The following is a 57,671-nucleotide window of genomic DNA, read 5'->3' as shown; positions in this document are numbered from 1 at the left end:
TATGATGAGTAAATTTAGAGAGCCAGTAAGTGGATTAACCCATATGCTAGGAGCAATAATATCATTAATTGGAATGATAGTACTAATAAAATATGAGAAAACTATTCCAGGTTCAACACCTTTAGCATTAACAGCTGTAATAATGTTTGGATTAAGCTTAATACTTTTATATACAGCAAGTACTGTATATCATTTAGTTAAGTCCTCTGACAAGGTTATAAAGTTATTGAGAAGATTAGACCATTCAATGATATATGTTTTAATTGCTGGAACATATACTCCAGTTTGCCTAATAGCTTTACATGGCAAATTGAGATGGATAATGTTTATAAGTATTTGGAGTTTTGCGCTATTAGGGATACTATTTAAAATGATTTGGTTCAATTCCCCTAGATGGTTATCCACTTTATTTTATGTATTAATGGGATGGATAGCTGTATTTATAATTTCACCTCTTTCGAAAGCAATTAACATTAATGGGGTTATATGGCTAATTACTGGGGGATTATTTTATACAATTGGAGCTGTTATATATGCTACAAAGTGGCCTAAAATAAAATCTAAAGTTTTTGGGTTCCATGAAATATTCCACTTATTTGTTTTAGCAGGTAGTTTTTGTCACTATCTTATGGTATTTAAGTACGTGCTTTAATCATGAAATGAATTATATATTCTTAAGAGAGACAATGAGGCCATTGTCTTTTTTTCATGAAATGGTATATAATATGATTGTTTAAATGTATCTGATTTATTATCCTATCATAGTATTAAATATATATAGAAGGTGTAATTATGGAAATATTAAATTCAAAGGAAAGTATAATTCAATTTGTAAATAGTGCTAAATTATCATTGCTGTATATTTCATCTAACAACTGCAGTGTTTGCCATGCATTATTACCTAAAATTGAAGAGATGTTAGAGTGTTATCCTAAAGTTCAATGTAAGAGAATTGAAATAGATAAATTACCTGAAATTGCAGGCCAATTGTCTATTTTTACTGTACCGGTAGTGATTTTTTATGTACATGGCAAAGAAATATTTAGAAGAGGAAGGTTTATAAGCATTGAAGAAGTAAAACAAGCTATAGATAGATATTACAACTTATTAGTTTAGCTGTAAAAAGCATGTTATATAACATGCTTTTTATTTTAATAAACTACGTCTTTCAAAAATAGTCCATGAGCTGGAGCAGTAGGTGGAGCAAGAGATCGATCTTTTTTTAGCATAATATTATAAATTTCTTCTTGAGTCATTCTTCCCAAACCTACTTCTACTAAAGAACCAGTTAAAATTCTAACCATTTTGTGTAAAAAACCATTTCCTACAAATTCAATTTCTATATCATTATTTTGCTGCTGTATACTAATAGAGTAAATTTCTCTAACAGTTGATTTTTTCTTTGATTTTAGTGCAGTAAAACTTTGAAAGTCATGCTCTCCTATAAAAACAGAGGATGCTTTTTTCATGTTTTCTACATTTAGCTTATTTTCTATGTGGTAATAAAATTTTCGTTTAAAAACATCATGTAAATTATCATTATAGATTTTGTAGGTATATATTTTCCTTTTTATATTATACCTTGAATGAAAATTTTCATTTACGTCCTGAGCGTTTTTAATAATTATATCTAATGGCAAATATTTATAACAATAATCTATAAGCATAGAATTAGATATTTTTGAATTTGTTTTAAAGTTTGCAACTTGATTGTAGGCATGGACTCCAGCATCTGTTCTCCCAGATGCAATTAGATTTATTTCTTCACCAGTTAACTCACTTAATACTCTTTCAATTTTAGATTGTATAGTATTTTCTTCATTACCTAGCCTCTGCCAACCCTTATATCTTGTGCCATCATATTGCATGTTAAGCTTTATATTTCTCATAAATTATCTCCTCATATAGTACATCATTCCATATTTCATGTATATTTTAATGTATTTTAATTAAATAAGCAAATTTACCTTTTCACTTGATTACATATGATTAGTCTTTTATAATTAGTATCTAGTACTTATAATAAAAAATTCACATTACATAAGAATATAAGATGGTGAGGAATTAGATGAAAAAATCGTTATTTATAACTGAAAAGCCTTCAGTGGCAATGGAGTTTATAAAAATTTTAAAGATAAATGGAAATAAAAAAGGTGGATTTATTGAATCTAACAATTCAATATTTACTTGGTGTGTTGGACATATGATAACAATGAGCTATCCAGAAGTTTACGATGAAAAATTCAAAATGTGGTCATTGAAAACAATTCCGTTTCTACCAGAAGAATATAAATATGAAATAATAGCTGCCGTTAGTAGCCAGTTTGAAATAGTAAAAAGTTTATTATTAAGATCAGATGTTGAAACTATATATGTTTGTACAGACTCAGGACGAGAGGGAGAGTATATCTATAGATTAGTTGATATGATGGTTGGAGTTAAAGATAAAGTAAAAAAAAGAGTTTGGATTGATTCACAAACTGAAGATGAAATAAAAAGAGGCATTAAAGAGGCTAAACCTCTTTCAGAATATGATTCTATTGCTGATTCTGCTTATTTAAGAGCCAAGGAAGATTATCTTTTAGGTATTAACTTTTCAAGACTTCTTACACTTATATATGGTAAAACTGTATCTAATATAATTAGTGAAGACAAAGTGGTTATTGCTGTTGGAAGAGTTATGTCATGTGTTTTAGGAATGGTTGTAGATAGAGAACTAGAAATAAGAAATTTTAATAAGACATCATTTTATAAAATCATCTCTAGTTTTAAAGTTAACGATTCTCTATCTTATGAAGGGGAATGGAAAGCTGTTGAAGGATCTAAGTATTTTGAATCAAATGCGTTATATAGTGATAATGGATTTAAAAAGGAATCAGATGCTAGACAATTAATAAATGAGCTAAGTGAACAGAGTAATTTAATCTGCCCAATAATTGAAAAGATAAGTAAACAGAAAGAAGTAAAATATGCTCCTCTTCTTTTTAATTTAGCTGAACTTCAAAATGAGTGTTCTAAAAGATTCAAAATTAGTCCTGATGAAACTTTGAGTATAGTACAAAATCTATATGAAAAAAAGATGTTAACTTACCCAAGAACAGATGCAAGAGTGCTTTCTAAAGCCATAGCAAAAGAAATACAGAAGAATATTAAAAAATTAATTTACTTTAAAGGTGATCTAGAAGTTCAAGAAATTGCAAGCAAAGTATATGAAGAAAAACTTTACAATAATTTAGAAAAAACTAAATATGTAGATGACAGTAAAATTACAGATCACTATGCCATTATACCTACTGGAGAGGGACTAGATAATTATAAAAAGCTAAAGGAAATAGAAAGAGATATGTTTCATTTGATAGTTAGAAGATTTCTAGCAATTTTCTTCCCTCCAGCAAAATTTAATAAGATAGTTGTAATCACCAAAGTAGGTGATGAGAGATTTTTTACTACAAGCAAAGTATGTGTAGAAAATGGATATCTAGATATTATAAAAGGAGAAATTAGTGAAAATAAAAACAAAGATGACTCTTTTTTAAATAAATTAACTAAAGGTACTAAAGTTTCAGTAGAAAAATTTGATATAAAAGAAGGTAAGACAACGCCGCCTAAAAGATATACTTCTGGTTCTATTATTATAGCTATGGAAAATGCAGGTAAGTTAATTGAAGATGACGAATTAAGGGAACAGATTAAGGGTTCAGGAATCGGAACCAGTGCCACTAGGGCTGAAATACTAAAAAAATTAGAAAAAATAAAATACATAAAAATAAATAAAGGGACTCAGATAATAACTCCAACTATTAAAGGTGAAGTTATTTATAACGTTATAAAAAATTCTATCCCAAGCCTATTAAATCCAGTTTTAACAGCTAGTTGGGAAAAAGGACTTAGCTTAGTGGTAAAAAAAGATATATCATCTAATACATTTATGAATAAGCTTGAAGATTATGTTATAAGAAATGTTCAAAATGTAATCAATAATAATGGTATTATTAATGCTGATTTCTTAATACCTAAAATTAAAGAAGAGACAGATATAGACATAGATAGAGAAAAATTAGATGAAGTTTTAGGAATATGTCCTATATGTAAAAATGGAAGAATAGTTAAAAATGCTAAAGGGTACGGATGTGACAATTGGAAAAGTGGATGTAAGTTTTTTATAGGTGATATATGTGGAGTTAAAGTTTCTGTCAGCCAAATAAGGACTCTATTAAAGTTTGGAAAAACAGATATAATTAAAGGGTTTAAGTCAAAAAAAGGAAATGTATTTCAAGCAAGATTAGTACTAAAGGAAAATAAGATACAGCTAAGCTTTGATTGACTTAACTTTCACAACACATAATAAAAATACATACAGCATTAACAAAATAAAAAATGATGTATGTATTTTTATTATGTATTTTTATTATAATTTTGATGATATTTCTTTTAGAACTTCGGCCGTAGAATATAGGCTTTCAATAGAGCTAGTTATTTCTTCAATAGTTCCTGTCTGTTGTTCGAAAACTTCGTTTGATTTATTAATTTTATCTGATATATCAGTTACAGAGCTTTGTATATTTTTTAATATACTATTAATCTGATTTATTGATTCGTTACTAGAATTGGAGAGCTTTCTAATTTCTTTTGCTACTACACCAAAACCTTTTCCTAGTTCTCCGGCTTTTGAGGATTCTATTGCTGCATTTAAACCTAATAAATTAGTTTGTCTAGCTATATTAGCTACAAATTGCAATATTCCATCAGTATTTTCTGCTTCCTTTTTTGTTTTCTCTACGTTTTCTTGGATCATTGAGTTGAATTGAGCCATGTTTTGGATATTAGTAGAGAATTCATTAATGGCTGAACTTATTTGAGATAGAGAATTATGCAGTGTTTTCGATAAATCTGAAACAGTAGTTTGTTTCTTTAGACTCTTAGCAATTGAAATTGCACCAACAACTTTTCCGTTTTCTTTTATTGGTATACCTATAGCTTTTGTAGGAACTCCAAAAACTTCTTCTGGGATAAGACTGGAAATAACTTCTCCTTTAGTTACTGCCATATGAGCTATACTGCCAACAGGAAGAGGATCCCCATCTTTTTTATTTAGTTTAACATCTTGTCCATCGTAAAATTTTAAAAATACTTCAGTATTAGCAATTGAGATTGCAGCATCATCTTCAATGAAATACTTTAAATATTGTATAACGTTATCAAATGAAGTCATAATTTCGTTTTGAGAAATATCTGTAATCATTGTATAACACCCTTCCGTATAAAATATGCCTTAATAAGATTATATAATGTAATTATGCGATTTTAAATAATTACTTTTACTTGATTATGAATTTATTAATTTGAAAATTTATAATCATCTTCTTTTTTATATTACTGCAATATGTATTATTTTACAAGATAGAGTAAATTTTAATCTTTAAAATGTATAAAATTATTGTAGAATTTAAGTAAGTACATATTAAATTACTAAATATATGTGATAAAATAAATTTTGACAGATGGGATATAGAATAAATTTAGAAAGGAAAATGGTATGAACTTAATATCGATAGAGAATTTAAGCAAAAGTCATGGTGAAAAAGTATTATTTAATAATATAGCTTTAAGTATAAATGAAGGAGAAAAAATAGGCTTAATTGGAATAAATGGTACTGGTAAGTCTACACTTTTGAAGATTATTGCAGGAAATGAGAGCTACGACAGCGGCAAAATAATTAAAGGAAATAGCATAAGCATAGAATATCTTCCACAAAATGTAGACTTCCAAGAAAATGCTACAGTTTTAGAGCAAATATTTAAAGGAGATTCTATGTCAATGAAGGTATTAAGAGAGTACGAAATGACTCTTCTTAGGCTTCAAGATAGCCCTGAGGATAATATTCTCCAAAAAAAGCTATTAGAGCTTAGTAATAAAATGGATGCTTTTGATGTATGGGAATTGGAAAGCAAAGCTAAAAGCATACTTATGAAACTTGGAATTACTGATTTTAATAATAGAATATCAAACCTTTCAGGTGGACAGAAAAAAAGGATAGCCTTAGCAGGAGCACTTATTAGTCCATGTGAGTTACTTATATTAGATGAGCCTACTAATCATATAGATAATGAAACTGTAAATTGGCTAGAGAGTTATCTAAATGAACGAAAAGGTGCTTTAATTATGATAACTCATGATAGGTATTTTTTAGATAGAGTTACAAATAAAATATTAGAACTTGATAATGGGAATTTATATAGCTATAGTGGAAATTATAGTATGTTTCTAAATGCTAAAGTTGAGAGAGAGCAATTAATGGAAACACAAGAACATAAAAGACAAAGTTTATTTAAAAAAGAATTAGCTTGGATAAAACGTGGTGCTAAAGCGAGAACCACAAAGCAAAAAGCAAGAATTGACAGGTTTGAAGAGTTAAAAGAACAAAAGATAGATGTAGAAAATAATAAAATAGAGATTTCAATAGAAGGAAATAGGCTTGGAAAGAAGATAATTGAGATTGATAATATCAGTAAAAAGTATGATAATAAGAAGCTTTTAGAGAACTTTAGCTATATTTTTACTAGAAATGATAAGGTAGGAATTGTAGGACCAAATGGGAGTGGTAAATCAACATTATTAAATATTATTATAGGAAAGTTACAGGCGGATAGTGGGAATGTACATATAGGTGAAACAGTTCGAATAGGATATTTTTCCCAAGAATATGAGAATATGAATGAAAATTTAAGAGTTATTGAATATATTCGAGAAGTTGCAGAATTTATAAAGTTGGCAGACGGAACCAGCATAAGTGCTTCAAAAATGCTAGAAAGATTTTTATTTTCATCTAATCTTCAATATACCTACATTTATAAATTATCAGGTGGAGAGAAAAGAAGACTTTATCTTCTAAGAGTGCTAATGAGCTCACCTAATGTATTAATATTAGATGAACCAACCAATGATTTGGATATTGAAACTTTAAATGTTTTAGAAGAATATATAAATTCATTTAATGGCACTGTTATTTCAGTATCACATGATAGATATTTTTTAGATAAAATAGCTAATAAACTTTTAATTTTTAAAGGAAATGCTGTTATAGAATCATGTATAGGAAATTATTCAGAGTGCGAAGATATAATTAAGAATTCTTGTAATAAAAATTCTGATAAGAATAAAAATTATAAAAAAGAAATTACTGAAAAACAAGTTGATAATAAAAATAAAACTTTAAAATTTAGCTATAATGAGAAGCGAGAGTATGAGCAAATTGACAAAAATATAGAAGATATAGAAAATCAGCTAAATGAAGTAAATAATCTGATAGATATATCTAATAGTGATTACTTAGAGCTGCAAGAGCTCCTTGAAAAAAAGAAGAAATTAGAAAATGAGTTGGAATATCTTATAGAAAGATGGGCTTATTTAAATGAGCTAGCTGAAAAAATTAATAGCCAAAATTAATATAATATAGACGTATAGCTTTGCGTTTATTTATGTGAATTTGTTTTAATAGAATGCAGATTAACTTTGAATTAATTGCTATTTTATGATAAAATTTATGAAAACGATTCATACTCTAAATTACTTAATAATTAAGGAGGCTAAATTGTGGTTAAAAATCGAAGATTTATTTTTGTATTATTTTTACTTATAGCTAGTATATTTGTGAATTATAACAATTTCGCAATTGGAACAGAAGGTGCTAAAGATAATGTTCAGGCAAATGTTATGAACCTAGGATATATTGCAAGGGATGGTGAGTGGATATATTACTCTAATATTGCAGATGGAAGTAGTTTGTATAAATCAAAACTTGATGGAACCGGAGAAGTTAAATTAAGTGATGATATTCCAAACTATATAAATATAGTAGGAGACTGGATATATTATTCTAATGTAAAAGAAAGCTTTGCCATTTATAAAATAAAAAAAGATGGTACAGGAAGAGTTAGATTAAATAAAGAAAGCTCTTTTTGGGTACAAGTAGTGGACAATTGGATTTACTATGGAAGAGCAGAAAATACAGGACAAAAAATCTATAGAATAAATACTGAAGGTAAGAAGAAAACTAAGGTTATAAAAGATTTAGTATATGGATTTAATGTAGTAGGAGACTGGATATATTATTCAAATGAATCGGATGAACATAAGATTTATAGAATAAAAACCAATGGAGAAAACAAAGAAAAGATAAATGAAGATCAATCTTTTAATATAAATGTTGTAGGAAATAATATTTATTATCAAAATTTTTCAGATGGACATAAAATATATAAAGTTGACATAAACGGCAAAAATAGAATTAAGATTAATAATGATAATTCTGAGTATATGAACATTTCAGGAGATTGGATATATTATACTAATGTAACTGATAACTATAAGCTGTATAAAATGAAAGTTGATGGAAGTAATAAAACAAAATTAAATGATGAAGTAGCAGGAGCTATAAACATTATTGATGGGTATATTTATTATTGGAAACTTCAAAAGAATGAAGCAAGTGAAATGAAATTGGATCCATCTAGCTTTATGAGAATAAAAAAAGATGGAAGTTCAAAGCAAGTAGTAAAAGTTGCACCTAAAACTACTGAAAAGCCAAAAGAGAATGAAGGACTAAGCACATCTAGTATTATTATAGTAATTTTGGTTATAGGTATACCTTTTGGATTAGAAGTATGGAAAATGGTCTCCATTAGAAGGCTATCAAAGTTTATAAAAGGATTAGATGGAGAAGCTACAGATGAAGATGCTAAAAAATATATATCTATAATTAGGACATCAAGAATAGCTATGAGATCAGATATATACAGAATGCTAAGAGATGGGATAAATATGATTAACTCTTCTACAAAGGTTAGTGAAGAACTAAAAAATCAGTTAAAAGAAACTGTAGAAAAACGTGGTATAAAACTAAATTCGAAAACTTCAAAATAATAAAAAATAAGCTGTTGGTTTTTCAACAGCTTATTTTATAATTTGTTTATATATTAGTTAAATTTTTATATGTATATAGTATAAATTTGATATAATATATAAATAAAATATTTTATTTTTGCTAGCAGTTTATATTATTTTAAAAGGGTGTGTTATAGTATGGAAAATAAAATTAATATAAAACATATTATAGAAAATAAAAATTTGGAAATAAGTTTTGAACCAGTAGTTTCTATCATTAAACAATCTATAATTGGATTTGAAGTTTCGGCCATAGGATGTAAGAAAAATAATAATGTAATTTATATGGACAGATTAATTGAATACGCCGAAAATGAGGATGTGACAATAGATTTAGATAGACTTTATAGAGAAATGGCAGTGGAAAAGTTTTCGAAGGTGTACAATAATAATAAAGAGTTGTTATTATTCATAAATATAAGCGCATCCATAATCACAAAATTTATTGGCTCTGGAATTATAATGGATTTAATTAACTCATTTAAATTAAATCCTCGAAACGTAGTTTTAGAAATAGTTGAAGATAAAGTAGAGGATGTAGAAGGACTAAAAAGGTTTATAAATTTTTATAGAAGTCAAGGATTCTTAGTAGCATTAAGCGATATTGGTTATGGTTTAGCTAATTTAGATAAAATATCTTATGTAGAACCTGACATTATTAAAATAAGTGGAGCTATAACTGAAAACATTGATGTAGATTATTATAAACAAGAAACATTTAAGGCATTAGTTAATTTATCTAAAAATATTGGCGCATTAGTAATTGGAGATGGTATTAAAACAAAGGAAGAAGCTTTAACTGTAATTGAGTTAGGTGCTGATATGATTGAAGGAAAATACTTTGGTAATTCATTAGAAATAAAAGATGATTTTATAGATATGGCAAAAGAAACTGTAGAGAGTTTAGCAACAGACTATAGAACTTATATGGTTGACAAAATAGGCCTAGAAAAGGAAAGACATAGAAAGTATGAAAAAGTTATTGAAAATATACTTGAAGATCTATCTAAGAGAAAGCAAGATGAATTTGATGATAAACTAAAAGAAGTTATAAATAGTTATAATGTATTAGAATGTGTTTATGTATTAAATGAAAATGGAATTCAAATTACAGATACGTTCACTTGTTGTAAAGATATGATTTCTCAAAAGGCACTTATTTTTCATCCTGCAGCTAAAGGAACTAATCATTCATTAAAAAAATATTACTATTTTCTGAAAAATATGGCTCTAAATAAATATGTAACTGAACCATATGTATCTTTAGCAACAGGTAACTTATGTATAACTATATCTGCTATATTTATGGCTTCAGATAACAAGGAATATATTTTATGTATAGATTTTAACCCAAATGATATAAATTTGTAGTAGATAGTAAATGCTTTAAATATATAAAGGTATATTAAGTAAATATTATTATAAAAATAAAGTATAAAAGGGGCTGTCTCAAAATAGAAAATAATTTCTAGGTGCGACAGCACCTTTTGTTTTTACACGTAAAAAAGCGGATTCCGAGGAATCCGCTTTTCGTGTATAATTTAGCTATGACAAGTAACATAATTATACAAAAGAATTATACCAGCAATAACAAGGTTTATCAATTAGTTTTTCCAGTTGAAACAGGAGTTTTAATACCAGAGGATGATTCAGTGAGGCTGCTAAGCAAAATATTGGAGGAATTAGATTATACAATTTTAATGAAGGCTTACTCTACAAAAGGTAGAAATCCAGCAGTATCACCAATAATCCTATTTAAAATATTAGTTTATGCATATATGAACAATATTTTTTCAAGTAGAGCAATAGAAAAAGCTTGCAGACGAGACATTAATTTTATTTGGCTTTTGCAGGGACATAAATCCCCTGACCATAATACAATCGCTAGATTTAGAACCGGAAGACTTTCTAGCATTATAGATAATTTATTCAGCCAATTAGTTATTAAGCTCGGAGAAATTGGCGAGATTGAGTACAAAAATGTATTTATCGATGGAACTAAAATTGAGGCAAGTGCAAATAAATACACTTTTGTTTGGAAAAAATCAACCAATAAATTTGAAATAAAGCTACAAGAAAAAATAAAAAAGTTTATTGAAGATTTTAATAAGGAATATAGCACTCAATATATAATTTCAGAGGAAAAAGTTAAAACAAGTTATCTTCAAAAAATACTAGAATTTTTAAATCAAAAGAAGGATTCTGAAGATATAGTATTTGTAACTGGCAAAGGTAAGAGAAAAACTAAACTTCAAAGACACATAGAACTTTTGGAAGAATTTATTAAAAAACAATCAAAATATGATGATTACAATAATATATTCGATGGAAGAAATAGTTTTTCGAAAACTGATAAAGATGCTACATTTATGCATATGAAAGAAGATCATATGAGAAATTCTCAACTAAAGCCCGGGTATAATATTCAGATTGGAGTAGAAGCAGAATATATTGTTGGAATAGATGTTTCAAGTGAACGATCAGACCAATTGACTTTAATTCCATTCCTAGATAAGCTAAGTGAAAACTTGCCCAAAAAGTTTTCTAACGTAGTGGCTGACGCCGGTTATGAAAGTGAAGAAAACTATGTATATCTTGAGGATAACCACCAAAACTCATTTATAAAGCCGCAGGTTTACGAAGGAATGAAAAAGAAAAGCTTTAAAAAAAATATAGGTAAACGTGAAAACATGGACTATGCTAAAGTAAATGATGAATACACTTGTTACAACAATGTAAAACTAAAGCCTGTCGGCATCACTTCTAGACAGTCGAAATCAGGATATAAAAGTGAAGTTACAATATATGAAGCAGACAATTGTTGTGGTTGTGAGTATAAGTTAAATTGTACAAAAGCTAAAGGTAATAAAAAACTTCAAGTATCCAAAAAATTTGTAGATAAAAGATTAACGTCTTTAGAAAATATAACAAGTCCTCAAGGAATACTACTTAGAATGAATAGATCAGTTCAAGTAGAAGGTGCATTTGGCGTTCTTAAGGGAGACTACGGATTTAAGAGATTTTTGACTCGAGGAAAAAGTAATGTAAAAACAGAATTTGTTCTATTATGCTTTGGATACAACATTAATAAGCTACATAGTAAAATTCAAAATGGCAGATGCGGAAAACCACTACATAATATAAAAGTTGCTTAATATTCTAAAACTTAGTATTAAAAAAGGGGATTTTAATATCTCCTTTTTGGTGTACAAAAAATAGCAAATCAACTTCAAATTAATTAAAATTTAAACTAAATATAAGTACTTTTTTAAGACAAAGAAAAAGAGGCTATGCCTCAAAATAATTTTTAAAAGTTATTTTGAGACAGCCCCTTTTATTAATTTACATTGAATTTGAAAATATACGTGTTGTATTTTCTAATAATTTAACAAAATTAGAGCTGTTTTCAAAGTATTCGCCACTTACCAGTTTGGATTCACTTAAATCTTTGTAAAATAACTCTTCTAAGTTTTTAGTGGTGTTAGAATCATATATAATTGCGTTTGCTTCATAATTAAGCTCAAAGGACCTTATATCGATATTTGTATTTCCTAAAGTGCAAATTTCTCCATCAACAGTTATAGCTTTAGAATGCAAAAAGGAATCATTTCTATATAAATATATTTTAACTCCACATTTTGCTAGTTCTAATAAGTATGTTCGTGATGCATAATATACATAAAAGTGATCATATTTTTCTGGAAAAAGAATTCTTACATCTATACCGCTTAGGGCAGCTATTTTTAGAGAGGTTAGTAGACTTTCACTAGGTATAAAATAAGGCGTCATTATATAAATGTGATCTTTAGCACTAGATATCATTTTAACCATAGCTTGCATTATGGAGGGATTTTCGGAACTAGGACCAGACTCTACAAGCTGCATAGGCAAATGATTATCATTTTTTATTTCAGGAAAGTAAAGCATAAATTCATCTTTTACGGGAATAGACTTATTGCTTTTTTTATTAATCATATAGTAATCATATATAAATACATTTTGCAGACTTAATACAAAGTCACCTGTAACCATTATGTGAAGATCTCTCCAATAGCCTAGTTTACCTTTGCCTTCATATTCATCTCCTATATTCATTCCACCTAAAAATCCAACCTTACCATCTATAATTACGATTTTCTTATGATTTCTGTAAAATGGAGCAAAAATATAGGAATAAAATGAAACATCTACTCCAGCAGTCTTTAAGTCATTTATATATTTTTTACCTAAACCTAAAGAACCAATTTTATCGATAATAAATCTAACCTTTATACCTTCATTAGATTTTTTTATTAAAATATCTTTAATTTCATTCCCAATTTTATCATTTCTTACGATATAGTATTCTATATGAATGTGATGTTTAGATTTTAATAATTCTTTTTTTAAAGCATCAAATTTGTCTTTACCATCATTAAATATATTTACCGAGTTATTTGACAATATAGGATTAAAATCATTTTTTATAACAAGATTTTGAATAAAGTTGTAATCTGAATTATTAGATTTTCTACTGCTATATTTTTTAAAAATTTTTTCTTTAAAAAAATGAGATTTATTTTTCATTTTTCTATTTCGCCAATTCTGGCCTATTAAGAGATAAAGAATAATGCCTATTGGTTGAGATACTATAAAAATTAATATCCAAGCCAACGTTCCCTTAGGATCTCTCTTATCAAATACTATACGTATTACACATAATATTGAAATAACTATTAAAATTACTGAAAGGATAAATTTATAATTAATATTCATGCTTTATAGAGTCTCCCTCCTTTACTGTGAATTAGTGGCTAGTTAATATTATTTATTCCCAATAATAAGTGTTTTTTATGTAATAAAAAAAATAAATAAAGTTGTTTTAATTTTTGTTTTGTTGTATATTTGAAACATGAATTTTACTACAAATAGCAAAAGGTGGGGATTAACAGTGGATTTGTTTGATCTTGCTATGGAAAAAGATAATAGCAAGAAGCCCTTAGCAGAAAAAATGAGACCTAGAAATTTAGATGAATTTGTAGGTCAAAATCATATAATTGGAAAAGGAAAACTCTTAAGAAGGTTAATTGAAAGTGATAACCTAGCTTCAATAATATTATATGGCCCTCCAGGGGTAGGGAAAACTACATTAGCACATATTATTTCAAGGGATACAAGAAGTGAGTTTATCAAACTAAATGCCACTTCTATAGGGGTTAAAGAAATAAGAGAATATATATATAAAGCAGAAGAATTATTAAAATTTCATGGTAGGAGAACAATATTTTTTATAGATGAAATTCATGCTTTGAAAAAGGGTTCTCAACAAGATGCTCTACTAGAAGCTGTAGAAAAAGGAACCGTAATATTAATAGGTGCAACCACAGAAAATCCATATTTTGAAATTAACAGGGCATTATTAAGTAGATCTAAAATATTTCAGTTAGAGGGACTTAAAAAGGAAGATATAGTAATTGTACTACAGAGCGCTATAGTAGATAAAGCTAGAGGATATGGCAATTTAAAAGTAAAAATAGATGTAAAGAGTTTGGAGTTGATTGCAGATTTATCTGGTGGGGATGCAAGAAATAGTCTAAATACATTGGAGCTAGCGGTATTATCTACACCAAAAAATAAGGATGGATATATATATATAGACAAAGAAATAATAAAAGAGTGTATACAAAAGCCTATAGTTAACTATGATTCCAGTGGAGATAATCATTATGATATAATTTCCGCATTTATAAAGAGTATAAGAGGTTCTGATGAAAATGCTGCACTTTATTGGTTTGGAAGAATGGTATTAGGTGGAGAGGATCCTAGATTTATAGTTAGAAGATTGATTATTCACGCTTCGGAAGATATAGGAATGGCTGATCCAAACGCTATGCTTATAGCCCATGCTGCTTGGAATGCTCTTGAAACTGTTGGTATGCCGGAAGCAAGAATTCCAATTGCTCAAGCTATAATATATCTTTCAAAGGCAAATAAATCTAATTCAGTATTAATTGCTGTAGATAAGGCTATAGAAGATGCAAAAAAGAATCAGTTCAGGGTGCCACCTCATCTAAGAGATACCCATTACAAAGGATCAGAAGATTTGGGAAGCTTAGGATATAAATACCCCCACGATTATCCAGGGCATTATATTGAACAAGATTATTTTCCTAAAGAAATGAATAAAAAAATATATTATATAGAAAAATAGTAATGTTGACAATTATACTCGGATTTGATAATATAAAAATATAAAAAAGTTCTCTTACTTTCAAAGGGAGTGTTAATATGAAGTTGTCTACAAAGGGAAGATATGGAGTTAAAGCTATGGTTGATTTAGCTATACATTATGGAGAAACTCCTGTATCTATAAAAAGTATTTCAGAGAGACAAAATATATCAGATTTTTACTTGGAGCAACTTTTTGCACCTCTTAGAAAAGCTAAATTAATAAGAAGTGTAAGAGGGGCACAAGGGGGCTATGTATTAAATAGACCTCCTAAAGATATTACTGTTTCTGATATTATAAAGGTTCTAGAAGGCCCTATAGAAATATCAGCCTGTATTGAGAAAGATGAATGCGATAATATGGATGTTTGTCCAACAAGGCTGCTATGGCAAAAAATTAAAAAGAGCATAGATGAAGTTACAGATTCAATTACTCTTCAAGACATGGCAGATGATTATAACAACATGCGAAAAAGAAGGAGTGGAACAGATGAATAAAAAAATCTATATGGATTACGCAGCAACTACATATACAAAACCAGAAGTATTAGAGGAGATGTTACCTTACTTTACTGAAAATTTTGGTAATCCATCATCACTTTATACTTTATCTGATTTAAATAAAAAGGCTATTAGTACAGCAAGAGAAAGGGTAGCTAAGTCAATTAACGCACAAGCAAATGAGATATATTTTACAGCAGGTGGATCAGAAGCCGATAATTGGGCACTTAAAGGAGTTGCACTATCTAAGAAAGACAAAGGAAATCATATAATTACTACAGCTATAGAGCATCATGCAATAACACATACTTGTAAGTTTTTAGAGAAGCAAGGATTTGACATTACTTATTTACCAGTAGACGAATATGGTTTTATAAGCATTGATGATCTTAAAGCAGCTATTACAGATAAAACTATATTAGTTTCAGTGATGTTTGCAAATAACGAAATTGGCGTTATTCAGCCTATAAAAGAAATTGGCGCCATATGTAAAGAAAAGAAAATATTGTTCCACACAGATGCAGTTCAGGCAGTTACACATGTGCCAATAGATGTTAAAGAAATGAGTATAGATTTGCTTTCTATGGCATCACATAAGTTTTATGGACCTAAAGGTATTGGAGCACTTTATATAAGAAATGGTGTTAGAATTGAAAACCTAATCCACGGAGGCGGCCAAGAAAGAGGTAAAAGAGCAAGTACAGAAAATGTGGCAGGAATAGTTGGAATGGGTAAGGCAATAGAATTGGCTATATCTGAAATGGATAGTGAAAGTAAAAGACTATCAGTATTAAGAGATAAATTAATAAAAGAACTTACAGAAAGAATACCTTATTCTAAGGTAAATGGACCATTGGGAGATAAAAGATTACCAGGCAATGTAAACATTAGTTTTATAGGTGTAGAAGGTGAAACTTTATTATTAGATTTAGACGATAAAGGAATATATGCTTCAACAGGAAGCGCATGTGCATCAGGAGATCTTGAACCATCTCACGTATTACTTTCAATTGGATTATCTCATGGAGTAGCTCATGGTTCTCTAAGATTCAGTTTAGGTGCAGGAACTACTGAGGAAGAAGTAGATTACGTAATAAATGAAGTGCCAGCAATAATAAAGAGAAGAAGAGAAATGTCACCATATTGGGAAGAATTTTTAAAAGAGAGAGGAGAAAAATAATTATGTATAGCGAAAAAGTAATGGACCATTTCAGAAATCCTAGAAATGTTGGGGAAATTGAAGATGCAAATGGAATCGGAGAAGTTGGAAATCCTCAATGTGGAGATATAATGAAAATATATTTAAAAATAGAAGGTGACGTTGTAAAAGATATAAAGTTCAAAACTTTTGGATGTGGTTCTGCCATTGCATCATCTAGTATGGCTACCGAGCTTGTAAAAGGAAAAACTGTTGATGAAGCATGGAATTTAACTAATAAGGCAGTTGCTGAAGCTTTAGAAGGACTTCCACCAGTTAAGATGCATTGTTCAGTTCTTGCTGAGGAAGCTATACACAAGGCTATAAATGATTATAGAATTAGACAAGGACTTGAACCATGGGATATGAAAACTCACTCTGATGATATTCATCATGAAGTACATGGACATTAATGTAGAGTATATTTAGAATGGGTGAGAATATTGGGTAATAAGGTAGCCATTGGCTTAAGTGGAGGTGTAGACAGCTCTGTTGCAGCATATTTATTACAAAAGCAAGGATATGATGTAATTGGCATAACTATGCACCTTTGTCCAGAAGTTGAAGTATCTGATGACGCAGAGAAAGTAGCTAAAAAGCTAAATATACCACATTATGTTATAGATTTAACAAAAGAATTTAAAGAACATGTTATAAATAACTTTGCAGAAGAGTATGTGAATGGAAGAACCCCTAATCCTTGTGCTGTATGCAATAAGTATATTAAGTTTGGAGCCATGCTAGATAAAGCTAGAGAATTAGGGGCAGATTTTATAGCTACAGGGCATTATGCAAAAATTGAGGAACATAATGGTAGATATTTAATTGTCTCAGCAAAAGATAACCAAAAAGATCAAACATATATGTTGTACAGCTTAAGTCAAGAAGTAATTAAGCATATGTTAATGCCTTGCGGAAATTATACTAAAAGTGAAATAAGAGAAATTGCAAAGATGATAGGGCTAGAAGTTCATAACAAAAAAGAAAGTATGGACATTTGTTTTATACCTAACAATAATCACGGAGAATACATTAAAAATTTAAAGCTAGGGAAATCTATAAAACAAGGCAATTTTGTAAATGAAGAAGGTAAAATTTTAGGAAAACATAAAGGAATTATATATTATACTATTGGACAAAGAAAAGGTCTAGGGCTATCTTTAGGTGAACCGGCCTTTGTAATAGACATAATTCCAGAGAAAAATGAAATTCTAATAGGAAAAGAAGATGGGATTTTTAAAACCACTTTAATAGCAAAAGATGTAAACTTTATTCCATTTGATAAATTGGAAAATACAATGGAAGTAAAAGCTAAAGTAAGATATTCTGCACCTAAAAGTGATGCATCTATAACAATGATGGATAATGGTAGGGTAAAGGTTATGTTTAATGAAAAACAACGAGCTATAACAAAGGGACAAAGGGTTGTTTTTTACATACAAGACCTTCTATTAGGTGGAGGTACTATTGAAGAGGTAATTGAATAATATAATATTAAATAATTAGAAGCTTTAGATATAGTAATAATATATCTAAGGCTTTATTTATTTACATTGTCAATTTAAGAATATTATTAATTATACATGGAAAGAATAATTATAAAAATTGTATTGGATGAGATATTGAATGTACAGAAGTAAGGATTTCATGTTGATGGATGTAATAGGGATTAATGGTAGGAAGATGGGATTTATAAGGGATGTGTTAGTAAATTTCCATAGCGGTTATGTTATAGGTTTTTGTATTTCACCATATAAAATTTTTCAAAAGACACATTCTATACTAAAAGAAGATATTATAACTTTTAATTCTCATATGGTAGTAAAAGAAACAAGAGATAATAAAGGGTTAAAACTTTCAGAGTTTAAAGGAATGGACGTTTTTGATATCAACGGGAATATTGTAGGAATGATCGAGGATATAATTTTTGATAATAATACATTTAAAATTAATGGAGTAGTTATTTCTACAGGACTTATTAGAAACTTGATAGATGGAAAAAAAATATTTTTAATAAGCGAATTAATACTTGGAGAAAAAAACGTTTTGTATTTTAATGAAAATACAAAAATGTCTTTTGTAACTATACCACATGAGTTAATGGAAGTGGATTATGATGAATAAAATATTAAAAAATAAATTTATAAAACCAATAATATATTTTATAGTTATAGCTATTTTTATATTTTTAATAGTTAAAGTAACAATAATAAAAGAGATAATATCTTTAATTATACTATCATTTATACTATCCTATACTTTAAGACCTCTATATAAGGCTCTTATAGAAAGAGGCATAAAGTCACAAAATGCTGCTCTGATTCTAATATTAAGTTTGGTTATAGGGGCTATAATTATTCTTACAGTTTTAATACCATCGGTATTTAGAGAAAGTTTAAGCTTAGGTAGCTCATTAGAGGAGATAGAACAATACACTAGTAACCTATACCATAAAATGAGATTGATAGGTAACAATAAAACTATATATACTATTTTTGATAATATATATAATAAAGCAAATAACTTTCTAATTCATCTTTTTGATAAGCTCTTAGATACTACAGGAGAATTAGGTGAAAATGCATTGGCTTTCGTGATTGTTCCAATAATAACTTATTATTTTTTATCGGATAGTGAATACATAGGAAACAAGCTTCTTTTACTATGCCCTTTAAAGGGAAGAAAAATAATAAAAAAGATAAACAAAGATATAGATAAAATATTAGGAAGATATATTGTTGGTCAGTTTATGTTGTGCGCATTAGTTAGTATATTAACTTTTATTATATTATTTTTCTTAAAAGTAAAATTTCCTATAATACTTTCTATATTAAATGGTTTATTTAATATAATACCTTATTTTGGACCTATATTTGGAATGGTACTTCCCGTGATTGTTGCTTTTTTAACATCATCTAAAACTGCACTATACACTATTATATGGTTATATGCTGTACAATTAGTAGAAGGAAACATATTATCGCCAAAAATAACAGGTGAAAGTGTCAGTATGCACCCTTTAGTTGTTATAGTTCTACTTTTAATAGGTGGAAAGGTTGGAGGGTTTTGGGGAATGGTTTTAGCGGTTCCTATTGGTGTTATAATAAAAGTAATATACGATGATTTGAATTATTATTTATTTTAATAATATATAAGTATTTCTAGAATATTGACATAAATGCTATTTTTTCTTATAATCAAACTATCTTTACTTTGAGAGTGCATATAATTATATAGCAAGGTGATGAATGGAATGAGTAAATATTTTAGTGTCATATAGAGAGGAAGTGGTTGGTGTAAACTTCTTGATACGAATATTGAAGCTATCTAGGAGCCATAATGTTTTTAAGAGGTATATTTTACATAATTGAGATTTGTGTATTGTATATAATTAGGGTGGTACCGCGAAAACTTTCGTCCCTTTAGGGAGTGAGAGTTTTTTTTGATTAGAAGAGATGTAAACACAAAACATATTTTAAAGATATTATAATGGAGGTAATTACGAATGCAAAAAATGGGATTAAATGAAGTTAGAGAAGCATATTTGAAGTTTTTTGAAGGAAAACAACATTTAAGACTTCAAAGTTTTTCACTTGTACCTAAAAATGATAAGAGTCTTTTATTAATAAATGCAGGTATGGCACCACTGAAACCATACTTTACAGGATTACAAACTCCTCCAAACAAGAGGATCACTACTTGCCAAAAATGTGTAAGAACAGGGGATATTGAGAATGTAGGAAAAACATCTAGACATGCCACTTTCTTTGAAATGCTTGGTAATTTCTCTTTCGGAGATTATTTTAAGAATGAAGTAATTCCTTGGGCATGGGAATTTGTTACAGAAGTTTTAAAGCTACCTAAAGAAAAGTTATACGTTACAATATATTTAGATGACGATGAAGCTTATGAAATATGGACATCTAAAACTGATGTTAATCCTAAACATATTTTTAGATTGGGAAAAGAAGATAATTTCTGGGAACATGGGGTAGGACCATGTGGTCCATGTTCTGAGATACATTTTTATAAGGATAATGGTGAAATAGTTTCAGCAGAAGATTTTGTAGAAAAGTCTGAAACAGATAGAGCTGTTGAGTTTTGGAATCTTGTTTTCACACAATTTGATAAAGATGAAGAAGGAAATTATAACAGATTAGATTTCCCTAATATTGATACAGGTATGGGACTTGAAAGAATGGCTACTATAATGCAAGGGGTAGACACAATATTTGAAGTTGATACTATAAAGAGCATACTTGACAAAGCATCAGAATTATCAGGAGCTAAATATGGAGAAGATAAAAATAAAGATGTTTCACTAAGAATTATAACTGATCATGTAAGAAGTGTGTCCGTTATGATAAGTGACGGAGTTCTTCCATCTAATGAAGGCAGAGGCTATGTGTTAAGAAGATTGCTAAGAAGAGCTGCAAGACACGGAAGAACATTAGGTATAAATGGTGCATTTTTACATAAAATAGTGGATGTTGTAGTTAAAAACTCAGGAGAGGCTTACCCAGAGTTAAAAGAAAAAAGTGACTACATTAAAAAGGTAATTTTATTGGAAGAAGAGAGATTTGGAGAAACAATTGATTTAGGAATAGAAATACTAAAAAATTATATTAATGATATAGAAGAAAATAATGAGAAAATGCTATCAGGAGAAAAAGTATTTAAATTATATGATACTTACGGATTCCCTGTTGAATTAACGGAAGAGATACTTGAAGAAAAAGGAATAAGTGCAGATATTAATGGATTTAATGAAGAGATGAAAGCTCAAAGAGCAAGAGCAAGAGCAGCTAGAGCAGAAAGCACTTATATGGGAACAGATGTTAAAGTATTAGATACAATTCCTTCAGATATAGAAACAAGATTTGATGGATATAATAAATTAAAATTAAATTCTGTTGTGAAGGCTATTATAAAAGATGATGAGTTCGTAAGCACAATAGAAGAAGGATCAAAAGGCATAATAGTTACAGAAGTTACTCCTTTTTATGCAGAAATGGGCGGTCAAGCAGGAGATAAAGGAATCATATTTAATGATAAATTTACTGCAAAGGTTGAGGACTGTAAAAAGAATATTGGAGGCAAGACAGTTCATTTTGTAGAAATTTTAAATGGTACTATCAATGTTGATGAAGAAGTTACATTGGAAGTAGACAAAGTAAGAAGAGGAAAGATAGCTAAAAATCATAGTGCTACACACATGCTTCATGCAGCATTAAGAGAAATTTTAGGAGAACATGTTCACCAATCAGGATCATATGTAGATGATGAAAGATTAAGATTTGATTTTACTCATTTTTCAGCTATGACTCAAGAGGAGTTAAAAAAAGTAGAAGATTTAGTGAATGAAAAAATAATGGAATTATATCAAGTATCTACAGATGAAATGACCTTAGAAGAAGCTAGACAATCAGGAGCTATGGCATTATTTGATGAAAAATATGGTGACAAAGTAAGAGTAGTTAAAATGAGTGACTTTAGCGTAGAACTTTGTGGAGGAACTCATATAGAGAATGTAGGTAAAATAGGTCTTTTCAAAATAATTTCAGAAAGTGGAATAGCTGCTGGAATAAGAAGGATAGAGGCTGTGACAGGGGAAAATGCATTACAGTTCATTGAAAAGAAAAATGAATTATTAAGAGAAATTTCAGAAGTTCTAAGATGTTCAGAAAAAGATATAATAAGCAGATTAAGTCAACAAAATGCTGAAATTAAGGAAAAAGAAAAGGAAATATCTATTCTTAAATCAAAACTTGCTAGTGGCTTAGAAGAAGATATAATAAATAATGCTAAAGAAATAAATGGAGTTAAAGTTGCAACAGGCATATTAAAAGATTTAGATGGTGATGCATTAAGAGAGCTAGGAGACAAGGTTAAAGATAAGATTGGTAGTGGATTAGTGGTTCTTGGAAGCTCAACTGCAGATAAAGTACAGTTCTTAGCAATGGCTACAAAAGATGCTGTTTCTAAAGGCGTTCACTGTGGAAATATTATTAAACAAATAGCTAAAATCGCAGGCGGTGGCGGCGGTGGAAGACCTGATATGGCTCAAGCAGGTGGTAAACTACCAGAAAAATTAGAAGATGCAGTTAGAGAAGTAGAAAAAATTATGGAAAATTTAGTAAAATAGTATACTTTTTATTGAATTTGGTTTATAATAAACTTAAACAATATTACAAATGAAACTGCATGTCTTGAAAAGGGGTGAAGCAGTTATGAGTATTAATGAAAATACTATGCAATTCGATATTCAGAAAAATAAGAAAGATTTAACCAGAACTATCCTGACACAAGTAAATGATTCATTAAAGGAGAAAGGGTATAATCCTATTAATCAATTAGTTGGGTATTTAATTTCAGGTGATCCTACTTATATAACTAATTATAATGGTGCAAGAGCACTAATTAGAAAATTAGAAAGAGATGAAATACTCGAAGAAGTTTTAAAAGCTTACTTATCAATAAAATAAAAATGCCCTTATGGGCATTTTTATTTTAACATTACGCATAATAAATTTAAGGAGAAACCTTATGAGAGTACTTGGTTTAGACGTTGGAGATAAAACAATAGGAGTTGCAGTTAGTGATCCATTAGGCTTTACAGCACAAGGCATTACAACGATTAATAGAAAAAATGATGAAGCAGATATAGATCAACTAATAAAAATATGTAGTGAATATAGTGTAGAAACTATAATTTGTGGTCTCCCTAAAAATATGAATGGAACTTTAGGGGAGCAAGGTCAAAAGGTTTTAGATTTTTGTAAGCTAATAGAAAATAATATAAAACTTCCTATTAAGATGTGGGATGAAAGATTAACAACAGCTGCAGCACAGAGGGCAATGTTAGAAGCTAATATGTCAAGAGCTAAAAGAAAGAAGCTTGTAGATAAAATAGCGGCAACTTACATATTACAAGGATATTTAGATAGTATATAACATTAAATTAAAAAAGGAGAGAATATAAAATGGAAAATGAATTCAGCACAATTGTTTTTAAGGATGATGAAGGTAATGAAGTAGAATTTGAACTTATAATGAAATTTGATATTGAAGAGAATGAGTATGTAATCGTTGCACCAGTTGATGATGAAGAAGCTGAAGCTGTTGCACTAAGAATAGAAAAAGATAGTAATGGTGAGGATATATTTGTTACTATTGATGATGATGATGAGTTCCAAATGGTATCTGAAGCATATGAAACATTAATGATGGAGAACGAACCATTAAATTGAATATAGCAATTAATATATAGTAGTAATGATTATCAATTGACAAATATGGCTTTTAATATTAAACTTATTGTGGGTTAATGATTTAGGAATAAAAGAAAATATTTTCAAGTGATGGAAATGAGGTATTAAAATGTCAAACGTTTCTCTAACACAAATTGAAAAATTAAAAGAACAATTAAAAATAAAGGGATACAAATTAACTCCACAAAGAAGAGCAGTAGTTAATATGGTAATGCAAAATAAAGGCAACCATCTTACTGCGGAAGAATTATATGATCTTGTAAAAAAAGATTGTCCGGAAATTGGATTAGCTACAATATATAGAACTATACAACTTTTAGAAGAAATTGGGGTTTTATGTAAACTTAATTTAGATGATGGATGTAATAGATATGAACTAGTTGATCAGGAGGAATCGCATCAACATCATCATCTTATTTGTAAAAAATGTGGCAAAGTTATAGAGGTTGAAGAGGATTTACTAGACTCTATAGAAAAAAATGTTGAGGAAAAATATAATTTTAAAATAGAGAATCATAGTGTAAAATTTTTAGGCATTTGTAATGAATGTTTATATAAATAAATAAAAGATATATATTATAAAGAAGGAGGGTAGGGTATTGAGAAAGGAAAAAGATAAAATAAAGATAATTCCTTTAGGTGGACTAGATGAGATTGGAAAAAACTTAACTGTAATTGAGTACAAAAATGAAATAGCTGTAATAGATTGCGGACTTAAATTTCCAGATGACGAAATGTTGGGTATAGATGTTGTAATACCTGATGTTGGATATTTAATAAAAAATAGAGATAAGGTTAAAGGAATATTTCTAACTCATGGACACGAAGATCATATAGGCGCACTGCCATATATACTAAAGGAATTAAATATACCCGTATACGGAACAAAATTAACATTAGGAATTGTTGAAAACAGATTAAAGGAAAGTGGATTACTAAGTTCATCTACTCTATATCGAGTACAGCCTAGAGATGTGATAAAACTTGAAAACATGTCTATAGAATTTATAAGGACTAGTCACAGCATTGCTGATTCATCTGCAATTGCCATTCACACTCCATTAGGTATTATATTACATACTGGAGATTTTAAGATAGACTATACCCCTATAGATGGTCAGGTAGCAGATTTTGCTAGGTTTGCTGAATTGGGTAAAAAAGGTGTTATTGCCATGATGGCTGACAGTACCAATGTAGAAAGACCAGGATATACAATGTCTGAGAGAACTGTAGGAGAAACTTTTGAGAACATTTTTGCAAAAGCACAAGGTAGAATAATAGTTGCTACTTTTGCATCTAATATTCACAGGATTCAACAAATAATTACAGCTTCAGCTAAGTTCGATAGGAAAGTTGCAGTTTCTGGAAGAAGTATGGAGAACATTGTAGGAGTTGCTTCGGAACTTGGATATCTAGAATTTGAAGAAGGAACTTTAATCGGTATAGATGATATAAAAAAATATCCTAATGAAAAGATAACTATCATTACAACAGGAAGTCAAGGGGAGCCTATGTCTGCCTTGTCAAGAATGGCTTCTTCAGATCATAAAAAAGTAAATATTGTGGTAGGTGACATGGTAATTATCTCTGCTACACCTATACCAGGAAATGAAAAGTTGGTTTCAAAGGTGATAAATCAGTTGTTTAAACAAGGAGCCAATGTTATATATGAAGCATTAGCTGATGTACATGTTTCAGGGCATGCTTGTCAGGAAGAATTAAAGTTGATGCATACATTGGTAAAACCTAAGTTCTTTATTCCTGTTCATGGAGAGTACAGAATGCTAAGGCAGCATACTGACCTTGCAATGAAATTAGGGATGCCAGAGGAAAATGTAGTTATAGCTGAAAATGGTGATGTAATAGAAGTAACTAAGGATTATATAAAGAAAAGTGGATCTGTTATGTCAGGTCAAGTTTTTGTTGATGGACTTGGCGTTGGTGATGTTGGAAATATAGTATTAAGAGATAGAAGGCATTTATCTCAAGATGGAATTTTAACCGTTGTTGTAACAATAGCCAAAGAAAGTGGGAAAGTTATAGCGGGACCAGATATTATATCTAGAGGATTTGTTTATGTAAGAGAGTCAGAGGATTTAATGGAAGAGGCTAGACTTATAGTAAGAGATGCATTAAGAGAGTGTGAGGAAAATTCCATTACTGAATGGGCTGTTATTAAATCCAAAGTTAAAGAAGTTTTGAGAATGTTTTTATATGAAAAGACTAAGAGAAAACCTATGATATTGCCAATAATAATGGAAGTATAAATAATAATAGAATTTTGGAGGTGCTATTATTAATATATATGATCAAGTTCATGAACTTGCTAATTCAATAAAAAATTCTGATGAACTAAAACAATTGATAGAAGCAAAGAAGAAAGTAGAAGAAAAAGAAGTAGGTAAAAAGATAATTGAAGATTTTAGAAAAATTCAATTTGAAGCATATACTGAGCAAGTTGAAAAAGGTAATGTTGGTGAAGAAACTATGGAAAAGCTAAAAAACATAGGATCTATCATTTCTGCAAATTCTGAAGTTTCTAATTATTTTCAAGCTGAGGCTAGATTTGGAGTATTATGGGAAGATATTATGAATATATTAAACGAAGCAGTTAATATTGATTCATAATTAGATAAAGATTCTACAAAGATTGACTTTTTAAGAGTATAATATTAGAATAGATATGTTAATTATAAAATTGGATACTTAATTAGTATCCAATTTTTGTTTGCACGTTTTGCTTAAAAGTAGAAAAATTGGAGGAAATAGAATGGATTTATTTACAAGAAATGACATAAGAAATATTGCAATTATTGCTCACGTTGACCATGGTAAGACAACGTTAGTAGATGCTATGTTAAAACAAAGTCATGTTTTCAGAGAAAATGAAAAGATTGAAGAAAGAGTTATGGACTCTAATGATCTTGAGAAAGAAAGAGGAATTACAATATTATCAAAAAATACCGCTGTAATGTACAATGGTGTTAAAATAAATATAGTTGATACCCCTGGACATGCTGACTTTGGAGGAGAAGTTGAGCGTGTTCTTAAGATGGTAGATAGCGTTATTTTGGTAGTTGATGCTTATGAAGGACCTATGCCACAGACAAAGTTTGTTCTAAAGAAAGCTTTGGAACTTCATTTAATGCCTATGGTTGTAATTAACAAAATTGATAAACCAAATGCAAGACCAGAAGAAGTTATTAACGAAGTATTTGATTTATTTGTTGAACTTGGTGCTGATGATGATCAACTTGATTTCCCTATAGTGTATGTTTCAGCTAAAAATGGCTATGCTAAAAAGGAAATTGTGGATCCAGAAGAAAATATGATACCTCTACTAGACACTATAATAAAAAATGTTAAAGCACCTACTGGCTATTTAGAACAAGGCTTACAATTATTGGCAACAACAATAGATTATAACGAGTATGTAGGAAGAATTGCAATAGGTAAAATTGAAAGAGGAATAATCTCTAAAAATCAACAAGTTACTGTAATTCAAAGAGATGGATCTAAGAGAAATGTAAAAATTTCTAATTTATATGTGTATAATGGATTAAAGAGAGAAGAGGTTCAAGAGGCTAAGCTTGGTGACATAGTTGCTGTTGCAGGTATACCTGATATTAATATCGGAGAAACAATTGCTGATACATCAAATCCTGAAGCACTACCATTTGTAGAAATTGATGAGCCTACATTGAGCATGTATTTTATGGTAAATGATTCTCCTTTTGCAGGACAAGATGGAGAGTATGTTACTTCAAGGCATTTGAGAGATAGACTATTTAAAGAACTAGAAACAAATGTTAGTTTAAGAATAGAAGAAACTGACTCAGCTGATTCATTTAAGGTAAGCGGAAGAGGTGAACTTCACCTTTCAATTTTAATTGAAACAATGAGAAGAGAAGGCTATGAATTCCAAGTATCTAAACCATCAGTTATATTCCATGAAGAGAATGGAAAGAAACTTGAACCTATTGAGTATTTAACAATTGATGTTCCAGAAGAATTTATGGGAGTTGTTATGGAAAAATTAGGACCAAGAAAAGCAGAAATGATAAATATGACATCTGCTGTTAATGGTTATTCAAGATTAGAATTTAGAATCCCAGCAAGAGGATTGATAGGATTTAGAAATGAATTTATGACAGATACAAAGGGAAATGGAATAATGAACCATGTATTCGATGGATACGAGCCATTTAAGGGCGAAATTCCAGAAAGAACAAGAGGTTCACTTGTAGCATTTGAAACAGGAGAAGCTGTAACTTATGGTTTATTTAATGCTCAAGAAAGAGGAAGATTATTTATATCACCTCCTACTCCGGTATATTCTGGAATGGTTGTTGGAGAATGTTCTAGAGCAGAAGATATAGATGTAAATGTATGTAAGAAAAAACATTTGAGTAATACAAGATCTTCAGGCTCAGATGATGCATTAAAACTTGTTCCAGTTGTTCAAATGAGTCTAGAGCAATGTCTTGAATTTGTAGCTTCAGATGAACTTGTTGAAGTTACACCTGAAAATATAAGAATGAGAAAAAAACTTCTTGATAGCAATGAAAGAAAAAGAGCTTCAAGAAAATAGGATTTAAATATTATGAGGGTGAATCTATGAGAAAGAAAAAAATGCTTGCTCTAATTATACCTGTTATCATATTAGCTTTATTAGGATTTAAAATATTGCAAGATATTAAACACCCTTTTTCTACTAAAATTGGTGAAACACCAATTTTAGTAGATGAAGGGGATTCTTTATTTAATGTTGTAAATAGTTTAAAGAAAAAAGGTTTGATTAAAAATGAATTCCTATTTAAAATTTATATAAAGAAAAATAATCTTAATACAAACATTAGACCTGGTGAATACTATGTAGATAATAGTCAAACAATTAGAGGTTTCGTAGATATGTTAAACAAGGGGACTAAAGATGGAAGCTATGTTCAAGTTACTATTCCAGAAGGATATGAAATTGAGCAAATAGCAGCATTGTTAGATGCAAAAGGCATAATTACAAAAGAAGAATTTTTAGAAAGTTGCAAAAAATATAAAGTTCCGAGTTATGTTAAAGTTAGTAATAAGTTAAAGTATGCATTAGAAGGATATTTATTTCCAGACACCTATGAATTTAAAAAAGGAACTAAAGGTGAAGAGATAATAACTAGAATGTTAAAACAATTTGAAAATGTATTAAAAGATATAAATAAAAAAGACATAGATAATATTCATGAACTTATAACAGCAGCTTCTCTTATAGAAAAAGAAGCTAGAATTGATGAGGATAGACCTAAAATAGCATCAGTTCTCTATAATAGATTAAATAAAAATATGATGCTCCAAATGGATGCTTCTGTTTTATATGCTATTGGAAAGCATAAAAATAGAGTTACATATGAAGATCTTAAAGTTAAGTCTCCATATAATACTTATATTATAAAAGGATTACCGCCAGGACCAATCTGTAGTCCAGGAAAACCTTCAATAGCAGCAGCATTAAATCCTCTTAAAACAGATTACGTTTTTTATGTTTTAGAAGACAATAAAAAGCATTACTTTACTAATAACTATAAGGACTTTTTAAAAGCTAAAGAAAAATATAAGAATAGAGTAAAATAACTATATTTTCTTTAAAGGAAAGCTATTTTCAAAGTTTGGAGGAGTTTTAATGAGCGGAATAGCGCAAGACTATATAGTAGATTATATAAGAAATTTAATATGTGATGAAGTCGGAATTTTAAAAGATTTAGAAGATTTTGCCGATAGAGAACATGTGCCTATAGTACAAAAAGAAGTTGCAAATTATTTGAAATGTATGGTTACAATTCAAAAACCTAAGAAAATATTAGAATTGGGTACAGCAATAGGGTATTCAGCCATCCTCATGGAATTAGCTTCTAAAGGTCAATGCCATATAACTACCATAGAAAGAGATAAAAACATGATAGATATAGCTAAGCAAAATATAATTAAATCTGGGTTTGAGGATAAAATAACAGTAGTAGAAGGAGATTGTTTAGAGGTACTCCCTACAATTTCAGGTGAATATGATTTGATTTTTATGGATGCAGGGAAAGGTCATTATAATGATTTTCTTCCATATTGTTTGAAACTCTTAAAAAAGCAAGGTATAATAATTGCGGATAATGTTTTGTTTAGGGGAATGGTGGCTTCTAATGAGTTAGTCCAGAGAAGAAAAATTACAATAGTGAAAAGGATGAGGAGTTATTTAGAGATGGTTTCCAATGATAAAAATCTTATAACTTCTGTAATACCTATGGGAGATGGTATTGCCATTACAACAAGGAGGGATACTGATGATTAAACCAGAAATACTGGCACCTGCTGGAAATGTAGAAAAATTAATAACGGCTATAGATTTTGGAGCAGACGCTGTATATTTGGGTGGAAGCAAACTAAATCTAAGAGCATTAGCGGATAATTTTGATACTGAAGATTTGAAAAAAGGCATTAGTTATGCACATAATAGAAATAAAAAAGTATATGTTACAATAAATGTATTCCCACATAATGAAGATTTAATTGGACTTGAAGATTACTTAAAGGAATTAAATGAACTAGGTGTAGATGCTATAATAGTATCAGATCCTGGCATTATAATGACAGCAAGAGAAGTAGTACCAGATTTAGAATTACATTTAAGTACACAGGCAAATAACGTTAATTATAAGGCGGCAGAATTTTGGCATAAAAATGGTGTAAAAAGAATTGTTTTAGCAAGAGAGCTTTCTTTAGAAGAGATAAAAGGTTTAAGATCTAAACTTTCTAGCACTTGCCAGCTAGAGGCATTTGTACATGGTTCTATGTGTATGGCTTACTCTGGAAGATGTTTACTTTCAAATTATATGACTGGCAGAGATTCTAACAGAGGAGCTTGTTCTCAACCTTGCAGATACAAATATAATTTAGTTGAAGAAAAAAGACCAGGAGAGTATTTCCCAGTAGTTGAAGATGAAAACGGAACTTATATTTTAAATTCAAAAGATTTATGTATGATAGAACATATACCCGAACTTATGGAAGCAGGAATAGACTCTTTTAAAATAGAGGGAAGAATGAAAAGTACTTTCTATGTAGCATCTATAGTAAAGGCATATAGGGAAGCTGTAGACTCTTATATATCTAATCCTCAAGGATACAAAATAAATCCGAAATGGATAGAATATTTAATGAAACCTAGCCATAGACAATATTGCACTGGTTTTTATTTTGGAGAACCAAATAAACAAATATATGATTCATCTTCATATATTAGAGACTATGATATAGTAGGCATAGTTAAAGATTATGATAAATACAAAAAAACTGCTACTATACAGCAGAAAAATAGAGTTTTTAATGAGGATACAGTTGAAGTTTTAAGATCTGAAGGAGATAGCTTTGAAGTAAAATTAAAAGATATGAGAGATAAAAATGGTGAAAAAATTGATGCAGCGCGTAATGCTGAAATGATTTTTACTTCTACTACAGATATTGAATTACAAGAAAAAGATATACTTATTAAAGCTAGGGAGAATTAGATATGAGAAGACCGATATTAATAGGAATTACAGGTGGAACTGGTTCAGGCAAAAGCACTGTTGCAAATGAAATATACAAAAGTTTTAGCGAAGATTGCATAGCTATGATTGAACAAGATTCTTATTATAAAGATCAGAGTTCTTTAACATTTGAAGAGAGAATAAAAACTAATTATGACCATCCGAACGCTTTCGATACTCAATTATTAGTTGAACATCTTAAGAAACTTTTAAATGGAGAAAGTATATACAAGCCTATATATGATTTTAAAGAACACAATAGAAAAGATGAAACTGTAAAGGTAGATCCAAGAGACATTGTTATAGTTGAAGGCATAATGGTACTTCAGGATTTAGAATTAAGGAATTTATTAGATATTAAAATATATGTAGACACTGATGATGACGTAAGAATTATTAGAAGGATATTGAGAGATATAAATGAAAGAGGAAGAACCATCGAATCTGTTATAATACAATACTTAGAGGTTGTAAAGCCTATGCATACACAGTTTATTGAGCCCACTAAAAAATATGCAGATATAATAATACCAGAAGGTGGTCAAAATAAAGTAGCAATTGATATAATGGTATCAAAAGTTAAACAAGTTTTACTTGAAAGTAAATAATTACATTTTTGGAATAAAACACTCCTGTTTAGGCTAGAATTTAGCTTAGAAGGAGTGTTTTTTATGATAAGTAACTTAGGTAAAAAAAGGTGTTATATAATTTTTTTAGCGTTGTTATTAGTGTTTATAGCATTAATTGTAAGAATAGTTAATTATAAATATTTTAAGTCAGATGATCTTGCTCTTATGACTGAAAATCAGTATCAATATAAAGAAAAAACATCGGAATTAAATTATTTACTTTTAGATAATAAAGGGCGTGATTTACTAAATTATTTAGAGATATATTATGTAGTTATAGACCCATATACTTATTCAATAAATAATCACTACACTAAAAAAGATGATTTAGAAGCTTTAAAAATTATTTTAAAAGGATATAATAGCAAGTACGATATTGATAAAGAAATTATAGATAATAAAAGTTCAAAAATAAAATGGGTAATTGATGAAGAAGTTTATAATAAGTTAAAAAAGATAAAGGGTGTGAATGGATTTTATGTATATAAATATTCCATAATAGATAGAGAAAATGCCTGGTGGAACGTTGAAAATTTAATTACTAATGTTTATAAAAATGGAGCAGAAAAGTTACAAAGGAAATCTGATAACTCTATAGAAATGAAAATTGCAGAAAAAACTAAAAATAATCAATATATTTACCATATATTCAGCAAGGATGTAAATGGAAATATTACTAATGAATTTAATACATCCCCAAAAGATAATGTAAATGTTAGACTTACATTAGATAAAAATTTACAGCTCAGTATAAAAGAAGTATTAAATAGAAGTCAATATAATCAGTATGATCAAATTGGTGTTATCTTGATGGAAGCTGATAGCGGAAAAATAAGAGCTATGGTACAAAAGGATGATAGCAAACCTAATGTAAATATAGGAGCAAGCACAAATAAAGGCTTTTTTGCAGGGTCTATATTCAAAACAATAGTTGAAGAAGCAGGTATAGAAACAGGAGCTATATCTTTGAATCATTTATATAAACATAAAAATTATGGCGGTTTATTTGAAGAACACGAAGATAGAAAAAGTAAGAACGCTAAAGAAGCTTTTATAAAATCCTCTAATAATATATTCGTTCAAATAGGAGAGGACGTAGGAATAAAAAATGTGAACAGTGTTGCAGAAAAGCATGGTCTTTATAAAAAGGTTTTAGATTTTGATGCTGAAGAAAGTGGAAATCTAGAACTTGATATTAAACAAGTAAAAGATAATAGCGGGGATAGTCTTCAGGCATACATAGGTCAAAAGAGCAGAATAACACCTATTGAAGCTATAGGTATACCTAACACTGTGGCAAATAGAGGAATATATGTGAAACCGTATATTATCGATGCATATGTTGATGGCAATAATAATGTTATAGAAAAGTTAAATACTGAAAAGAAGAGAATATTAAATGAAAGTACAGCTAACATTCTTAAAAGCCAAATGATACAGGTTGTAAGTAATAAGGAGGGTACTGGTAAAGTTGCATATATTGATAATATTGAAATTGGTGGTAAAACAGGAACCTCAGCAAGGGTGGAAGATGTCATAGACAAAGATAGTAAAGAAAAAAAGACATTAGAATATTATGACGGTTGGTTTACAGGTTTTTTTAAGGTTGAAAATAAATATTATTCTATGGTTGTATTTGCACAAAATATTGGGAAAAAAACTAATGCAGCTGGTATAGCTGCACCTATATTCAAAGAAATTGTAGAAGGAGTTTATGATTATTTAAATAAATTTTAGGTGTACATGCAAATTTTTAGGCTTTAATCATATTATAGTAATAAGCACTGTTAGGAGGATATCCCTGTGTTTCTAATGAATTATCTATTTAATATGATTGATAGCATGACATTTTTAACTGCTTATGTAAGCAATGGAACATCATTTCCTCAACCACTAGATGAGAAGGAAGAGAAATATTACTTAAAAAAGTTAAAAGAAGGGGATGTATTAGCGAAAGGCATTCTTATAGAAAGGAATCTTAGACTTGTTGCGCATATAGTAAAGAAATATTCTTATCCTCATAAGGATGTTGACGATTTAATTTCTATAGGTACTGTTGGGCTTATTAAAGCTATTGACTCTTTTGATACTTCAAAAGGGACTAGATTGGCTACTTATGCTGCTAGATGTATTGAAAATGAAATATTAATGCTTATCAGAAATACAAAAAAAATTAAAAGTGAAGTATATCTTCAAGATCCTATAGGGGTAGATAAGGAAGGAAATGAAATTTCTTTAATGGACGTATTGAGTAGTGAGGAAGATTCTGTTATTGAGGTGGTTGAAAATAGAATACAAATTAAGAAACTTTATGATAAAATAAATAAATGCCTAACAGATAGAGAAAAAATAATTATAAAAATGAGATACGGTTTAACAGATGGAAAGCCTAGGACTCAAAGAGAAATAGCAGCTTTATTGGAGATATCTAGATCTTACGTATCTAGAATAGAAAAAAGAGCTCTAAAGAAAATGTATAAAGAATTTAACAATAATAAAAAGTAAAATATTAAAATTAAGTTGGCATTAAGTGCCAACTTTTAATTTATTTTATAAAATATAAAATAAATTACCTGTTTAACTATTAAAGTTTGATAAATAATTACGAAAAATAAAGTATATTATAAATAAAAATAGTTAGTATTAGATTAATGGCAGGAAAGTAAAGACTGTTCATAGGAGGAAAATTTAATGACTTTAAGTGAATTATTAGAGAAAGCAATCAGTGAAAATGCCTCTGACTTACATTTAACTGTAGGAATGGCACCAATCCTGAGAGTCAATGGAGAACTGGTTAAAGTAGAAAGATATAAACTTACAACAACTGATACGGAAAAATATGTTAAGGAACTATTGGGAAACTTGTATGATGAATATGATAGGAATGGAGAAATAGATACGTCTATGTCTATTGCTGGCATTGGAAGATTTAGAGTAAATGCTTATAAACAAAGAGGAAGTCATGCAGTTGCTATTAGGACAGTTGGGCTAAAAGTCCCAACCTTGAGTGAGTTGAAATTGCCTCCAGTGGTAAAAGAACTAACTCAAAAGCAAAGAGGTCTTGTTCTTGTAACGGGTCCAACTGGAAGTGGAAAAAGTAGTACTCTTGCAGCTATGATAAATGAAATAAATACTTCAAGAGCAGCCCATATAATTACATTAGAGGATCCAGTTGAATTTTTACATAGACATAATAAGTCAATTATTAATCAAAGAGAGATTGGAAGAGATACGCTATCATATAAAGCGGCATTAAGAGCTGCTTTAAGAGAAGATCCAGATGTTATTCTAGTAGGGGAAATGAGAGATCTGGAGACAATTTCCACGGCTATTACCGCTGCTGAAACTGGACATTTGGTTCTATCTACTTTACACACAATTGGTGCTGCTAAAACAATTGATAGAATAATTGATGTTTTTCCTCCTTATCAACAACAGCAAATAAAAATACAATTAGCTGCAGTCTTACAAGGGATCGTATCTCAGCAACTTATACCTAGGGCTGATGGAAAAGGCAGAGTGGGGGCCTTTGAGATAATGATAATTAATTCAGCAATACAAAATTTAATAAGAGAAGGAAAAACCCATCAAATCCAATCATCTATCCAAACTGGGAATAAGTATGGAATGAAAACCATGGATATGAGTCTTGTAGAACTATACAAAACTGGTTTAATATCCTATGAGAGTGCATTAACTTACTCTATGGATAGAGATATGCTAAAAAGAATGATAGGACTATAACAATACTTTATATAACCGATTGATAAATATTAATCCATTACATAAAAAATATAGTATAAATAAGATATTTATGCTAAAATAGTTGTGAATATATTAAAAGCATATTTGGAAATAAGTTGAATAATATGCATTTAATTGTTTGTTTTGTAAATAAATTTTATACTACATATAAAAAAATATTAAAACTTAAAGGGAAAAAGCTATTTTTGTTGAATATAATAGGTAAAGGCACTCTGTAAGGGAGGGAAACCAGATGCACGATTATATAGTGGGACTAGATATTGGATCATCGAACGTATATGGTGCTGTTGGAAAGGTAGATAGTAGCGGAGAAATTCGAATAATTGGAATTAGCGCTGTAAAGTGTAAAGGACTTAAAAAATCTGTAGTTGTAGATATAGATAGTACCTCTCAATCAATTAGGGAATGTATTAATAATCTAGAGAGAATGGTAGATTCAGCAATTAACAATGTTTATATAACTTTACCTGCAGGAGTTAGTGAACTTATATGGAATAAAGGAATTGTAGCTGTATCATCTGACGATAAAGAAATAAAAGAAAGTGATGTAATTAGAGTTATTGAGGCGGCTAGACTTATTCCAGTTTCTTCAGATAAAGAAATTATAGGAGTTGTACCTCAACAATACATAATTGATGGATATGATCATATAATTGAGCCTATTGGTATGAGTGGTATGCGTCTTGAGGTTGATGCTCAAGTAGTTATTGCTCAAAGTACAGTTATAAACAATTTAAGAAAAAGTATCAATAGAGCAGGGCTAAACATTGTAGGAGAAGTACTTCAACAACAAGCAATTTCAAAGTCTGTTTCAAAGAAAGAAGAATTAGACATGGGAGTTGCATTTATAGATGTAGGGTCACAGACAACAGATATTTCTATTTATAAAAGCGGAAATCTTTGCTATACTGATATGGTACCATTAGGAGGAGACAATATTACAAATGATATTGCAATATGTCTAAAAATACCGTTTGTAGAAGCTGAAAAGCTAAAAATAAAATATGGAGATTTGGATAATTCAAGTTTAGAAAGTAATTTAAAAATTAAGGTTAATGCTGGATATGATAAATCTGTAGAAATAGAACTCTCTTATTTAAGGGAAATAATAGAGGCTAGGTCAGAAGAAATATTATATTATGTAAGAGAAAAACTTAGACAAAGTAGATGCTATGATGAAATTTCTGGTGTAATTATAATTGGAGGTGGATTAGCACTATTTAAGGGAATCAATGGATTTGCATATAAAATTTTAGGCAAATCAGTTAAAATAGGTTCACCGCAATATACTGGAGCCATAAGTCCAGTATATGCAACTGTTGTAGGTACTATTAAGGATGTAATAAACTCGTTGAAGATAGATAAAAATATGGACGAGTTCCACAAAAGTACAAGCAGCAATCAAAATTTGAAGAGTAGTAAAAAGAATAAAAGAAGAAATAAAGAAACTGAAGAAAATGAAGAAGGCTTTATATCAAAAATAAAAGAATTTTTCACAGAGTTTTTTTAGCAAGGAGGTATTATTGTGCTAGATTTCGATGTTGATGTTCAACAATTTGCTCAGATAAAGGTAATTGGTTGTGGTGGCGGTGGAAACAATGCCGTTAACAGAATGATTAAAGAAGGATTAAAAAATGTAGAGTTTATAGGTATTAATACTGATAAGCAAGCTCTTGCTGTTTCTCAAGCTTCTCAAAAGATACAAATTGGAGACAAATTAACCAAGGGATTAGGGGCAGGTGCAAATCCTGACATAGGAAGAAAAGCTGCAGAAGAAAGTAAAGACGAAATTTCACAAGCAATAAAAGGAGCGGATATGGTCTTTATTACCGCAGGAATGGGAGGAGGAACTGGAACTGGTGCTGCACCTGTAGTAGCTGAAATTGCAAAATCTATGGGCATATTAACTGTAGGAGTTGTAACAAAACCATTTCCTTTTGAAGGCAGAAAGAGAATGCTTCATGCTGAGATGGGAATAAAGAATCTAAAGGATACAGTAGATACATTAGTTACTATACCAAACGAAAGATTGTTAGCTATGGTTGATAAAAAGACTTCTTTAGTAGAAGCTTTTAAATTTGCCGATGATGTTTTAAAACAAGGTGTACAAGGTATTTCAGATTTAATTACTATTCCAGGTTTAGTAAATTTAGACTTTGCTGATGTAAGAACTATAATGTTAGATAAAGGATTAGCTCACATGGGAGTAGGCAGAGGGCAAGGAGATAATAGAGCTCAGGATGCTGCAAAACAAGCAATATCTAGTCCGCTTCTTGAAACTTCTATTGTGGGAGCTACTGGAGTGTTATTAAATGTAACAGGAGGACCAGATTTAGGATTACTTGAAATAAATGAAGCTGCAGAAATTGTACAAGAAGCTGCAGATCCAGATGCTAATATAATTTTCGGTGCTGTAATAGATGAAAGTTTAAAAGACGAAATTAGAATAACTGTAATAGCTACAGGATTTGAAGAGAAGGCTGCTGATTGTAAAAATTCTACAATAATATCTACACCAAAACAAGAAAATGAAGAGATATTTCATAAGGAAAGAGAAAAAGTTACATTTGAGGAGACAGCAGCTACAAGGGAATATGACCAAACGAATTTAGAAGTACCAGCTTTTTTAAGAAGATATAATAAATAATTTATTTAAAATAAGAAGGATGCCTTAGAGGCATCTTTTTTTGTGCAAAAAAACATATCTTGGAATATAGTGTTATAAGCTGAAGGATAAAAATGGAAATTTATTTTAAGAAATGACAAAATTTTGAAAACAATAGTTATATAATATGTTTGAAGGGGGAAGGGAGTTGATAATATATTTAGATGTCCTTATAATACAAAATTTTATAGTCAATTTATTTTTATTGTATATAACTGCACAAACTTTAAGGATAAAGCCAAAATTAAATTTTATATGTATATCAGCATTAATTGGAACAGTATATGCAGTACTTGCTGTGTATAGCAATTCTAGGTACCTTTTCAATATAACATTAAAGATTATAGTTGCTACAGCTATGGTACTAATTGTATTTAAGAAAAATAATTTTATTTTTATTGTGAAAGCAACAATAGTATTTGTATTATATTCCATGCTATTAGCTGGATTATGTATATTTATTGAACTTAATAGTAGTACTAACATAGACTTTACATTTAATAAGATTTCATATAAAGTTCTTCTTTCATCAGTAATGATTATATATGTAATCATACATAGACTAATTGCTTACATAAGAGATAGAAATGAGTTAACTAGATTTATATATGATGTTGAGATAGTTATGGATAGTGGAGTAAAAAAAGTAAAAGCTTTTTTTGATACTGGTAATGAGCTAAGAGAACCTGCTACAAACTTGCCAGTTATGATAATTGAAAAGGATATGCTTTCAAATATAGATTTTTCAAAAGAGAGTATATATCTAATTCCTTATAAAGTAGTTAATGGTTTTAGTAGTAAAATGGAAGGATTTAAACCCAAATATATTAAAGTATATGATAATAATAAAAGTTATGAAAGACAAGTTATAGTTGCATTTTGTGAAAATCAATTAAGTAGTTTAAATGAATATAATGCGCTACTGTCTAGGGGAATTCTATGAGGAGAGGTGTTGTTTTTGCTAAAGTTAGGTGTATTGCTAAATAGGATATTATCAAAATTTAAAATTTTTTTTAAAAGAGTTTATTTTATTGGTGGAAATGATGCTTTACCTCCTCCGCTTTCAAAGGAAGAGGAGGAAGATTTAGTATCAAAGATAATGGCTGGTGATGATAGTGTTAGAACAATACTTATTGAAAGAAATTTAAGATTAGTTGTATATATAGCTAGAAAATTTGAAAACTCAGGAGTTCCTGTAGAAGATCTAATATCTGTTGGTACAATTGGATTAATAAAAGCTGTAAATACCTTTGATCCTGAAAAAAAAATAAAATTAGCTACTTATGCTTCAAGATGTATTGAAAATGAAATATTAATGTATTTAAGAAGAAATAATAAAGTTAAGGCAGAGATTTCTTTTTATGAACCACTAAATACTGATTGGGATGGAAATAAATTATTATTGTCTGATATTTTAGGAACAGAAAATGATATGGTATATAATTTAATTGAAGATGAAGTAGATAAACAACTTTTATTTATTGCAATGAAAAAGTTAAGTGATAGGGAAAAGGAAATCATTAAATTAAGATTTGGGTTAACTGGAAAAGGTGAAAAGACACAAAAGCAAGTTGCTGATATATTAGGAATTTCACAGTCATATATATCTAGGTTGGAAAAAAGAATTATTAGAAGATTAAAAAAAGAAATTAACAAAATGGTATAGATTGTCCGTAGTATAAATGGACACTCCTGAGGAGATACTTAAAATGTGACTACTCTGAGGGAGCTGATTACTATGATGATAAATAAAGTGGAAATATGCGGGGTAAATACAGCGAAATTACCTATATTGAAAGAAAAAGAAATGAAAGAACTATTATTAAAAATGAAGGATGGTGACAATGATTCGAGAGAGAAATTTATAAGAGGAAATCTAAGACTTGTCCTTAGTGTAATACAGAGGTTTAATAATAGAGGAGAAAATGTTGATGATCTATTTCAAGTAGGATGCATAGGGCTTATAAAAGCTATTGATAACTTTGATTTAAGCCAGAACGTAAAGTTCTCTACTTATGCAGTTCCAATGATTATAGGTGAGATAAGAAGATACTTAAGAGACAATAATTCAATAAGAGTAAGTAGATCATTAAGAGATATAGCATATAAAGCGTTACAGGTAAGAGATAAACTTATAAATAAAGAAAATAAGGAGCCAACGGTATCTCAAATAGCTAAAGAGTTAGATATACCAAGAGAGGATGTTGTATTCGCACTAGACGCAATTCAAGACCCTGTATCATTATTTGAGCCTATATATCATGATGGAGGAGATGCTCTTTATGTAATGGATCAAATAAGTGATAGTAAAAGTATTGATGATAGTTGGATTGAAAACATATCAATAAAAGAAGCTATGAAAAAATTAAATGATAGGGAAAAGTTAATTTTAAATATGAGGTTTTTTCAAGGGCGTACTCAAATGGAGGTAGCAGATGAAATAGGAATATCACAAGCACAAGTTTCAAGACTTGAAAAAACAGCTTTAAAACATATGAGAAAGTATGTATAAAGAGCCTAAGGGCTCTTTTTCATTTTAATATTAATATTATATATAGGTACATACATATAATGTAATAAAAATGTTAGGAGATGATTTTATGGCACTTTATTCTATAAACAATTTAAAGTTAATGGAGGTAATAGATATTAATACCGGTTCAAAACTGGGATACATAAGGGACTTATTAGTTGATTGTGAGGAGTATAAAATACTATCTCTTATTATACCAAGGGAGAAGAATTCATGGTTTTCTAAAAATAATAATATCGAGATAGCTTGGGATAAAATAACGAAAATTGGAGTGGATGTCATTTTGGTAGATTTAGATAACATAACATTTGACAATAAGTAGTAGTAATGTACACAAAAAAATAGTATAATGTAAAATGAAAAACTATAAGAAAAAGGGCGTGGTATTTTGAAGTGTCCATATTGTGGCTTTGAAGAAAGTAAAGTTGTTGACTCAAGGTCAACAGAGGACCACAAGGCAATTAGAAGAAGAAGAGAATGTCTAAAATGTAATAAAAGATACACTACATATGAGAAAATTGAGGACATACCTATACTTGTTATAAAAAAAGATTCAAATAGGGAATATTTTGATAAGTCAAAAATAATTAATGGACTTCTTAAAGCTTGTCAAAAGAGACCAGTTTCAAGATTACAAATTGATGCTATAGCAGATGAAATTGAAAAAAAGATGAGTAATGATATGTTAACTGAAGTAAAATCAGAAGTGATTGGTGAAATGATTATGGAAAGATTAAAAAAGATTGATGAAGTCTCATATGTTAGATTTGCATCCGTATATAGACAATTCAAAGATATTAATACATTTATTGAAGAAATAAAAAATTTAATGTCAAATAAAAAAATTCATTAATAATGCCCTAATAATATAGTAGGGCTTTTTTGTTATGTTAAAATAGAGTTAAGAAAGTAAATTAATATGAGTTTCTTTATAGTAAGTCAGATTTAATGTTAAAATATAACTAAGTGATGAGGAGATTTTTTTATGGATTATGTTAATTTCACTATTGAAAATAAATATAAGTTTTTAAAAATTGTAGAAGGGGAAGCAGAAATATATTTTTCTACATCCGAAGGGGGACTTAATTTTAATAAAAATATTACTGAAGGAGTTAACAATTTAAACAATTTAAAAATGTGGTTTAATCTAAGAGAAATAGGATATTTAAATCAAATTCATAGTGATAGTGTACATTTATATGATGGAATTATCCATGAGGGAGATGCAATTTTAACCAATAAAAAGGGAGTAGGTATAGGAGTATTTACAGCAGATTGCGTTCCTATACTAATTTATGATAAAAAGAATGGAGCTATAGGAGCTGTTCATAGTGGATGGAAAGGAACTTTTAAATGTATAATTGCAAAAGCTATACATAAAATGGCAGAAGTTTATAAAACTAAAATAGAAGATGTTTCTGTATATATAGGACCACACAATATGGAATGCTGTTATGAAGTGGGAAAAGAATTAATTGACAAGTTCTTAGAGCAAGAGATTTATAAAAACTCAAATATATCAACTGGAGTGAATTTAAGTATGCAAAAGTGTATAATAAAACAACTGCAACATTTAGGATTAGAATTAAGTCAGATTCACACTTTGGATATATGTACATTTTGTAATAAAGAAAATAATTTATACTCCTATAGAAAATCTACAGAGAAAGATGGAAGAATGTTTTCTTTTATATTTGTTAAATAATATGTTTGGAGGTTAAAAGATGGCAGAAGAAAAAATTTTGATTGTTGATGATGAAGATCATATAAGAGAGCTAATTAAATTTAATTTAGAGAAAAATGGGTATAGAGCTATTTGTGCTGAAGATGGTGTAGAGGCATTAAAATTAGCAAAAAAAGAGCTACCTCAGTTAATACTCCTTGATGTTATGCTTCCTGGCATGGATGGATATGATGTATGCAAAGAAATAAGAAAAGATAATAATATTTCTAATACACCAATAATAATGATAACTGCTAAAAGCGAAGAACTAGATAAAATTTTAGGATTGGAACTTGGTGCAGATGATTATATGACAAAACCATTTTCTGTAAGAGAATTAATTGCAAGGACCAAGGCGGTTTTAAGAAGAACAAAACCACAAAGCATTGAAAAGGTATATAAATTTGGTAACATAGCTATAGATTTTGAAAAACATGAGATTTTAAAAAATGATGAAAAAATAGATTTAACATTAAAGGAATTTGAACTTGTAGAAGTGCTTATAAAAAATAAAGGAAGAGTTATGACAAGAGATTTTCTATTAGACAAAGTGTGGGGATATGAGTACATTGGCGAAACCAGAACTGTAGATGTTCATATAAGACACTTAAGAAAGAAGATAGAAGATGACGATAAAAATCCTAAATTTATTGAAACTATAAGAGGAATAGGATATAGATTTAATTCGGGTGAATAATATGAATATGAAAAAGAAGCTAATGTTTTCGATTTTAAGTACAATAATTTTAAGTTTAGCTCTAGTAACTGCACTATATATGACTATAGTTAATTACCAGCATGAAGAAAGTACAAAAAAAATGCTTAAAGAAAATAATGAATTGGCGATAAAATTATTAACTGGTAATATTATTTCTAATACTGATTTATACTTTAAAAGTTTCAATAAATCTAATTTTAGAGTAACCTTAATAGATAAAAATGGCTTTGTAATAAAGGATTCTGACGCAATGCCTAATGGTATGGATAATCATAATGATAGAAAAGAGATAATTGAAGCAAGGAAATATGGTAATGGTTATAGCACAAGGTACAGTAGTTCGCTTAAAAAAACAATGGTATATTATGCTACAAAATTTAATGACGGATATATAGTAAGAAGCTCTATGCCTATGGAAGTTGTTACTGGGTTTGAAGGTAAATACCTAAATTATTATTTAGTAGTTTTAATTATGGTTTTTTTTATCTCAGTTTTCTTTTCATCAAAATTATCCTATGTAATAGTAAAACCTATTAAAGATTTGGAGTTTATAACTTCACGAATTGCAAAGGGTGAATTAGATAGAAGAGTTATTATTAATTCTCAAGATGAGATAGGGCAGTTAGCAAAGACCTTTAATCATATGGCTGATAGGTTACAGTATACTTTAAAAGATTCTATAGAGAAACAAAATAAATTAGAAGCAATACTTAAAAGTATGGATAGTGGAGTTATTGCTGTAGATAAAAAATATAGAGTAATTATGATAAACCCATATGCTCAAAAGATATTTGGAATTAAAAAAGATATAATTGGGCAAAACTTAATGGATTCTATTAGAGATTATGAATTAGAGGAAATATTTAAGAACAACGAAGAAAACAAAGAGATAAATATACTTTGGCCAGAGAGAAGATCTCTAAAGGTAAAAACAGCTGATGTTATAAGCGATAGTGAACATATAGGAACAGTGGCTGTGGTTCAAGATATTACTGATATAAGAAAACTAGAAAACATGAGAAGTCAGTTTGTTGCTAATGTATCTCATGAGTTAAAGACCCCTTTAACTTCTATAAAGGGATTTGCCGAAACACTAAGATATGTTGACGATCAGGAGACTAGAGATAAATTTTTATCCATAATCGATGATGAAACAGACAGGTTAACAAGGCTGATTAGTGATATTTTAATTTTATCAGATATTGAGCAGCATAAAGATTTCAAGATTAACGAACCAATAGATGTTGCCTCCTCCATTGAGGATGTATATAACCTTATGAAAAATACAGCAGATAAAAAGAATATTAAACTTCAGAAATTAACTTATAAAACCTCTATAATACACGGTGATAAAGATAAGTTTAAACAGATGTTAATTAACCTTATTGATAATGCAATAAAGTATTCTGAAGAAGGTGACTCTGTATATATAGGTACTAAAGTAGAAGATTCTGAATGCATTATTTGGGTTGAAGATACTGGAGTAGGTATACCAAAAGAACATATACCAAGATTATTTGAAAGATTTTATAGAGTGGATAAAGCTAGGTCTAGAGCAAGAGGTGGTACAGGATTAGGTCTTGCTATAGTAAAACATATAGTATTGAGCTTCAAGGGAAGTATACTTGTAGAAAGTGAAATAGGTAAAGGAACAAAATTCATAGTTAAAATTCCGTTAAAATAGATAGTCTTATAACTATCTATTTTTTTTATATAACTATTAGGCTTTAGATTTATATAAACTAGCTTTGTATTATTGAGGAATATGCACATACTAATTTGTATAATAGGAAAAAATAATAGAGAAATATTATACTAATGTTAATTTTAATTAACATTAGTATAATATTAGATTAACTTTGCTACTGTAATATATAAATTGTAGTAGTTAAAGAAAATAAGGTTAAAAACTTGAATGGAGGGTTTTTAAATGAGAAAAAAATCATTAAAAATGATAGTTGCAGCTTTAGTAATTACACTTGCTGGGGGGATTTTTGCTGGATGTGGCAATAAAACCGATAAAAATGATGGATCATCAAAAGATGCAAAAACTGATACAGTAAGTGGATCTATAACAGCTGCAGGATCAACAGCACTTGAGCCATTGGCAAAGGCTGCTGCAAATAAGTTTATGGAAAAAAACACTAAGGCTCAAATAAATATACAAGGTGGAGGTAGTGGAACTGGACTTTCACAAGTGGCTTCTGGTGCAGTTCAAATTGGTAATTCAGATGTACTAGCAGAAGACAAAATAAAAGATAAAAAAGTTTTAGATGAATTAAAAGACTATAAAGTATGTGGAATAGGTTTTGCTATGGTAGTAAGCAAAGACGTAAAAGTAGACTCATTAACAAAACAACAAATTCAAGATATATTTACAGGAAAAATAACTAACTGGAAGCAAGTTGGAGGAGACGACCTTAAGATAGAAGTTATAAACAGAGGAAAATCATCAGGTACAAGAGCGACATTTATTAGTACTATAATGGACGGAAAAAACGAGGCAGATGGTTTAGGAACAACTCAAGATTCAAGTGGAGCAGTTCAAAAATCAATTGAGGCAACAAAAGGATCTATATCTTACTTAGCTTTATCATATTTTGTAAAGGAAGAAGCAAAACAAGGAATGAAATTGTTAAAAATTAATGAAGTTGAGCCTAAGTATGAAAATATATCTACAGGCAAATATCCTTTCTGGTCTTATGAACATATGTATACAAAAGGAGAACCTACTGGCCTAACAAAGGCATTTATAGATTATATGGTTTCTGATGAAGTTAAACCAATAATCAAGAGTCAAGGATATATATCAATTGATGAATTAAAAGCAAAATAGATATCCAAAGGGTAGCTAAGGCTGGTTGTATACATACACAACTGGTCTTAGTTTGTTTAAAAAATCTAAGGGTTGGAGTAGGTAATATGGATAAAAAAAATAGATTACAGAAAATAAAAAATGAATATATAGGAAGAACATTTTCAATGATTTGTGGTTATTTGATTGTAATTTTAACTTTAGCTATAATTGGTTTTGTTGCTTCTAAAGGAATATCTGTTTTTACAAAGGATGGTTATTCATTAACAAAATTTTTATTTAGCACAGAATGGAAACCAGATGCTGAGGTTCCTCAGTTTGGATCTCTTATATTTTTAATGGGATCAACCTTAGTTTCTATTGGGGCTGTTATTATTAGTGCACCTATAAGCATAGCATTAGCAGTTTTTATGAATTTAATATCTCCTAAATTAGGAGGTAAAGTCCTACAACCGGCTATGGAATTATTTGTAGGTATACCTTCAGTAGTATATGGGTGGATAGGAATAACAGTTTTAATTCCAGCATTAAAAGGGGTTTTTGGTGGCGTTGGATTTAGCTTAATAGCAGGTATTCTTGTGTTGAGTATAATGATACTGCCAACAATTACAAGTATTGCATCTGATGCTATAAAAACTATACCGCGACAGTATGTTGAGGCTTCATATGGATTAGGAGCTACTAGATGGCAGACTATAATTAAAGTTATAATTCCATCTGCTAAAACTGGAATTTTAACAGGAATTGTCTTAGGAATAGCAAGAGCTTTCGGAGAAGCATTAGCAGTTCAAATGGTTATAGGAAATTCAATAAAGATACCTAAAGGATTTTATGATACTACATCTACCCTAACGAGTGTTATAACAATGGATATGGCTAATACTATATTTGGAACAGCATGGAATAATGCTTTATGGGCTTTATCATTTTTACTTTTAATAGTTTCATTTATCTTTATATTAATTATAAGAGCTATTGGAAAAAGAGGTGAGGAATAATGAATGCCAAACAAAAAGATAAGTTAGCAACCATAATACTTTATATAATTTCTGCATTTGTAGTAGTGCTTCTAGTAAGTTTAATTGGATATATACTTTATCATGGAAGGCATTGGTTAGATCCTAACTTCTTATTTGGAAAACCTAGCAATGAAGCTGGTGGAGGAATAGGACTACATTTATTTAACTCCTTTTACATGCTTGTGATATCATTAATTATAACTGTTCCAATCGGAGTAGGTGCAGGTATATATTTAGCTGAATATGCGAAAGAAGGTAAAATTCTAAATATTATACGTTTATGTATTGAAACTATGGCATCACTTCCTTCTATAGTTGTAGGACTTTTTGGCCTCTTAGTATTCGTAAACTTAACAGGTTGGGGATATTCAATAATTGCAGGAGCTTTGGCTATAACTATTTTAAACCTTCCAGCAATGACAAGAGTAAGTGAAAGTGCTATAATTACAGCATCAAAAAAAGTAAAAGAAGCTAGTTTGGGATTAGGCGCAACACAGTGGCAAACTATTAGAAAGGTTATTTTGCCTTCAGCGATTCCACAAATTCTTACTGGAATAATTTTAGCTGCAGGAAGGATATTTGGAGAAGCTGCGGCGTTATTATATACAGCAGGTATGAGTGCACCAAATGTACAAATTACCGATGGTTCCGCATTTAACATATTTAGACCTGCAGAAACTTTAGCTGTTTATATATGGCAGTTAAATTCAGAAGGAGTTGTTCCAGATGCTAGTAAGATAGCCAATGGAGCATCGGCAGTTTTAATTATAATGGTACTTCTGTTTAACGTTATAGCAAGATTGATAGGTAAAAAGATATACGAAAAATATGCAGGAACTAAATAAGGGGGAAAACATATGAACATAATTCAAGTAAAAAATTTAAACTTATTTTATGGGAATAAGCAAGCTTTAAATGATGTAAATTTAGAGATACAAAAAAATGCAGTAACTGCATTTATAGGACCATCAGGTTGTGGGAAATCTACTTTTCTAAGATGTTTAAATAGAATGAATGATTTAATAGAATCTGTAAAAATAGATGGCGAAATTATTTATGAAGGCAATAATATATTAAATGAAAATTATGATGTGATTGAACTTAGAAAAAAAGTGGGAATGGTTTTTCAAAGTCCTAATCCATTTCCAATGAGTATATATGACAATATAGCTTATGGACCTAGAATACATGGTATAAAAAGTAAAAGCAAATTAGATGATATAGTAGAAAAAAGCTTAAAAGGAGCAGTGCTTTGGGATGAAGTAAAAGATAGACTTAAAAAAAGTGCTTTAGGTCTTTCAGGTGGTCAACAACAAAGACTTTGCATAGCTAGAACACTTGCAGTAGAGCCAGAAGTTATTTTAATGGATGAACCAACATCTGCATTAGATCCTATATCCACATTGAAGATTGAAGAACTTATGGATGAGCTAAAAAGGGATTATACTGTCGTAATTGTTACTCATAATATGCAACAGGCAGGAAGAATATCTGACAATACAGCATTCTTCTATAATGGGATAATAGTGGAAGCCGGGAAAACCGAGGATATTTTCTATAAGCCTAAAGATAAAAGGACTGAAGATTATATTACTGGAAGATTCGGTTGATAATATTAATAAAAGTTAAAAGCTTAAAAATATGATGAGGTGAAGATATGGCTGCAAGAAAAGTATTTGAGATGGAACTTAATGAATTACACAATGATCTGCTAAGAATGGGAAGCGTAGTTGAAAAACAAATCCACTTATGTATTAAGTCATTAGCAGAGCAAAATGTAGAATTAGCAGAGGAAGTAATTAAAAACGATGATATAGTAGATGACTTAATGAGAGAAATAGAAACTAAAAGTATAAAGTTAATTGCTATGCAGCAACCAATAGCTACTGATTTAAGATTTATATTTACATGTATTAACATAGTGACAGATCTTGAGAGAATGGCTGACCATGCTGTGGATATTGCTAAAGTTACAAGGCGATTAAAAGATCAAGTATATATAAAACAATTAGTAGATATTCCTAAAATGGGGGATATAGTTAGCGGCATGATAAAAGATGCTCTAGATGCTTATGTGGAAAGAGACTTAGACAGAGCATATGAAATATCAAAACGAGATGATATAATTGATAAATTATACAAAGAAGTCTTTAGTGAAATGTTATCTATAATGACTAGAGATAGTAGTAAGATTGAACAAGCAACACAATTTTTGTTTGTGTGTAAGTTTTTAGAGAGAATAGCTGATCATGTAACAAATATATGTGAATGGACTATATATATTGTTACAGGTGATCAGATAGATTTAAATGAATAAATAGAAATATATGCAGAAAATTTAATTTTCAAAGCAGCCAAATTTGGCTGCTTTTATTTACTGTTAATTAGTTATGGCAAGCAATTAGCTTGTCAAATCTTGACGTAACAATCCTGTTAATGATAAGATAATCTAATGAACTAGCATATGGAAAATATTTATGGAGGTAGAAATGCTTAATGAAATTTCAAAAGTATTACCAGGGAGCATTGCAGAAGAAGTAGGAATTGAGATTGGAGATAAGCTAATTAGCATTAATGGTTCTCAGGTAAAAGATATTATAGATTATAAATTTTTGATAGTAGATGAGTATGTAGTTTTAGAAGTTGAAAAGTTAGAAAATGAGATATGGGAAATAGAAATAGAAAAAGAATATGGTGAGGATATTGGAATTGAATTTAGGGACCCTATGATGGATAGACCTATGAGTTGCCATAATAAGTGTATATTTTGTTTTATTGACCAACTCCCAAGTGGGATGAGGAATACTCTATATTTTAAAGATGATGATTCTAGGTTATCATTTTTACAGGGGAATTTCATTACCATGACTAATATGAGTGATGATGACATAGACAGAATAATAAAGTATAGAATTAGCCCTATTAACGTATCAGTTCATACTACTAATCCTGAACTTAGATGTAAAATGATGAATAATAGATTTGCAGGAAATATTTATGATAGATTAAAAAAGCTAGCTGACGCAGAGATTAATATAAATTGTCAGATTGTAGTTTGTCCTGGATACAATGATGGAGAAGAGCTTACAAAAACTGCAGAAGATTTGTATAAACTATATCCATATGTTAATAATGTTGCTGCTGTTCCATTAGGTATTACTAAATTTAGAGATAAAAATAGTCTTGCAAAACTAAAGCTTTTTGATAAAGAAAGTGCTTTTTCTGAAATAGATAGAATTCATAGTTTACAAGAAAGATATATGAAAGAGATAGGACAGCCTTTTATAAGATTATCTGATGAATTTTACCTATTAGCTGGGAAAGGTATTCCTGAAAGCGATTTTTATAATGAATTTGAGCAACTAGAGGATGGAGTAGGAGTTGTAAGGTTATTTAGAGAAAATATAAAAGATAATCTTGACAATTTAAAAATGAATGTAAAAGGTAGATTTACAATTGTTACAGGTGCATTAGCTTATGATGAAATATTAAGTGCGGCTAAGATTATAATGAATAAAAATAATAACATAACAATTGATGTAAAAAAGATAATAAATAATTTCTTTGGAGACACTATTACAGTAGCAGGGCTTTTAACAGGGACAGATATATTGGATCAATTATCTAGGGATAATATCCAAGAGTATATTATAATGTCAGATAATATGTTTAAAAAAGGGTATGAATTAGGGGAACATAGTGAGTTAATTATGCTTGATGATGTTACAGTAGGTGATCTTGAGGAGAAATTAAATAGAAAAATTTTAATTTGTGATTATAGTGGGGAAGATTTAATTGACACTATAAATAAATATAGCAGGGAGGAATAATAAATGGCTAAACCGTTGGTTGCAATAGTTGGAAGACCTAATGTGGGTAAGTCCACTTTATTTAATAAGCTAGCTGGTAAAAGAATAGCGATTGTAGATGACAAACCAGGTGTTACTAGAGATAGAATATATGCGGAGGCTGAGTGGTTAGATAATAAATTTACTATAATTGATACGGGTGGTATAGAGCCAGAAAGTGAAGATATTATTGTGTCTCAGATGAGAAGGCAAGCTCAGATTGCCATTGATATGGCAGACGTTGTAGTTTTTGTGGTTGATGGTAAGCAGGGATTAAATGATGCAGATAATGAAGTAGCTCAGATGCTAAGAAAAGCACAAAAGTCTGTGGTATTAGTAGTGAATAAAATAGACAACAGAAATTATGATGATAATATTTATGAATTTTATAATTTAGGAATTGGTGAACCTATATCTATATCAGCATCACAAGGTCTAGGTCTTGGAGATATGTTAGATGAAATTGTTTCAAAGTTTCCAAAAGAGGAATATGATGGGGAAGAAGAGGAATATATTAAAATAGCTATTGTTGGAAGACCAAATGTAGGAAAGTCTTCACTTATAAATAAAATTTTAGGAGAAGAAAAACATATAGTAAGCAATATACCAGGAACTACAAGAGATGCTGTAGACAGTTATCTAGAAAATGAACTTGGAAAATTTGCTTTAATAGATACAGCTGGATTAAGGAGAAAAAGCAAAATTAAAGAACAAATTGAAAGATATAGTGCAATAAGAACATTAGCAGCTATAGAGAATGCGGATGTATGTATTTTAATGGTAGATGCAGAGCAAGGAGTAGCGGAGCAAGATGAAAAAATTATAGGATATGCACATGAAATTAATAAAGCTATAATGGTTATAGTAAATAAGTGGGACTTAATCGAAAAAGACGATAAAACTATGAACGTATACAAAAACAATTTAAGTCAAAACTTAACATTTTTATCATATGCCCCATTTTTATTTATATCAGCAAAGACAGGCCAAAGAGTACATAAAGTATTGGGTATGGCAAAAGAATGTTACGAAAACTATTCAAAACGAATAAAAACAGGTGTGCTAAACGATGTAATAAGTAAGGCAGTTATGATGCAAGAACCTCCAGTAGTAGGTGGGAATAGATTAAAAATCTATTATGTAACACAAGTAGGAATAAAGCCGCCTACATTTGTATTTTTCGTTAATAATCCGCAGTTATTACATTTTTCATACCAAAGGTATCTAGAAAATCAATTAAGAGAAAACTTTGATTTTAGTGGAACAGGTATTAAAACAGAATTTAGAGAAAGGAAGGAATAGAATTGGCTAATGTTACTTTTTTAGGTGGAGGAAGCTTTGGTACAGCATTAAGCATTATGTTAGCTAAAAAAGGATATAACATTAATATATGGGCAAGAGATCAAAGAGTAGTTGATGATATTAATATAAAAAGAGAAAATATAAAATATTTGCCTAATATAGTTATTCCTTCTAATGTTACTGCTTTTTCTGAATTAGATAAAGCTATAAGTGACAGTGAAATTGTTGTTCTATCAGTTCCTTCTCATGCAGTAAGAGAAATGAGTAAGAAGGTTAAAAGCTTTATAAATGATAATACAATTATAGTAAATATATCTAAAGGTATAGAGGAAAATTCTTTTAAAAGACTTTCTCAGGTTATTGAAGAAGAAATTCCTAAAAATCCGATTGTAGTTTTATCAGGCCCAAGTCATGCAGAAGAAGTAGCGTTAGATATACCAACCACTGTTGTGGTAACATCTAAAAAAATGGAGTATGCTAAAAAAATACAAGATCTATTTATGACTAGTAAATTTAGGGTGTACACTAATGATGACATAATAGGAATAGAAATAGGAGGAGCTGTAAAAAACATAATAGCTTTAGCAGCTGGAATCTCAGATGGCATAGGATATGGAGATAATACTAAGGCTGCACTTATGACAAGGGGAATGAGTGAAATAATAAGAATAGGGCTACAACTAGGAGCTAAACAGGAAACTTTTTCAGGACTAACTGGTATTGGTGATTTAATCGTAACATGTACTAGTATGCATAGTAGAAATAGAAAAGCGGGTATATTGATAGGAAAAGGTTATAAATTAGAAGAGGCATATAAAGAGATAGGTATGGTAGTTGAAGGAGTTAAGGCTTGCAGAGCTTTTTATAAACTAAAAAACAAATTAGATGTTTCTATGCCTATAACTGATACATTATATAAAGTATTATTTGAGGACATGGATCCCAAATACGGAGTTTATGAGTTGATGTCTAGAGATAAAAAGGATGAATTATAATAAAATTAAAGGTAAAAGTCAGTTTATTTCAATTTTTAAACTGACTTTTTATTTTTTTGTAATATTTTTATTATTTATTAAGTATATATGTACTGTTAAAACTAAGTAAGCGGTGGGAGGGTTTATTGTTGGAAAATTTTAACATATATAAAGACATTGCTGATAGAACTCAAGGTGACATATATGTAGGGGTTGTAGGTCCTGTAAGAACTGGAAAGTCTACCTTCATAAAAAGATTTATGGAACTTATGGTTATTCCGAACATAGAAAATACTTATAAAAAGCAAAGGGCACAAGATGAACTTCCTCAAAGTGCATCAGGAAAATCCATTCATACCACAGAACCAAAATTTGTTCCAAATGAGGCTATTGAAATTGAATTAAATGGTGGTACAAAATTTAAAGTGCGTATGGTTGATTGCGTAGGGTATATTGTAAAATCTGCATTAGGTTATGTAGAAGGTGAACAACCTAAAATGGTTACTACACCATGGTATGATTATGAAATACCTTTTGAAGAAGCTGCAGAAATAGGTACTAAAAAAGTTATAAACGAGCACTCTACAATTGGATTACTTGTTACAACAGATGGAAGTATTACTGGATTAGACAGAGAAGATTATGTTGAAGCAGAAGAAAGAGTAGTAAATGAATTAAAAGGAATTAATAAGCCATTTGTAATGATTTTAAATTCGAGAAATGCAAAATCTCCAGAAACAATAGAACTTGGTAAAGAACTTCAGGAAAAATATGATGTTCCTGTTCAAGTTATGGATATAGCTAACATGAAAGAAAGCGATATAACTAATGTATTTGAAAGAGTGTTAAAGGAATTCCCTATAAAAGAAATAAATATTGATATACCTGAATGGATAGAAAAGCTAGAGGTTACTCATTGGTTAAAGGATAATTTTATTTCTTTAATTAAAGATATGTGCAAAAGTGTATTTAAAGTAAGGGATGTCAAAGGATTTATGGATGGACTAGAAGAAATTGATTTCTTACAAAATTCCAAATTAAATGAAATTAATATGGGAGAAGGTACTGCAAGATTAGAATTAAATCCAAAACATGAATTATTTTATAAGGTATTAAGTGAAGTATGCTGTAGAAATATTAGTGGGGAAAATGAATTGTTGAGCATAATTAAAGATTTAAGCAAGGCAAAAATAGAATATGATAAAATATCTGATGCATTAAGAGATGTTCGCGAAAGAGGATATGGACTTGTATCACCTCAATTAAATGAAATGAGACTAGAAGAACCTGAAATAGTAAAACAGGGTACAAGATATGGTGTTAAATTGAAAGCAAGTGCTCCTTCATTGCATCTTATTAGAGCAGATATCCAAACAGAAATTTCTCCTATAATGGGAACAGAAAGAGAAAGTGAAGAGTTAGTAAAATCACTTCTAGAACAGTTTGAAAGTGATCCATCTAAAATTTGGGAAAGCAATATGTTTGGTAAATCACTTGAAGTGCTAGTTAAAGATGGACTACAAAATAAACTATACAAGATGCCAGAAGATGTCCAAGTAAAAATACAAAGAACACTAGAAAAAATAATTAATGAAGGTAATGGAGGACTAATTTGTATAATTTTATAATTAGTTTTGCAAGTAAGCCGATATATAGAATACTATATATTGGCTATTTTTTATAAAAAATTTGAGAAATATTTCCTATGGTAATGCAGAATTTACCGTTTTATTGTAGAATATAATAGTATAATTTTATAAGTAATTTCAAACAAATAAAATGTATTAGATTTAGAAAAGTTAAAAAGAACGCAAGGAGATTTAATTATGCCAAAAGTCGCAGTTGTATTTAATGGTGGTACTATATCAATGAAAGTTGATGAAAGAATAAAAGCAGCTGTTCCCACTCTTAGTGGTGAGGAGGTAATGTCTATGGTCACAGGAATTGAAGGGCATGCTGAAATTGAATGTTTTACTTTTTCAAACTTACCTGGGCCACATATAACTCCAGAAAAAATGATGGAGCTATCCATGTATGTACAAAATATACTATTGAGAGAAGATATAGTAGGAGTTGTAATTACACATGGTACTGATACTCTTGAAGAAACAGCATATTTATTAGATTTAACTATAAATAGTGAAAAACCGGTAATTGTTACGGGTTCTATGAGAAATAGTTCTGAGCTTGGATATGATGGTCCAGCTAATCTGTCAGCATCTATTTGTACTGCAATATCTGACAAAGCTAAAGGAAAAGGTGTAATGGTATGTCTTAATGATGAACTTAACTGTGCCAGTGAAGTTACTAAATCTCATTCCATGAAATTGAATACATTTCAAAGTCCTGAATTCGGACATATTGGAATTGTAGATAATAACGAGGTAATATTTCATAGAAATATATTAAATAAAATTCATATAGACACAGATAGAATTGATACTAGGGTGGAACTTATAAAATGCGCTTCAGGTATGGATTCTAAAATTATAGATTTTTACTTAGAAAATGGTGTTAAAGGAATAGTGATTGAGGCACTTGGAAGGGGAAATGTTCCTCCTAAAATGGTTGATGGTATAAAAAAAGCTATATTAATGGGGGTTATAGTAGTTGTAGTATCTAGATGTTATTGTGGAAGAGTGCTAGATACCTATGGTTATCCAGGTGGAGGAAAAGAATTAAGAAATATAGGTGTAATATTTGGAGATGCACTTCCAGGACAGAAGGCTAGAATAAAGTTAATGCTAGCATTAGGTAAAACTAATAACATTAATGAAATTAAAAAGATTTTTGAAATGTTGCCAAACTAATCACGAACTATAATATATATTTCAAACAATATATTTCGTAACGGGTTGACATATAAAAAAAAGCATGATATTATTATTTTGAAAAAAGAAATTAATAGCCACTTTTACTCATATAAACCTAGAAATAAGGTCTAGGTGTCTCTACCAAATACCGTAAATATTTGACTATGAGTGATCTGGGAGTATGTATAATTAATAAACCACTCTAGATTACTCATGTCTAGGTGGTTTATTTTTATTTTACATGGAGGGTTACAAAATGGAAAATTTCTTTCAGTTAAAACAAAATGGTACTGATATTAGAAAGGAAGTTATAGCGGGTATAACTACTTTTTTAGCTATGGCGTATATTATAGCTGTTAATCCTAACATTTTAGGTGTTACAGGTATGCCAAAGGGAGCAGTATTAACTGCAACATGTCTTTCAGCTGGACTAACTACAATTTTGATGGGGTTATATGCGAATTTACCTTTTGCATTAGCTTCAGGTATGGGACTAAATGCATTCTTTGCATTCAGTGTTGTACAAGCTAGAGGTGTGGATTGGAAAGTTGCACTAACAGCAGTATTTATAGAAGGTATTATATTTATAATTTTATCATTGACAAACGTAAGAGAGTTAGTAGTGAATGCAATCCCAACTACTTTAAAATTGGCTGTAACAGCAGGTATAGGACTTTTTATAGCATTTATAGGCTTTGTTAACGCTGGTATAGTAGTAAAAAATGATGCTACATTAGTTGGAATAGGTAATTTTACTACACCGCCAGTTATAATAGCAGTTATTGGAATAATAGTAATAGTTATTCTTTCTAAAAAGAATGTAAAAGGAGCTCTTCTTTGGGGAATAGTTGTAAGTACAATAATAGCTTGGGGTTATGCATTTATTAATCCTAAACTAGCAGCAGAAACATATCATATATATTTACCTAATGGAATATTTAAATTTGAGACACTAAATCCAATTGCATTTAAGTTAGATTTTTCATATATTACTGATGCTACAAAAGTATGGTCTTTTATAACCATAGTATTGACATTCTTATTTGTAGATTTCTTTGATACAGTTGGTACTTTAGTTGGTGTTGCTTCAAAAGTAGGTATGATAGATAAAGAAGGTAAAGTTAAAAATGCAGGTAAAGCTCTACTTGTTGATGCAATTGGAACAACATTTGGTGCACTAATAG

At 29.5% G+C, this 57,671-nt stretch carries 53 protein-coding genes, 1 riboswitch and 1 other annotated feature (1 of these 55 cut by a window edge); of the genes, 50 read left to right on the top strand and 3 right to left on the bottom strand.

Features of this window, described 5'->3' with window-relative positions; translation table 11 throughout:
* The first annotated feature begins 1 nt into the window (after window position 1).
* On the top strand, window positions 2–652 hold the full coding sequence (trhA, locus tag ACWW38_RS01195; RefSeq protein ID WP_456259008.1) for a PAQR family membrane homeostasis protein TrhA: 651 nt from the start codon (window positions 2–4) through the stop codon (window positions 650–652).
* Between the two features lie 140 nt (window positions 653–792).
* On the top strand, window positions 793–1,116 hold the full coding sequence (locus tag ACWW38_RS01190; RefSeq protein WP_456259007.1) for a thioredoxin family protein: 324 nt from the start codon (window positions 793–795) through the stop codon (window positions 1,114–1,116).
* Window positions 1,117–1,151: 35 nt separating this feature from the next.
* On the opposite strand, the gene truA is transcribed toward ACWW38_RS01190, so the two are convergent.
* On the bottom strand, window positions 1,152–1,889 hold the full coding sequence (gene truA / locus ACWW38_RS01185; RefSeq protein ID WP_456259006.1) for a tRNA pseudouridine(38-40) synthase TruA: 738 nt from the start codon (window positions 1,887–1,889) through the stop codon (window positions 1,152–1,154).
* A 179-nt stretch (window positions 1,890–2,068) separates the two neighbouring features.
* Between truA and ACWW38_RS01180 the strand changes: the two genes are divergently transcribed.
* The gene (locus tag ACWW38_RS01180; RefSeq protein WP_456259005.1) at window positions 2,069–4,324 is read left to right on the top strand and encodes a DNA topoisomerase; all 2,256 of its coding nucleotides are present in this window, start codon (window positions 2,069–2,071) and stop codon (window positions 4,322–4,324) included.
* An 84-nt stretch (window positions 4,325–4,408) separates the two neighbouring features.
* Here ACWW38_RS01180 and ACWW38_RS01175 read toward each other — a convergent pair whose 3' ends face one another.
* Window positions 4,409–5,242 (bottom strand): methyl-accepting chemotaxis protein, encoded by an 834-nt coding sequence (locus ACWW38_RS01175; protein WP_456259004.1) that lies wholly within the window; start codon window positions 5,240–5,242, stop codon window positions 4,409–4,411.
* Window positions 5,243–5,536: 294 nt separating this feature from the next.
* Here ACWW38_RS01175 and ACWW38_RS01170 point away from each other — a divergent pair, with 294 nt between their 5' ends.
* From ACWW38_RS01170 to ACWW38_RS01155, 4 genes are all read left to right on the top strand, one after another.
* Entirely contained in the window at window positions 5,537–7,447 is a 1,911-nt protein-coding gene (locus ACWW38_RS01170) for an ABC-F family ATP-binding cassette domain-containing protein (protein ID WP_456259003.1), read from the top strand.
* Window positions 7,448–7,594: 147 nt separating this feature from the next.
* Window positions 7,595–8,923, top strand: coding sequence for a DUF5050 domain-containing protein (locus ACWW38_RS01165; protein WP_456259002.1), 1,329 nt, complete (start codon window positions 7,595–7,597; stop codon window positions 8,921–8,923).
* Window positions 8,924–9,082: 159 nt separating this feature from the next.
* Window positions 9,083–10,315 carry an EAL domain-containing protein gene (locus tag ACWW38_RS01160; RefSeq protein ID WP_456259001.1) on the top strand — a complete coding sequence of 411 codons (1,233 nt, stop codon included), beginning with the start codon at window positions 9,083–9,085 and terminating at the stop codon, window positions 10,313–10,315.
* Window positions 10,316–10,491: 176 nt separating this feature from the next.
* On the top strand, window positions 10,492–12,099 hold the full coding sequence (locus ACWW38_RS01155) for an IS1182 family transposase (protein WP_456260389.1): 1,608 nt from the start codon (window positions 10,492–10,494) through the stop codon (window positions 12,097–12,099).
* Window positions 12,100–12,286: 187 nt separating this feature from the next.
* Here the strand turns inward: ACWW38_RS01155 and cls are convergent, their stop codons facing one another.
* On the bottom strand, window positions 12,287–13,693 hold the full coding sequence (gene cls / locus ACWW38_RS01150; protein WP_456260388.1) for a cardiolipin synthase: 1,407 nt from the start codon (window positions 13,691–13,693) through the stop codon (window positions 12,287–12,289).
* A gap of 181 nt (window positions 13,694–13,874) precedes the next feature.
* Here cls and ACWW38_RS01145 point away from each other — a divergent pair, with 181 nt between their 5' ends.
* The 43 genes from ACWW38_RS01145 to ACWW38_RS00935 all read left to right on the top strand — a co-directional run.
* Complete coding sequence (locus ACWW38_RS01145) at window positions 13,875–15,134, top strand: replication-associated recombination protein A (protein ID WP_456259000.1); 1,260 nt, start codon at window positions 13,875–13,877, stop codon at window positions 15,132–15,134.
* A gap of 77 nt (window positions 15,135–15,211) precedes the next feature.
* Entirely contained in the window at window positions 15,212–15,649 is a 438-nt protein-coding gene (locus tag ACWW38_RS01140) for an RrF2 family transcriptional regulator (RefSeq protein WP_456258999.1), read from the top strand.
* On the top strand, window positions 15,642–16,832 hold the full coding sequence (gene nifS / locus ACWW38_RS01135; protein ID WP_456258998.1) for a cysteine desulfurase NifS: 1,191 nt from the start codon (window positions 15,642–15,644) through the stop codon (window positions 16,830–16,832). The genes ACWW38_RS01140 and nifS overlap by 8 nt, the downstream gene beginning before the upstream one ends.
* A 2-nt stretch (window positions 16,833–16,834) precedes the next feature.
* Complete coding sequence (gene nifU, locus ACWW38_RS01130; RefSeq protein WP_456258997.1) at window positions 16,835–17,263, top strand: Fe-S cluster assembly scaffold protein NifU; 429 nt, start codon at window positions 16,835–16,837, stop codon at window positions 17,261–17,263.
* 27 nt (window positions 17,264–17,290) lie between these two features.
* On the top strand, window positions 17,291–18,337 hold the full coding sequence (gene mnmA / locus ACWW38_RS01125) for a tRNA 2-thiouridine(34) synthase MnmA (RefSeq protein WP_456260387.1): 1,047 nt from the start codon (window positions 17,291–17,293) through the stop codon (window positions 18,335–18,337).
* A 139-nt stretch (window positions 18,338–18,476) separates the two neighbouring features.
* Window positions 18,477–18,974, top strand: coding sequence for a PRC-barrel domain-containing protein (locus ACWW38_RS01120; protein WP_456258996.1), 498 nt, complete (start codon window positions 18,477–18,479; stop codon window positions 18,972–18,974).
* Window positions 18,964–19,995 carry an AI-2E family transporter gene (locus ACWW38_RS01115; RefSeq protein ID WP_456258995.1) on the top strand — a complete coding sequence of 344 codons (1,032 nt, stop codon included), beginning with the start codon at window positions 18,964–18,966 and terminating at the stop codon, window positions 19,993–19,995. Before ACWW38_RS01120 ends, ACWW38_RS01115 begins: the two co-directional genes overlap by 11 nt.
* Window positions 19,996–20,085: 90 nt before the next feature.
* Window positions 20,086–20,275: a binding site (T-box leader), on the top strand.
* 80 nt (window positions 20,276–20,355) lie between these two features.
* The gene (gene alaS, locus ACWW38_RS01110) at window positions 20,356–22,995 is read left to right on the top strand and encodes an alanine--tRNA ligase (RefSeq protein ID WP_456258994.1); all 2,640 of its coding nucleotides are present in this window, start codon (window positions 20,356–20,358) and stop codon (window positions 22,993–22,995) included.
* A gap of 85 nt (window positions 22,996–23,080) precedes the next feature.
* Window positions 23,081–23,335, top strand: coding sequence for an IreB family regulatory phosphoprotein (locus tag ACWW38_RS01105; protein ID WP_456258993.1), 255 nt, complete (start codon window positions 23,081–23,083; stop codon window positions 23,333–23,335).
* Between the two features lie 61 nt (window positions 23,336–23,396).
* Window positions 23,397–23,804, top strand: a complete 408-nt coding sequence (gene ruvX / locus ACWW38_RS01100) for a Holliday junction resolvase RuvX (protein WP_456258992.1) — start codon at window positions 23,397–23,399, stop codon at window positions 23,802–23,804.
* A gap of 29 nt (window positions 23,805–23,833) precedes the next feature.
* A complete protein-coding gene (locus ACWW38_RS01095) occupies window positions 23,834–24,100 on the top strand; it encodes a DUF1292 domain-containing protein (RefSeq protein WP_456258991.1) in 267 nt (88 codons plus the stop codon).
* A gap of 130 nt (window positions 24,101–24,230) precedes the next feature.
* Window positions 24,231–24,683 (top strand): Fur family transcriptional regulator, encoded by a 453-nt coding sequence (locus tag ACWW38_RS01090; protein WP_456258990.1) that lies wholly within the window; start codon window positions 24,231–24,233, stop codon window positions 24,681–24,683.
* 37 nt (window positions 24,684–24,720) lie between these two features.
* Entirely contained in the window at window positions 24,721–26,388 is a 1,668-nt protein-coding gene (locus tag ACWW38_RS01085) for a ribonuclease J (RefSeq protein WP_456258989.1), read from the top strand.
* 25 nt (window positions 26,389–26,413) lie between these two features.
* Window positions 26,414–26,749, top strand: a complete 336-nt coding sequence (locus ACWW38_RS01080; RefSeq protein WP_456260386.1) for a YlbF family regulator — start codon at window positions 26,414–26,416, stop codon at window positions 26,747–26,749.
* Between the two features lie 142 nt (window positions 26,750–26,891).
* Window positions 26,892–28,712, top strand: a complete 1,821-nt coding sequence (gene typA / locus ACWW38_RS01075; protein WP_456258988.1) for a translational GTPase TypA — start codon at window positions 26,892–26,894, stop codon at window positions 28,710–28,712.
* Window positions 28,713–28,738: 26 nt separating this feature from the next.
* Window positions 28,739–29,740 (top strand): endolytic transglycosylase MltG, encoded by a 1,002-nt coding sequence (mltG, locus tag ACWW38_RS01070; protein WP_456258987.1) that lies wholly within the window; start codon window positions 28,739–28,741, stop codon window positions 29,738–29,740.
* Window positions 29,741–29,789: 49 nt separating this feature from the next.
* Window positions 29,790–30,446: an O-methyltransferase gene (locus tag ACWW38_RS01065; RefSeq protein WP_456258986.1), complete on the top strand. Its 657-nt coding sequence runs from the start codon at window positions 29,790–29,792 to the stop codon at window positions 30,444–30,446.
* The gene (locus ACWW38_RS01060) at window positions 30,439–31,662 is read left to right on the top strand and encodes a peptidase U32 family protein (protein ID WP_456258985.1); all 1,224 of its coding nucleotides are present in this window, start codon (window positions 30,439–30,441) and stop codon (window positions 31,660–31,662) included. Before ACWW38_RS01065 ends, ACWW38_RS01060 begins: the two co-directional genes overlap by 8 nt.
* A gap of 2 nt (window positions 31,663–31,664) precedes the next feature.
* A complete protein-coding gene (gene udk, locus ACWW38_RS01055) occupies window positions 31,665–32,291 on the top strand; it encodes a uridine kinase (RefSeq protein ID WP_456258984.1) in 627 nt (208 codons plus the stop codon).
* Between the two features lie 63 nt (window positions 32,292–32,354).
* Window positions 32,355–34,049, top strand: a complete 1,695-nt coding sequence (locus tag ACWW38_RS01050) for a penicillin-binding transpeptidase domain-containing protein (protein ID WP_456258983.1) — start codon at window positions 32,355–32,357, stop codon at window positions 34,047–34,049.
* Window positions 34,050–34,115: 66 nt separating this feature from the next.
* The gene (gene sigK, locus ACWW38_RS01045; protein ID WP_456258982.1) at window positions 34,116–34,817 is read left to right on the top strand and encodes an RNA polymerase sporulation sigma factor SigK; all 702 of its coding nucleotides are present in this window, start codon (window positions 34,116–34,118) and stop codon (window positions 34,815–34,817) included.
* A 186-nt stretch (window positions 34,818–35,003) separates the two neighbouring features.
* Entirely contained in the window at window positions 35,004–36,056 is a 1,053-nt protein-coding gene (locus ACWW38_RS01040; RefSeq protein WP_456258981.1) for a type IV pilus twitching motility protein PilT, read from the top strand.
* A 253-nt stretch (window positions 36,057–36,309) separates the two neighbouring features.
* A complete protein-coding gene (gene ftsA, locus ACWW38_RS01035; RefSeq protein ID WP_456258980.1) occupies window positions 36,310–37,587 on the top strand; it encodes a cell division protein FtsA in 1,278 nt (425 codons plus the stop codon).
* A 15-nt stretch (window positions 37,588–37,602) separates the two neighbouring features.
* Complete coding sequence (gene ftsZ, locus ACWW38_RS01030; protein ID WP_456258979.1) at window positions 37,603–38,724, top strand: cell division protein FtsZ; 1,122 nt, start codon at window positions 37,603–37,605, stop codon at window positions 38,722–38,724.
* Window positions 38,725–38,890: 166 nt separating this feature from the next.
* Window positions 38,891–39,685, top strand: coding sequence for a sigma-E processing peptidase SpoIIGA (gene spoIIGA, locus ACWW38_RS01025; protein WP_456258978.1), 795 nt, complete (start codon window positions 38,891–38,893; stop codon window positions 39,683–39,685).
* Between the two features lie 15 nt (window positions 39,686–39,700).
* Complete coding sequence (gene sigE, locus ACWW38_RS01020; RefSeq protein WP_456258977.1) at window positions 39,701–40,408, top strand: RNA polymerase sporulation sigma factor SigE; 708 nt, start codon at window positions 39,701–39,703, stop codon at window positions 40,406–40,408.
* A 72-nt stretch (window positions 40,409–40,480) separates the two neighbouring features.
* Window positions 40,481–41,254, top strand: a complete 774-nt coding sequence (gene sigG / locus ACWW38_RS01015) for an RNA polymerase sporulation sigma factor SigG (protein ID WP_456258976.1) — start codon at window positions 40,481–40,483, stop codon at window positions 41,252–41,254.
* Between the two features lie 88 nt (window positions 41,255–41,342).
* Entirely contained in the window at window positions 41,343–41,597 is a 255-nt protein-coding gene (locus ACWW38_RS01010; protein ID WP_456258975.1) for a YlmC/YmxH family sporulation protein, read from the top strand.
* A gap of 66 nt (window positions 41,598–41,663) precedes the next feature.
* On the top strand, window positions 41,664–42,128 hold the full coding sequence (nrdR, locus tag ACWW38_RS01005; RefSeq protein WP_456258974.1) for a transcriptional regulator NrdR: 465 nt from the start codon (window positions 41,664–41,666) through the stop codon (window positions 42,126–42,128).
* A gap of 132 nt (window positions 42,129–42,260) precedes the next feature.
* The gene (gene pgeF, locus ACWW38_RS01000) at window positions 42,261–42,980 is read left to right on the top strand and encodes a peptidoglycan editing factor PgeF (RefSeq protein WP_456258973.1); all 720 of its coding nucleotides are present in this window, start codon (window positions 42,261–42,263) and stop codon (window positions 42,978–42,980) included.
* A 19-nt stretch (window positions 42,981–42,999) separates the two neighbouring features.
* Entirely contained in the window at window positions 43,000–43,695 is a 696-nt protein-coding gene (locus tag ACWW38_RS00995; RefSeq protein WP_456258972.1) for a response regulator transcription factor, read from the top strand.
* A gap of 7 nt (window positions 43,696–43,702) precedes the next feature.
* Window positions 43,703–45,400, top strand: a complete 1,698-nt coding sequence (pnpS, locus tag ACWW38_RS00990; RefSeq protein ID WP_456260385.1) for a two-component system histidine kinase PnpS — start codon at window positions 43,703–43,705, stop codon at window positions 45,398–45,400.
* Between the two features lie 246 nt (window positions 45,401–45,646).
* Window positions 45,647–46,552, top strand: coding sequence for a phosphate ABC transporter substrate-binding protein (locus ACWW38_RS00985; protein WP_456258971.1), 906 nt, complete (start codon window positions 45,647–45,649; stop codon window positions 46,550–46,552).
* Window positions 46,553–46,638: 86 nt separating this feature from the next.
* Entirely contained in the window at window positions 46,639–47,529 is an 891-nt protein-coding gene (gene pstC / locus ACWW38_RS00980; protein ID WP_456258970.1) for a phosphate ABC transporter permease subunit PstC, read from the top strand.
* Window positions 47,529–48,395 carry a phosphate ABC transporter permease PstA gene (gene pstA, locus ACWW38_RS00975; protein WP_456258969.1) on the top strand — a complete coding sequence of 289 codons (867 nt, stop codon included), beginning with the start codon at window positions 47,529–47,531 and terminating at the stop codon, window positions 48,393–48,395. Before pstC ends, pstA begins: the two co-directional genes overlap by 1 nt.
* Before the next feature lie 12 nt (window positions 48,396–48,407).
* Window positions 48,408–49,160 carry a phosphate ABC transporter ATP-binding protein PstB gene (gene pstB, locus ACWW38_RS00970; RefSeq protein ID WP_456258968.1) on the top strand — a complete coding sequence of 251 codons (753 nt, stop codon included), beginning with the start codon at window positions 48,408–48,410 and terminating at the stop codon, window positions 49,158–49,160.
* A gap of 47 nt (window positions 49,161–49,207) precedes the next feature.
* Window positions 49,208–49,867 (top strand): phosphate signaling complex protein PhoU, encoded by a 660-nt coding sequence (phoU, locus tag ACWW38_RS00965; RefSeq protein WP_456258967.1) that lies wholly within the window; start codon window positions 49,208–49,210, stop codon window positions 49,865–49,867.
* A gap of 172 nt (window positions 49,868–50,039) precedes the next feature.
* Window positions 50,040–51,380 (top strand): DUF512 domain-containing protein, encoded by a 1,341-nt coding sequence (locus ACWW38_RS00960; protein ID WP_456258966.1) that lies wholly within the window; start codon window positions 50,040–50,042, stop codon window positions 51,378–51,380.
* A 3-nt stretch (window positions 51,381–51,383) separates the two neighbouring features.
* The gene (gene der / locus ACWW38_RS00955) at window positions 51,384–52,700 is read left to right on the top strand and encodes a ribosome biogenesis GTPase Der (protein WP_456258965.1); all 1,317 of its coding nucleotides are present in this window, start codon (window positions 51,384–51,386) and stop codon (window positions 52,698–52,700) included.
* Window positions 52,701–52,756: 56 nt separating this feature from the next.
* Window positions 52,757–53,695, top strand: coding sequence for an NAD(P)H-dependent glycerol-3-phosphate dehydrogenase (locus tag ACWW38_RS00950; protein WP_456260384.1), 939 nt, complete (start codon window positions 52,757–52,759; stop codon window positions 53,693–53,695).
* A 128-nt stretch (window positions 53,696–53,823) separates the two neighbouring features.
* Window positions 53,824–55,302 carry a stage IV sporulation protein A gene (gene spoIVA, locus ACWW38_RS00945; RefSeq protein WP_456258964.1) on the top strand — a complete coding sequence of 493 codons (1,479 nt, stop codon included), beginning with the start codon at window positions 53,824–53,826 and terminating at the stop codon, window positions 55,300–55,302.
* Window positions 55,303–55,500: 198 nt separating this feature from the next.
* Window positions 55,501–56,484, top strand: a complete 984-nt coding sequence (locus tag ACWW38_RS00940) for an asparaginase (protein WP_456258963.1) — start codon at window positions 55,501–55,503, stop codon at window positions 56,482–56,484.
* A gap of 88 nt (window positions 56,485–56,572) precedes the next feature.
* Window positions 56,573–56,672: riboswitch (purine riboswitch) on the top strand.
* 71 nt (window positions 56,673–56,743) lie between these two features.
* Window positions 56,744–57,671, top strand: partial view of an NCS2 family permease gene (locus ACWW38_RS00935; protein WP_456258962.1) — the 5' portion only. It continues 431 nt past the right edge of the window; the window shows 928 of its 1,359 coding nt (coding positions 1–928); its start codon is at window positions 56,744–56,746; the stop codon falls past the right edge of the window.

The organism is Clostridium sp. JNZ J1-5 (genome assembly GCF_053901425.1).
This window is presented reverse-complemented; position numbering and strand designations above follow the sequence as displayed.

Excerpts from the sequence above, each read along its gene's own strand:
- ACWW38_RS01190 (WP_456259007.1), top strand. The coding sequence starts at position 793 with ATGGAAATATTAAATTCAAAGGAAAGTATAATTCAATTTGTAAATAGT.
- ruvX (WP_456258992.1), top strand. The coding sequence starts at position 23,397 with ATGAGAGTACTTGGTTTAGACGTTGGAGATAAAACAATAGGAGTTGCA.
- ACWW38_RS01065 (WP_456258986.1), top strand. The coding sequence starts at position 29,790 with ATGAGCGGAATAGCGCAAGACTATATAGTAGATTATATAAGAAATTTA.
- ACWW38_RS00995 (WP_456258972.1), top strand. The coding sequence starts at position 43,000 with ATGGCAGAAGAAAAAATTTTGATTGTTGATGATGAAGATCATATAAGA.
- ftsA (WP_456258980.1), top strand. The coding sequence starts at position 36,310 with ATGCACGATTATATAGTGGGACTAGATATTGGATCATCGAACGTATAT.
- pstA (WP_456258969.1), top strand. The coding sequence starts at position 47,529 with ATGAATGCCAAACAAAAAGATAAGTTAGCAACCATAATACTTTATATA.
- pgeF (WP_456258973.1), top strand. The coding sequence starts at position 42,261 with ATGGATTATGTTAATTTCACTATTGAAAATAAATATAAGTTTTTAAAA.
- typA (WP_456258988.1), top strand. The coding sequence starts at position 26,892 with ATGGATTTATTTACAAGAAATGACATAAGAAATATTGCAATTATTGCT.
- alaS (WP_456258994.1), top strand. The coding sequence starts at position 20,356 with ATGCAAAAAATGGGATTAAATGAAGTTAGAGAAGCATATTTGAAGTTT.
- ACWW38_RS01170 (WP_456259003.1), top strand. The coding sequence starts at position 5,537 with ATGAACTTAATATCGATAGAGAATTTAAGCAAAAGTCATGGTGAAAAA.
- truA (WP_456259006.1), bottom strand. The coding sequence starts at position 1,889 with ATGAGAAATATAAAGCTTAACATGCAATATGATGGCACAAGATATAAG.
- pstB (WP_456258968.1), top strand. The coding sequence starts at position 48,408 with ATGAACATAATTCAAGTAAAAAATTTAAACTTATTTTATGGGAATAAG.
- ACWW38_RS00960 (WP_456258966.1), top strand. The coding sequence starts at position 50,040 with ATGCTTAATGAAATTTCAAAAGTATTACCAGGGAGCATTGCAGAAGAA.
- der (WP_456258965.1), top strand. The coding sequence starts at position 51,384 with ATGGCTAAACCGTTGGTTGCAATAGTTGGAAGACCTAATGTGGGTAAG.
- ACWW38_RS01090 (WP_456258990.1), top strand. The coding sequence starts at position 24,231 with ATGTCAAACGTTTCTCTAACACAAATTGAAAAATTAAAAGAACAATTA.
- ACWW38_RS01040 (WP_456258981.1), top strand. The coding sequence starts at position 35,004 with ATGACTTTAAGTGAATTATTAGAGAAAGCAATCAGTGAAAATGCCTCT.
- ACWW38_RS01155 (WP_456260389.1), top strand. The coding sequence starts at position 10,492 with ATGACAAGTAACATAATTATACAAAAGAATTATACCAGCAATAACAAG.
- pnpS (WP_456260385.1), top strand. The coding sequence starts at position 43,703 with ATGAAAAAGAAGCTAATGTTTTCGATTTTAAGTACAATAATTTTAAGT.
- sigG (WP_456258976.1), top strand. The coding sequence starts at position 40,481 with ATGATGATAAATAAAGTGGAAATATGCGGGGTAAATACAGCGAAATTA.
- ACWW38_RS01180 (WP_456259005.1), top strand. The coding sequence starts at position 2,069 with ATGAAAAAATCGTTATTTATAACTGAAAAGCCTTCAGTGGCAATGGAG.
- trhA (WP_456259008.1), top strand. The coding sequence starts at position 2 with ATGATGAGTAAATTTAGAGAGCCAGTAAGTGGATTAACCCATATGCTA.
- ACWW38_RS01160 (WP_456259001.1), top strand. The coding sequence starts at position 9,083 with ATGGAAAATAAAATTAATATAAAACATATTATAGAAAATAAAAATTTG.
- ACWW38_RS00985 (WP_456258971.1), top strand. The coding sequence starts at position 45,647 with ATGAGAAAAAAATCATTAAAAATGATAGTTGCAGCTTTAGTAATTACA.
- ACWW38_RS01105 (WP_456258993.1), top strand. The coding sequence starts at position 23,081 with ATGAGTATTAATGAAAATACTATGCAATTCGATATTCAGAAAAATAAG.
- ACWW38_RS01175 (WP_456259004.1), bottom strand. The coding sequence starts at position 5,242 with ATGATTACAGATATTTCTCAAAACGAAATTATGACTTCATTTGATAAC.
- ACWW38_RS01140 (WP_456258999.1), top strand. The coding sequence starts at position 15,212 with ATGAAGTTGTCTACAAAGGGAAGATATGGAGTTAAAGCTATGGTTGAT.
- mltG (WP_456258987.1), top strand. The coding sequence starts at position 28,739 with ATGAGAAAGAAAAAAATGCTTGCTCTAATTATACCTGTTATCATATTA.
- ACWW38_RS01050 (WP_456258983.1), top strand. The coding sequence starts at position 32,355 with ATGATAAGTAACTTAGGTAAAAAAAGGTGTTATATAATTTTTTTAGCG.
- udk (WP_456258984.1), top strand. The coding sequence starts at position 31,665 with ATGAGAAGACCGATATTAATAGGAATTACAGGTGGAACTGGTTCAGGC.
- ACWW38_RS01120 (WP_456258996.1), top strand. The coding sequence starts at position 18,477 with ATGTACAGAAGTAAGGATTTCATGTTGATGGATGTAATAGGGATTAAT.
- phoU (WP_456258967.1), top strand. The coding sequence starts at position 49,208 with ATGGCTGCAAGAAAAGTATTTGAGATGGAACTTAATGAATTACACAAT.
- nifU (WP_456258997.1), top strand. The coding sequence starts at position 16,835 with ATGTATAGCGAAAAAGTAATGGACCATTTCAGAAATCCTAGAAATGTT.
- nifS (WP_456258998.1), top strand. The coding sequence starts at position 15,642 with ATGAATAAAAAAATCTATATGGATTACGCAGCAACTACATATACAAAA.
- ACWW38_RS00950 (WP_456260384.1), top strand. The coding sequence starts at position 52,757 with ATGTTAGCTAAAAAAGGATATAACATTAATATATGGGCAAGAGATCAA.
- pstC (WP_456258970.1), top strand. The coding sequence starts at position 46,639 with ATGGATAAAAAAAATAGATTACAGAAAATAAAAAATGAATATATAGGA.
- ACWW38_RS01010 (WP_456258975.1), top strand. The coding sequence starts at position 41,343 with ATGGCACTTTATTCTATAAACAATTTAAAGTTAATGGAGGTAATAGAT.
- ACWW38_RS00940 (WP_456258963.1), top strand. The coding sequence starts at position 55,501 with ATGCCAAAAGTCGCAGTTGTATTTAATGGTGGTACTATATCAATGAAA.
- ACWW38_RS01095 (WP_456258991.1), top strand. The coding sequence starts at position 23,834 with ATGGAAAATGAATTCAGCACAATTGTTTTTAAGGATGATGAAGGTAAT.
- ACWW38_RS01115 (WP_456258995.1), top strand. The coding sequence starts at position 18,964 with ATGATGAATAAAATATTAAAAAATAAATTTATAAAACCAATAATATAT.
- ACWW38_RS01060 (WP_456258985.1), top strand. The coding sequence starts at position 30,439 with ATGATTAAACCAGAAATACTGGCACCTGCTGGAAATGTAGAAAAATTA.